The 57,671-nt window shown below is 63.7% G+C and carries 42 protein-coding genes and 2 pseudogenes (2 of these 44 cut by a window edge); 29 read left to right on the top strand and 15 right to left on the bottom strand.

Annotation, left to right across the window (positions count from 1 at the left end; genetic code table 11):
- Positions 1-1,475 carry the 5' portion of an alpha-N-arabinofuranosidase gene (locus C0541_RS09015; protein WP_161959981.1) on the bottom strand. 115 nt of this gene lie to the left of the window's left edge, so the window shows 1,475 of its 1,590 coding nt (coding positions 1-1,475); it begins with the start codon at positions 1,473-1,475; its stop codon lies beyond the left edge, outside the window.
- A 242-nt stretch (positions 1,476-1,717) separates the two neighbouring features.
- On the opposite strand from C0541_RS09015, the gene C0541_RS09010 reads away from it, so the two are divergent.
- Both C0541_RS09010 and C0541_RS21305 read left to right on the top strand, forming a co-directional pair.
- The gene (locus C0541_RS09010) at positions 1,718-2,767 is read left to right on the top strand and encodes an aldose epimerase family protein (protein ID WP_115047719.1); all 1,050 of its coding nucleotides are present in this window, start codon (positions 1,718-1,720) and stop codon (positions 2,765-2,767) included.
- Positions 2,768-2,777: 10 nt separating this feature from the next.
- A pseudogene (locus C0541_RS21305) lies at positions 2,778-2,876 on the top strand (restriction endonuclease); the annotation flags it as partial.
- Positions 2,877-2,919: 43 nt separating this feature from the next.
- Here the strand turns inward: C0541_RS21305 and C0541_RS09000 are convergent.
- On the bottom strand, positions 2,920-3,711 hold the full coding sequence (locus tag C0541_RS09000) for a cytochrome C assembly family protein (RefSeq protein WP_115047717.1): 792 nt from the start codon (positions 3,709-3,711) through the stop codon (positions 2,920-2,922).
- Between the two features lie 495 nt (positions 3,712-4,206).
- Here C0541_RS09000 and ffh point away from each other — a divergent pair, with 495 nt between their 5' ends.
- The 7 genes from ffh to rplS all read left to right on the top strand — a co-directional run bounded on the left by ffh (position 4,207) and on the right by rplS (position 10,102).
- Positions 4,207-5,583, top strand: coding sequence for a signal recognition particle protein (gene ffh / locus C0541_RS08990; RefSeq protein WP_046342053.1), 1,377 nt, complete (start codon positions 4,207-4,209; stop codon positions 5,581-5,583).
- 365 nt (positions 5,584-5,948) lie between these two features.
- Positions 5,949-7,019 (top strand): NAD(P)H-dependent flavin oxidoreductase, encoded by a 1,071-nt coding sequence (locus C0541_RS08985; RefSeq protein ID WP_115047715.1) that lies wholly within the window; start codon positions 5,949-5,951, stop codon positions 7,017-7,019.
- Entirely contained in the window at positions 7,010-7,807 is a 798-nt protein-coding gene (locus tag C0541_RS08980) for an aminotransferase class IV family protein (RefSeq protein ID WP_115047713.1), read from the top strand. The genes C0541_RS08985 and C0541_RS08980 overlap by 10 nt, the downstream gene beginning before the upstream one ends.
- 98 nt (positions 7,808-7,905) lie before the next feature.
- Positions 7,906-8,166 carry a 30S ribosomal protein S16 gene (gene rpsP / locus C0541_RS08975; protein ID WP_011036396.1) on the top strand — a complete coding sequence of 87 codons (261 nt, stop codon included), beginning with the start codon at positions 7,906-7,908 and terminating at the stop codon, positions 8,164-8,166.
- Positions 8,167-8,209: 43 nt separating this feature from the next.
- Positions 8,210-8,722: a ribosome maturation factor RimM gene (rimM, locus tag C0541_RS08970; protein ID WP_115047711.1), complete on the top strand. Its 513-nt coding sequence runs from the start codon at positions 8,210-8,212 to the stop codon at positions 8,720-8,722.
- A 69-nt stretch (positions 8,723-8,791) separates the two neighbouring features.
- Complete coding sequence (trmD, locus tag C0541_RS08965; RefSeq protein WP_104650533.1) at positions 8,792-9,550, top strand: tRNA (guanosine(37)-N1)-methyltransferase TrmD; 759 nt, start codon at positions 8,792-8,794, stop codon at positions 9,548-9,550.
- A gap of 144 nt (positions 9,551-9,694) precedes the next feature.
- Positions 9,695-10,102 carry a 50S ribosomal protein L19 gene (gene rplS / locus C0541_RS08960; RefSeq protein WP_011036399.1) on the top strand — a complete coding sequence of 136 codons (408 nt, stop codon included), beginning with the start codon at positions 9,695-9,697 and terminating at the stop codon, positions 10,100-10,102.
- A 340-nt stretch (positions 10,103-10,442) separates the two neighbouring features.
- On the opposite strand, the gene C0541_RS08955 is transcribed toward rplS, so the two are convergent.
- On the bottom strand, positions 10,443-11,927 hold the full coding sequence (locus C0541_RS08955) for an MATE family efflux transporter (protein ID WP_115047709.1): 1,485 nt from the start codon (positions 11,925-11,927) through the stop codon (positions 10,443-10,445).
- A 279-nt stretch (positions 11,928-12,206) separates the two neighbouring features.
- On the opposite strand from C0541_RS08955, the gene C0541_RS08950 reads away from it, so the two are divergent.
- Complete coding sequence (locus C0541_RS08950) at positions 12,207-12,614, top strand: RNA-binding S4 domain-containing protein (RefSeq protein ID WP_104650531.1); 408 nt, start codon at positions 12,207-12,209, stop codon at positions 12,612-12,614.
- A 618-nt stretch (positions 12,615-13,232) separates the two neighbouring features.
- Here the strand turns inward: C0541_RS08950 and katG are convergent.
- From katG to mutS, 3 genes are all read right to left on the bottom strand, one after another.
- Positions 13,233-15,479 carry a catalase/peroxidase HPI gene (gene katG, locus C0541_RS08940; protein ID WP_115047707.1) on the bottom strand — a complete coding sequence of 749 codons (2,247 nt, stop codon included), beginning with the start codon at positions 15,477-15,479 and terminating at the stop codon, positions 13,233-13,235.
- A gap of 363 nt (positions 15,480-15,842) precedes the next feature.
- Positions 15,843-16,457 (bottom strand): DUF937 domain-containing protein, encoded by a 615-nt coding sequence (locus tag C0541_RS08935; RefSeq protein WP_115047705.1) that lies wholly within the window; start codon positions 16,455-16,457, stop codon positions 15,843-15,845.
- Positions 16,458-16,680: 223 nt separating this feature from the next.
- Entirely contained in the window at positions 16,681-19,236 is a 2,556-nt protein-coding gene (gene mutS / locus C0541_RS08930; protein WP_161959980.1) for a DNA mismatch repair protein MutS, read from the bottom strand.
- A 268-nt stretch (positions 19,237-19,504) separates the two neighbouring features.
- Between mutS and C0541_RS21300 the strand changes: the two genes are divergently transcribed.
- From C0541_RS21300 to C0541_RS20715, 5 genes are all read left to right on the top strand, one after another.
- Positions 19,505-19,834 (top strand): hypothetical protein, encoded by a 330-nt coding sequence (locus tag C0541_RS21300; RefSeq protein ID WP_238601296.1) that lies wholly within the window; start codon positions 19,505-19,507, stop codon positions 19,832-19,834.
- Between the two features lie 17 nt (positions 19,835-19,851).
- Positions 19,852-21,417 (top strand): integrase, encoded by a 1,566-nt coding sequence (locus tag C0541_RS08925; protein ID WP_238601295.1) that lies wholly within the window; start codon positions 19,852-19,854, stop codon positions 21,415-21,417.
- The gene (locus tag C0541_RS08920) at positions 21,410-22,225 is read left to right on the top strand and encodes a nucleotide-binding protein (protein WP_115047701.1); all 816 of its coding nucleotides are present in this window, start codon (positions 21,410-21,412) and stop codon (positions 22,223-22,225) included. Before C0541_RS08925 ends, C0541_RS08920 begins: the two co-directional genes overlap by 8 nt.
- A 214-nt stretch (positions 22,226-22,439) precedes the next feature.
- Positions 22,440-22,649, top strand: a complete 210-nt coding sequence (locus C0541_RS08915; protein ID WP_238601294.1) for a hypothetical protein — start codon at positions 22,440-22,442, stop codon at positions 22,647-22,649.
- 32 nt (positions 22,650-22,681) lie between these two features.
- Positions 22,682-23,626 carry a hypothetical protein gene (locus tag C0541_RS20715; protein ID WP_238601293.1) on the top strand — a complete coding sequence of 315 codons (945 nt, stop codon included), beginning with the start codon at positions 22,682-22,684 and terminating at the stop codon, positions 23,624-23,626.
- A gap of 276 nt (positions 23,627-23,902) precedes the next feature.
- Here the strand turns inward: C0541_RS20715 and C0541_RS21665 are convergent.
- Positions 23,903-24,169: pseudogene (locus tag C0541_RS21665) on the bottom strand (DNA/RNA non-specific endonuclease); the annotation flags it as partial.
- 693 nt (positions 24,170-24,862) lie between these two features.
- Between C0541_RS21665 and C0541_RS08905 the strand changes: the two are divergent.
- Genes C0541_RS08905 through C0541_RS08895 form a run of 3 tightly spaced genes read left to right on the top strand, consistent with a single transcriptional unit; the run spans position 24,863 to position 31,700 of the window.
- Positions 24,863-27,637 (top strand): RHS repeat domain-containing protein, encoded by a 2,775-nt coding sequence (locus C0541_RS08905; RefSeq protein ID WP_115047695.1) that lies wholly within the window; start codon positions 24,863-24,865, stop codon positions 27,635-27,637.
- Positions 27,634-31,185, top strand: coding sequence for an RHS repeat domain-containing protein (locus C0541_RS21295; protein WP_153064973.1), 3,552 nt, complete (start codon positions 27,634-27,636; stop codon positions 31,183-31,185). Before C0541_RS08905 ends, C0541_RS21295 begins: the two co-directional genes overlap by 4 nt.
- Entirely contained in the window at positions 31,182-31,700 is a 519-nt protein-coding gene (locus C0541_RS08895) for an Imm21 family immunity protein (protein WP_115047691.1), read from the top strand. The genes C0541_RS21295 and C0541_RS08895 overlap by 4 nt, the downstream gene beginning before the upstream one ends.
- A 1,029-nt stretch (positions 31,701-32,729) precedes the next feature.
- Here C0541_RS08895 and C0541_RS08890 read toward each other — a convergent pair.
- From C0541_RS08890 to C0541_RS08880, 3 genes are read right to left on the bottom strand one after another with little or no spacing between them, the layout of a single operon-like run.
- Positions 32,730-34,778, bottom strand: a complete 2,049-nt coding sequence (locus tag C0541_RS08890) for a hypothetical protein (protein WP_115047689.1) — start codon at positions 34,776-34,778, stop codon at positions 32,730-32,732.
- The gene (locus C0541_RS08885; protein ID WP_115047687.1) at positions 34,775-35,224 is read right to left on the bottom strand and encodes a hypothetical protein; all 450 of its coding nucleotides are present in this window, start codon (positions 35,222-35,224) and stop codon (positions 34,775-34,777) included. Before C0541_RS08885 ends, C0541_RS08890 begins: the two co-directional genes overlap by 4 nt.
- A gap of 4 nt (positions 35,225-35,228) precedes the next feature.
- The gene (locus C0541_RS08880; protein WP_115047685.1) at positions 35,229-36,170 is read right to left on the bottom strand and encodes a hypothetical protein; all 942 of its coding nucleotides are present in this window, start codon (positions 36,168-36,170) and stop codon (positions 35,229-35,231) included.
- A gap of 557 nt (positions 36,171-36,727) precedes the next feature.
- On the opposite strand from C0541_RS08880, the gene C0541_RS20705 reads away from it, so the two are divergent.
- The 4 genes from C0541_RS20705 to C0541_RS08865 all read left to right on the top strand — a co-directional run bounded on the left by C0541_RS20705 (position 36,728) and on the right by C0541_RS08865 (position 39,968).
- Positions 36,728-36,970: a hypothetical protein gene (locus tag C0541_RS20705; protein ID WP_153064972.1), complete on the top strand. Its 243-nt coding sequence runs from the start codon at positions 36,728-36,730 to the stop codon at positions 36,968-36,970.
- A gap of 89 nt (positions 36,971-37,059) precedes the next feature.
- On the top strand, positions 37,060-37,353 hold the full coding sequence (locus C0541_RS08875; protein WP_115048168.1) for a hypothetical protein: 294 nt from the start codon (positions 37,060-37,062) through the stop codon (positions 37,351-37,353).
- Between the two features lie 171 nt (positions 37,354-37,524).
- Complete coding sequence (locus C0541_RS08870) at positions 37,525-39,450, top strand: alpha-L-fucosidase (RefSeq protein WP_115047683.1); 1,926 nt, start codon at positions 37,525-37,527, stop codon at positions 39,448-39,450.
- Positions 39,451-39,662: 212 nt separating this feature from the next.
- Positions 39,663-39,968, top strand: coding sequence for a hypothetical protein (locus tag C0541_RS08865; protein WP_115048166.1), 306 nt, complete (start codon positions 39,663-39,665; stop codon positions 39,966-39,968).
- A gap of 190 nt (positions 39,969-40,158) precedes the next feature.
- Here C0541_RS08865 and galA read toward each other — a convergent pair whose 3' ends face one another.
- From galA to C0541_RS08845, 4 genes are all read right to left on the bottom strand, one after another.
- Positions 40,159-42,693, bottom strand: coding sequence for a beta-galactosidase GalA (gene galA, locus C0541_RS08860; RefSeq protein WP_115047681.1), 2,535 nt, complete (start codon positions 42,691-42,693; stop codon positions 40,159-40,161).
- A complete protein-coding gene (locus C0541_RS08855) occupies positions 42,690-43,889 on the bottom strand; it encodes a glycoside hydrolase family 53 protein (RefSeq protein WP_115047678.1) in 1,200 nt (399 codons plus the stop codon). The genes galA and C0541_RS08855 overlap by 4 nt, the downstream gene beginning before the upstream one ends.
- A 161-nt stretch (positions 43,890-44,050) precedes the next feature.
- Positions 44,051-46,735 carry a TonB-dependent receptor gene (locus C0541_RS08850; protein ID WP_115047676.1) on the bottom strand — a complete coding sequence of 895 codons (2,685 nt, stop codon included), beginning with the start codon at positions 46,733-46,735 and terminating at the stop codon, positions 44,051-44,053.
- Between the two features lie 372 nt (positions 46,736-47,107).
- A complete protein-coding gene (locus C0541_RS08845; RefSeq protein ID WP_115047674.1) occupies positions 47,108-48,493 on the bottom strand; it encodes a short-chain fatty acyl-CoA regulator family protein in 1,386 nt (461 codons plus the stop codon).
- A 123-nt stretch (positions 48,494-48,616) separates the two neighbouring features.
- On the opposite strand from C0541_RS08845, the gene C0541_RS08840 reads away from it, so the two are divergent.
- The 7 genes from C0541_RS08840 (at position 48,617) to C0541_RS08810 (ending at position 57,570) form a co-directional block, all read left to right on the top strand.
- The gene (locus C0541_RS08840; protein WP_115047673.1) at positions 48,617-50,122 is read left to right on the top strand and encodes a CoA-acylating methylmalonate-semialdehyde dehydrogenase; all 1,506 of its coding nucleotides are present in this window, start codon (positions 48,617-48,619) and stop codon (positions 50,120-50,122) included.
- 10 nt (positions 50,123-50,132) lie between these two features.
- Positions 50,133-51,314, top strand: a complete 1,182-nt coding sequence (locus tag C0541_RS08835) for an acyl-CoA dehydrogenase family protein (protein WP_115047671.1) — start codon at positions 50,133-50,135, stop codon at positions 51,312-51,314.
- Entirely contained in the window at positions 51,311-52,108 is a 798-nt protein-coding gene (locus C0541_RS08830; RefSeq protein WP_115047669.1) for an enoyl-CoA hydratase, read from the top strand. Before C0541_RS08835 ends, C0541_RS08830 begins: the two co-directional genes overlap by 4 nt.
- On the top strand, positions 52,108-53,280 hold the full coding sequence (locus C0541_RS08825) for an enoyl-CoA hydratase/isomerase family protein (RefSeq protein ID WP_161959979.1): 1,173 nt from the start codon (positions 52,108-52,110) through the stop codon (positions 53,278-53,280). The genes C0541_RS08830 and C0541_RS08825 overlap by 1 nt, the downstream gene beginning before the upstream one ends.
- Positions 53,281-53,439: 159 nt before the next feature.
- Positions 53,440-54,342 carry a 3-hydroxyisobutyrate dehydrogenase gene (mmsB, locus tag C0541_RS08820; protein WP_193725909.1) on the top strand — a complete coding sequence of 301 codons (903 nt, stop codon included), beginning with the start codon at positions 53,440-53,442 and terminating at the stop codon, positions 54,340-54,342.
- Positions 54,343-55,155: 813 nt separating this feature from the next.
- Entirely contained in the window at positions 55,156-56,118 is a 963-nt protein-coding gene (locus C0541_RS08815; RefSeq protein ID WP_115047665.1) for a cation diffusion facilitator family transporter, read from the top strand.
- A gap of 168 nt (positions 56,119-56,286) precedes the next feature.
- Positions 56,287-57,570: an aspartyl/asparaginyl beta-hydroxylase domain-containing protein gene (locus C0541_RS08810; RefSeq protein WP_115047663.1), complete on the top strand. Its 1,284-nt coding sequence runs from the start codon at positions 56,287-56,289 to the stop codon at positions 57,568-57,570.
- A gap of 23 nt (positions 57,571-57,593) precedes the next feature.
- Here the strand turns inward: C0541_RS08810 and C0541_RS08805 are convergent, their stop codons facing one another.
- On the bottom strand, positions 57,594-57,671 hold the end of the coding sequence (locus tag C0541_RS08805; protein ID WP_193725908.1) for a sulfotransferase. 1,395 nt of this gene lie beyond the right edge of the window; only the last 78 of its 1,473 coding nucleotides appear in the window; its start codon lies beyond the right edge, outside the window; its stop codon occupies positions 57,594-57,596.

Genomic DNA, 57,671 nt, shown 5'->3' with positions numbered 1-57,671 from the left:
GTGTTGTGCGTGGTGATCGCCGGCGCAGTGAGGATCTGCCCGTCCACGCTGGTCGGTGACAGGCCTTCCACTTCCAGGCTCACGCTTGCCGCTGCGTCGGCATCCAGATTGGTCAGCGCAAGATAGACGTGCCCGTCCCTGGCCTTGACCGCCGAGCCATGCACCGCGGGCACGTGCACATCGCCGTGGCGATACTCCGGCGTGCGTAGTTGCAGCGGCAACTGGGTGGCGTCCTGGTAGGGCTTGTACAGCGCGAACACGTGATAGGTGGGCGTCAGCACCATCTTGTCGCCGTCGGTGAGGATCATCGCCTGCAGCACGTTGACCATCTGCGCGATGTTGGCCATGCGCACGCGTTCGGCATGTGCGCTGAAGATGTCGATGTTCAACGCGGCCACCAACGCATCGCGCAGGCTGTTTTGTTGATGCAGAAAGCCCGGGTTCGCATCCGGCAGCCCGGCGTACCAGGTGCCCCATTCGTCCACCACCAGCGCGACCTTCTTGCCCGGGTCGTAGCGGTCCATGATCGCGCTGTGTTTGCTGACCAGCTCGTCCATCACCAGCGTGCGCGCCAGCGTGTCGATCCAGGCGGCTTCGTCGAAGTCGGTGGAGGAGGCGCGCGGCGGCCAGCCACCGGGCACGGTGTAGTAGTGCAGGCTCAGGCCGTCCATCAGCGTGCCGGCCTCGCGCATCATCACTTCGGTCCAGTGGTAGTCGTCGTTGTTGGGGCCGGGCGCGATCTTGAGGATCTTCTGGTTGGCCGGTGCCTTGACGAAGGTCTGGTAGCGCCGATACACGTCTGCTGCGTATTCCACGCGCATGTTGCCGCCGCAGCCCCACAACTCGTTGCCCACGCCGAAGTAGGGCACCTGCCACGGTGCGTCGCGGCCATTGGCGCGGCGCTCGTTGGCCAGGCTGGAGCGGGTGGGCGCGGTCATGTACTCGGCCCACTGCGCGATCTCGTCCGGCGCCGCATTGCCCACGTTGCCGGCGATGTAGGCCTGGGTGCCGAGCAGCTCGGTGAAGTCCATGAACTCGTGCGTGCCGAAGCGGTTGGATTCTTCCACGCCGCCCCAGTGCGTGTTGACGCTGACCGGGCGCCTGGCCGGCGCGCCGACGCCATCGCGCCAATGGTATTCGTCGGCGAAGCAGCCGCCCGGCCAGCGGATGTTGGGCACGGCAATCGCCTTCAGCGCGGCCAGCACATCGTTGCGATAGCCGCGCGTATTGGCAATCGTCGAGTCCTCGCCGACCCACACCCCGCCGTAGATGCCGGTGCCCAGGTGCTCGGCGAACTGGCCGAACAGCTGCCGCGACACCTGCGCGCCAGGCTGGTCCACGCGCAGCGTACCGGTCACCTTGACCTCGGCAGCGGCAGCGGCAGCGGCGAGCGCGCTGGCGAGCAAGGCCGCGCCGACGACAGCCTGCACCAGCCGTCCGGGCGATATCCGCAACGTGGGAAAAATCCACTGCATCGGCCTGGGGCTCCTGTGCTGGTCGGTCGGGGTGGTCACACGCCGCAGCGTCGGTGGGCGCGTCGCTAGCCTAGTGCCTGCAGGGGCGGCTTGTATTGCTGCATCGCGATCAATCGACGCGCGCTGGCGCCTGCCAGGCCGCCAGCGCGATCGGGTCGCACGCCGGGATGTGCGCCGTGGCATGGTCGGCAACCGCGCCACCCCGTTATGCTCGCCAGCTTCCAGTATCGGTGGGACGATCCATGCAGCGCGTATTCGGACAATTGCCAGACGGTGTCGAGGTCCATGCGCTCACGTTGCGCAGCGATGCCGGACTGGAGGCGGAAGTGCTCACCTACGGCGGCATCCTGCATGCGCTGCGGCTGACCACCGCGCGCGGGGTGGTGCCGCTGCTGCTGGCATTGCCGGATCTGCCGGCGTACGCCGCCGATGGCGACAGCCTCAACATCCTGGTCGGCCGCTTCGGCAACCGCATTGCCGGTGCGCGCTACACGCTGGACGGCGTCACCCACACGCTGGCCGCCAACGAAGGGCGCAACCAGCTGCACGGCGGCCTGCGCGGCTTCGGGCGGCGCGTGTGGAATGTGCTGGAGCAGGCACCGGACCAGGTGCTGCTCGGTTACCACTCGCCCGATGGCGAAGAAGGCTATCCCGGCAATCTGCAGGTGCGCGCGCTGCTGCAGCTGCGAGGGCGCCGCCTGCAGCTGGACTTCGAGGCGCAATGCGATGCCGCCACCCCGTTGAACCTCACCCATCACCCCTACTTCAACCTCTCCGGCGACCCGCATCAGCGCGCCGCGCTGCAGGTGCTGCGCGTGCCGGCCGATCGCTATCTGCCGGTGGATGCCGAGTCGATCCCGACCGGCGAGATTGCCTCGGTCGCCGGTACGCCGTTCGATTTCCGCGAGGCCGCGGCACTGGCCGACACTCTCGATCCGGCGCACCCGCAGGTGGTGCTCGGCAAGGGCTACGACCAATGCCTGGTGCTGGCCGCCGGGGCCGATTGCGTGGCCGAGCTGTACTCGCCGCACAGTGGCGTGGCGCTGCGGATCCGCAGCGACGCACCGGCGGTGCAACTCTACGAAGGCCAGCACCTGGACGACCACCATCCCGGCCTGGGCCGCGGCGTCTGCCTGGAGCCGCAGGACTACCCGGATGCGCCCAACCACCCCAACTTCCCGTCGACGATCTTGCGGCCCGGGCAGGTCTACCGCCGCCGCATCGCCTATCACTTCGCCGACCCCGGTCCGGATCAGCCCTGGGCGGTGGTGAGCGCTGCGCTGGACGCCTGAGCGCGGCTTGCTAGTGGGGGGGCATTCCCGCCGCCAATGCTATGCCTTGGAGGAAACCGGCTTGGGCGGCGCGGACGCTGGTAGCGACCTGATCCTAAGCAAACGGGGATCGCCGCGACGGTGCGGCCAGGACGCCCCTGAAGCCAGGTCGATCAGCGCGGCCCCAGCACCAGTTCGATCACGAACTTGCTGCCGAAGAACGACAACACCAGCAGCGCCATCGCGGTCAGCGTCCAGTGCACCGCCTTGGTGCCGCGCCAGCCGTTGCGCCAGCGGCCGATCAACAGCGCACCGAACACGATCCACGACAGGATGCTGAGCACGGTCTTGTGCAGCAGCCGCTGCGCCAGGAAGTCCTGCACGAACAGCAGGCCGGTCAGCAGGGTCAGGCTCAACAGCACGAAGCCCACCGTGATGGTGCGGAACAGCAGCGTCTCCAGCTCGGTCAACGGCGGCAGCGCGCGCAGCCAGGTATGGAAGTCGCGCCGGCGCAGGGCCCGCTCCTGCAGCCACAGCATGATCGCCAGCAACGCGGCGATGCCCAGCGTGGCATAGGCCAGCAGTGCCATCCACGCGTGCAGTTCCAGCCGCCAGCCCAGGTCCGGGCTCGGTTCGTGGCCGTAGGCGTGGTAGCAGGCCAGCAGGATCGCCGACAGCGGGAACACCACCACGCCCACCGCCGCCATGCGCCCGCGCGCGCCGAACACCGCCGTCAGCGCGGCCATGCCCAGGCCGCACAGCGAGAGCGCCGCGAAGAAGTGCATGTCCGGTCCGCCGGCGGTGCGCAGTGCCACCAGCACGTGGTACCCGGCATGCAGCGCCACGGCCGCCAGCGCCGGGATCAGCCAGCGGGCGGGCGCCTGGTTGCCATCGCGCAGCACCGACCGGGTGAGCAGCGCCGTGGCCAGCAGATACAGGGCGAACGCGATGAGAACGATTGTCATCGTGTCAGTTTCGCATATTGGTGGGGCGGGGAATCGGGAATCGGGAATCGGGAATCGGGAATCGGGAATCGGGAATCGGGAATCGGGAATCGGGAATCGGGAATCGGGAAAAGCGGGTTGCGAGCTGCGGGCNGGGAATCGGGAATCGGGAATCGGGAATCGGGAATCGGGAATCGGGAATCGGGAATCGGGAATCGGGAATCGGGAAAAGCGGGTTGCGAGCTGCGGGCTGCGGGCTGGCGCTGGGCGGCTTGCGGGGGGCAGGCCGCGAGTGGGGAGGGCGGGCTTGGGATGGGGCGGCCGATGGTCCTGCGGCTGCGTTTCCTGTCCATTGCGGCGCTGGTGCTGGCGCTGGCTGGCCGCGCGCATGGACGGGCGTTGGTGCGGCGGCGTCCCGGGCCGGCTTCGCCGGCCGGGCAGCGGGGCCGCCGGGGCGGCGCGTTGGCCGGTGCCGCTATAATCGACGCCCGTTTCCCCTCACGCGGTCCCTTGCGCATGTTCGAGTCCCTTACCCAACGTCTCTCCGGCACCATGGAGCGCCTGCGCGGCCGCGGTCGCCTGACCGAGGAGAACATCCGCGAGGCCACCCGTGAAGTGCGCATCGCCTTGCTCGAAGCCGACGTGGCGCTGCCGGTGGTGCAGGCGCTGATCGAGCGCATCAAGGTGCGCGCGGTCGGTCAGGAAGTGCTCAAGTCGCTGACCCCCGGCCAGGCACTGATCAAGATCGTCCGCGACGAGCTGACCGCCGTCATGGGCGCGGCCGCCACCGACCTCAACCTCAACGTGCCGGCGCCGGCAATCATCCTGATGGCCGGCCTGCAGGGTGCGGGCAAGACCACCACGGTCGGCAAGCTCGCCAAGCACCTGAAGGAAAAGCGCAAGAAGAAGGTCATGGTGGTCTCGGCCGACGTCTATCGCCCGGCCGCGATCGAGCAGCTCAAGACCCTGGCCGAACAGGTCGGCGTGCTGTTCTTCCCCTCCGACGCCTCGCAGAAGCCGGTCGACATCGTGCGCGCCGCGATCAGCGATGCGCGCAAGTCGTTCGCCGACGTGCTGCTGGTCGATACCGCCGGCCGCCTGGCGATCGATGCGGCGATGATGGACGAGATCAAGGCGCTGCACGCCGCGGTCAACCCCACCGAAACCCTGTTCGTGGTCGATGCGATGACCGGCCAGGACGCGGCCAACACCGCCAAGGCCTTCGGCGAGGCGCTGCCGCTGACCGGCGTGGTGCTGACCAAGACCGACGGCGATGCCCGTGGTGGTGCCGCGCTGAGCGTGCGCTACATCACCGGCAAGCCGATCAAGTTCGTCGGTACCGGTGAAAAGACCGACGGCCTGGACGTGTTCCATCCCGACCGCGTCGCCAGCCGCATCCTGGACATGGGCGACGTGCTGTCGCTGGTGGAGCAGGTCGAGCACAGCGTCGACCAGGAAAAGGCCGCCAAGCTCGCCGCCAAGGTCGCCAAGGGCAAGAAGTTCGACCTCAACGACATGAAGGAACAGCTCGAGCAGATGCAGAACATGGGCGGCATCCATGGGCTGATGGACAAGCTGCCGGGCATGGGCCAGATCCCGGACAACGTCAAGCAGCAGGTCACCGGCAAGGAAGTGCCGCGCATGATCGCGATCATCAACTCGATGACCAAGAAGGAGCGCCGCAACCCGGCCCTGCTCAACGGCTCGCGCCGCGCCCGCATCGCCCGCGGCTCCGGCATGCAGCCGGCCGACGTCAACAAGCTGATGAAGCAGTACCAGCAGATGGAAAAGATGATGGGCAAGCTGGCCGGCGGCGGCATGAAGGGCCTGATGCGCAACATGAAGGGCATGATGGGCGCCATGGGCGGCCGCGGCGGCATGCCGTTCCGCTGAGTTTCAAGCGGCAACACACGCAGTGTGTGCCTCCAACAGGCGTGCGTTGGGTCGAATTCGCGCCGGCAATCCCGCCGGCAATCCCGCTGGCGCTACAGCCGACCACTAGCTGGACGGTGCTGCCGACGGTGCCGGTGTGGTGGCTTTCGATCGTCTAGGTGGTCGAGTCGGTCGAGCAACTGGCCGACACGCGCGAAGGTCGTTGATCAACACGTCGGCCAAGCGATGCCCTGTCCTGTGCTTGCCACTGCAATGACGGACCGACGTTGATCGCCACTGCACACACACGCCGCCTGCAGGCGGTAAGCGGACGTCCGGATGCACGGGCGGTTACCATGAAGTCTCATGATGTCAGGCCACGCACGATGGGTTCGTTTCCGCAGGTCGACGCCTTCCAGCAGCGTTTTGGTTTAGGACTTCCGATCCTGCTCAGCCCCATGGCCGGTGCCTGCCCGGTGCCGTTGTCGGCGGCGGTTGCCGCGGCCGGCGGCATGGGCGCGATGGGTGCGGTGTTGTCGCAGCCGCAGGACATCGTGGCGTGGATGGCAGCCTTCCGGGATGCGAGCGCCGGGCCTGCGCAGGTCAATCTATGGATTCCCGATCCGGCACCGGTGCGCGATGCTGCTGCGGAGGCGCACGTGCGTGCGTTTGTGTCGCAATGGGGGCCGCCGGTTCCCGAGGATGCGGGCGATGTGGCGCCTGCCGACTTCGATGCCCAGTTCGAGGCCTTGCTCACCGCGCGGCCTGCCGTGGCCTCGTCGATCATGGGTGTGTTTCGGCCTGACCAGGTTGCACGCCTGAAGCACGCCGGCATCGCCTGGTTCGCGTGCGCCACCACGCTGGACGAAGCGCGTGCGGCCCAGGTGGCCGGTGCCGATGCGGTGGTCGCGCAGGGAGCCGAAGCCGGCGGGCATCGCGGTGCGTTCGACGCCGGGCGGGCCGAGCGTCAGATGACCGGGCTGTTCGCCTTGTTGCCGCGACTGGTCGATCACCTCGATCTCCCGGTGATCGCCGCAGGCGGCATCGCCGACGCGCGCGGCATTGCCGCGGCGCTGACGCTGGGCGCAAGCGCCGTGCAGATCGGCACCGGCCTGCTGCGCACCCCCGAGGCGGCGCTGCCAAGCGCCTGGGCCGATGCCCTGGCCCAGGCCGAACCGGAACACACCCAGCCGACCCGCGCATTTTCCGGCCGGCTGGGGCGTGCGCTCGCCACGCCGTATGTGCAGGCGTCCGCCGCCGCAGAGGCAGCGGTGCCGGCGCCGTATCCGGTGCAGCGCGCGCTGACCGCGCCGATGCGTCAGGCCGCCGCGCGCGACAACCGCCTGGACGCCATGCAGGCCTGGGCCGGGCAATCGGCCTGGATGGCACCGGCCCGGCCTGCCGCGCAGGTGCTCACCCAATGGTGGGCTGAGGCGCAGGCGCTGGCGTGCCGCTGATCTTCTGCAACGGCGCAGTGGCGACAGCGCAGCAATTGGGCGCGGCCGCATTGATCAACTACGGCCACTTCACCACGTTGCAGGTGCGCGCCGGTGCGGTACGCGGGCTGGACCTGCACCTGCAGCGGTTGCAACACGACGGTGCTGCCTTGTTCGGTGCAGCGATCGATGAGGCATCCCTGCGCGCCCAGTTGCGCGCTGCGTTGTCGGCTGCGGACTGCGCCGATGCCAGCGTGCGCATCACCGTGTTTGCGCAGGAGTTCGACCTGCGCGATCCATCGCGGCAGGTTGCGCTCGATGTACTGATCTCCATCGCGCCCGCTGCCCGGATGCCGACCACCGCACTACGCGTGCAGCCGGTCTGCCACCTGCGCGAGCAACCCCGGCACAAGCATGTCGGCACCTTCGCGCTGCTGCACCTGCGTCGCCAGGCCCTGGTGGCCGGCTACGACGATGCCCTGCTGGTCGACGCCCAGCAGCATCTGCTGGAAGGCGCCTTCTGGAATCTGGGCCTGTGGCAGCAGGGCAGGGTGGTGTGGCCACAAGGACCGGCGCTGCTTGGCACCCAGCAGCGTCAGCTGCAGGCAGGCCTGCAAATGCTCGGGATCCCGCAGCAGTCGCGCCCGGTCACGCTGGGGGAACTGGACGGGTTCGACGGGGTGTTCAGCTGCAACGCGCGCGGCCAGCAGGCGATCGTGCAAGCCGGAACGGCGTCGTGGCCGGCGCAGGCCGCGCAACTGCCATTGCTGGAGCAGGCCCTGCAGACCCAGGCCTGGCAAGGGATCTGAGCGAAGTGGGGGTGGCTTGGCTTCGCCGCCGGAGCCCGCTATAATCGCCGGCTTACCGCGCCATTCTGGCGACTGGGCAACTTTAGGAAAACGACACCATGGTCAAGATTCGACTGACCCGCGGCGGCGCCAAGAAGCGTCCGTTCTACCACATCATCGTGACCGACGTGCGCAGCGCGCGCGACGGCCGCAACATCGAGCGCCTGGGTTACTACAACCCGGTTGCCCAGGGCGCAGAACCGCGCGTCGTGCTGGACGTTGCTCGCGTCGACCATTGGGTCGGCCAGGGCGCACAGCTGACCGACAAGGTGCGTAACCTGTATCGCGAAGCCTCCAAGTCCCAGGCCGCTGCGGCCTGATCTTGAGGGCCGGGCATCGCTGCCTGGCCCGGAGTCGACGCAGATGAAGCCGACCGAGCGCCGCATCCTGTTAGGCAGGATTGTCGGCGCTTTTGGTGTCAAGGGCGAGCTCAAGCTCGAATCCTGGACCGAACCGCGCAGTGCGATCTTCCGGTACCAGCCGTGGATCGTGCGTTCGCCCTCGGGGCAGGAAACGGTTGTGAGCGGCGTGCGCGGGCGCGACCAGGGAAAGAACCTGATTGCGGTGTTCCCGGACGTGACGGACCGCGATACCGTCGAGGCCATGCACGGGACCGAGATCTACGTCGCGCGCAGCGCGCTGCCGCCGCCCAAGCCCGACGAATACTATTGGGTGGATCTGGAAGAGCTGCAGGTGCGAACCGTCGAGGGCGTCAAGCTCGGCACGGTGTCGCACCTGTTCTCCACCGGCTCCAACGACGTAGTGGTCGTGCGCGGCGATCGTGAGCGGATGATTCCGTTCGTGTTTCCGGAGTTCGTCAAGTCGGTGGACTTCGAGGCCAATCTGATCGTGGTCGACTGGGATCCGGATTTCTGACCGGAATGGCGCATCGCGCCGCTCCGCTCTTGCTTTACCCATTCCCCACTCCCGATTCCCGATTCCCCAGTGCGCATCGACGTCATCAGCCTGTTCCCCGAGTTCATCGCGCAATGCGCGGCGTTCGGCGTGGTCGGGCGGGCGCAGGAGCGTGGCCTGCTGGAATTGCAGGGCTGGAATCCGCGCGAGCATGCGCAGGGCAATTACCGCCGCGTGGACGATCGTCCGTTCGGGGGCGGGCCCGGCATGGTGATGTTGATCGAGCCGTTGCGGGCCTGTCTGGACGCGGTGCAAGCGGCGGACCCGCGTCCGGCGCCGGTGATCTATCTCAGCCCGCAGGGGCGGCCGCTCACCCAGCCGCTTGCCCGCGAGCTGGCGCAGTTGCCACGCATGGTGCTGTTGTGCGGGCGCTACGAAGGCGTGGACGAGCGTTTTCTGGCGCAGGCGGTGGATATGGAAATCTCCATCGGCGACTACGTGTTGTCCGGTGGCGAGTTGGGCGCGGCGGTGCTGGTGGATGTGGTGACGCGCTTGCAGGAAGGGGTGTTGAACGACGCCGAATCCGCGGCCCAGGACAGTTTTGAAGGTCCGCAAGGCCTGCTCGACTGCCCGCACTACAGCCATCCATCGACCCACGACTGGGGCGATGTGCCGGATGTGCTGCGTTCGGGCAACCACGCTGCGATTGCACGCTGGCGCCGGCAGCAGTCGCTGGGCCGGACCTGGTTGCGGCGCCCGGACCTGCTGGACGAGGCCGGGTTGGACAAGAACGATCGCCGCCTGCTGGACGAGTTTCGCCGCGAACTCGCCCAGGGCGACGAGAAATAAGGGCTCACCCCTAGCTCTTGCAATAACGGTTGGGGTACAATATGCGGCTTGCTGGCCAGCCTTGCGTCTGGCCCTCCTACGAACCTCGAGCAATCGCCGTGCGGCGACTGCCGGTCCAATATCACCAGACACGCGGTGCCCATCATGAGCAAACTCAACAAGACCATCCTGGCTGACTTCGAAGCCGCCCAGATTCAGCGCCAGCTGCCGGAGTTCAACCAGGGCGACACCGTCGTGGTGAACGTCAAGGTGAAGGAAGGCAACCGCGAGCGCGTACAGGCCTATGAGGGCGTCGTGATCGGTACCAAGAACGCCGGCCTGAACTCCGCGTTCACCGTGCGCAAGATCTCGCACGGCTTCGGCGTCGAGCGTGTGTTCCAGACCCACAGCGCCATCATCGACTCAGTCGAAGTGAAGCGTCGCGGCAAGGTCCGCGCCGGCAAGCTGTACTACCTGCGTGGCCTGGAAGGCAAGGCTGCCCGCATCAAGGAAGACCTGGCCGCCGCTGCACAGGCCAAGGCCGCTCGCCAGGCTGCTGCCAAGGCTGAGTAAGCCACCGGCAGGCTTGTCCTGCTGATGCCAGACGGCCGCCTTCGGGCGGCCGTTTGCGTTGTGGGAATCGGGAATCGAGATCAGGGAATCGGGATTGGGGATTTGGTGGTGGTGCGTGCGTGAGGTTCGCGGGGTAGGCGAGCGCGTGCTGTGTTGGTCGAGGGAAAGACGTCCTGGCAGCTGCCCGCTAGGTGTTGTGTGGATTTGGTCGAGTGGATCTCACTCATCCAGGCGGTCATGCGCTGGATCGATCATTTCAACAGGGCACCCGGCTGCTGGGTTCGACCTGGCTTGATTTCAGTCGCTGTTGCCGCCCGCCGCCCGTTGGTGCCGGCCGACATCAGCGCTGGCGGTGCTGCGGCAATGTTGCGATCGGCGCGGTATCGGCGACCGGCGAGGCCGGATGCGCCGGTACTTCGGCGGCGGCGGCCAGCTCCGCAGGATTCGCCGGATGCGCTGGCGTGGTCAGCATGCGTGCCTTGCGCCAGCCGCCCCAGCGGTAATACGCCAGCGACAGCAGCATCGAACACACCGAGCTGATCGGGAGGCTCCACCAGATGCCATCGGCTCCCAGGTGCGGAATCAAGGCGTTCGCCAGGGGCACGCGCACGCCCCACAGACCGAACGCCAGGATCAGCAGCGGCGGGATCACCGCGCCAGTGGCCCGCACCACGCCGGAAATCACAAAGCTCACGCCAAACAGCAGGAACGACCAGATACCGATGTGATTGAGATGCCGCGCAACCTCCAGTGTCGGGCTGTCGCTCGGCAGGAACAGCGCCAGCGTCCAGCGGTCGAACACGATCAGCAGCACGATCAACACGCCGGTCATCAGGAAGTTGGCGACGATGCCGGTGCGTGCGGTTGCATCCACACGCGTCCACAACCCGGCGCCCACGTTCTGCGCCGCCATCGTCGAACATGCCGCGCCCAGCGCCATCGCCGGCATCTGGACATAGGTCCATAGCTGCAACGCAGCGCCGTAGGCGGCGGCGGTGTCGGTGCCGAAGCCGTTGACCAACGTCATCATCGCGATCATGGCCAGCGAAATCAGCACCATCTGCAGGCCCATCGGCACGCCCTTGACGATGAGTGCGCGCAGGATCGTGGGCGCGATGCGGAACAGGTGCAGGTCGCCGCGTCCCAGCCACAACACATGACGCTTACTGCGCAGGTACAGCAGCAAGCCGCCCAGCGCCACTGCCTGCGCCAGCAACGTGGCCCAGGCCGCGCCGGCGATGCCCAATGCCGGAAACGGCCCCAGACCGAAGATCAGCAACGGGTTGAACACGATGTCCAGCACCACCGACACCAGCAGAAAGCGGAACGGCGTGCGGGCATCGCCGGTGCCGCGCAGTGCCGCCGACAGGAACGCGAACACATAGATCAGCGGCATGGCCAGGAAGATCACCCGCAGGTACTGCTCGGCCAGCGTCTGCGATGCCGGCGGCGTGCCCATCGCGGTCAACAGGTGCGGCGCCAGAAACCAGCCAAGCACCGCGATCAGCGCCGACAGCCCGCCGAAGAAACTGGCGCTGGTGCCCATGACCTTGCGCGCCTGCGCAAGGTCGCGCGCGCCCATCGCCTGGCCGATCAGGATGGTCGAGGCCATGCCGATGCCGAACACCGAGCCGATCAGGAAGAACATGATGCTGTTGGCATTGGCTGCCGCAGTCAGCGCGGCTTCGCCGAGATAACGTCCGACCCAGATCGCATTGATCGAGCCGTTGAGCGATTGTGCGATGTTCCCCGCAAGGATCGGCATCGCGAACAGCAGCAGATTCTTGCCGATCGGGCCTTCGGTCAGGACAGCGGATTTGGGCATCGCAGACACGCCGTGGGACGGGAGCTGCGAACACTAGCATTGGCAGGCGCGAGGCGTGAGGCGTGCAGTCGCCAGGCGTCGCGATGAGGCGGGCGCAGCATCCGTTGTGCAGGGCTGCCTGTACCGGTCAGCCAGGACGCGGTCGGCGGACCCGTTCCATCCGGCGGCCATGCTTGAGTTCCGGCGCGGGTGCCCAAATATTTTTCGCTCACCGCAGCCGTTGCGACGCGATCACGACAGCGACCTGCAGCCCCTGGACCCGACGGCAAGCACAACGCGATGACTCAACTGGTGGAACAAGCGACGACGGTCAGGCTGGATGTCTGGCTGTGGGCGGCGCGCTTCTTCAAGACGCGCAGCCTGGCCAAGACGGCGGTGGACAACGGCAAGGTGGATGTGGCCGGCCAGCGGCCCAAGCCCTCGCGCACGCTGCGCACTGGCGAGCAACTGCGCATCGACCGTGGCGGCGAAATCTTCGAGATCACCGTCGCCGCGCTGAGCGATGTGCGCGGCCCGGCACCGGTCGCACAGACGCTGTACCTGGAAAGCGATGCCTCACGCGAGGCGCGTGCACAATGGCGGCTGCAGCGTGCCGCCGAACGCACCGGCTATCGCGCACCCGAGGGCAAGCCGGACAAGCGTGCACGCCGACTGATCAACGCACTGGGCGATATCGACGCGTTGTAACGATGCGTGTGTGCCCGCTGCGCATTGGGTGATGGAAATAAACGCCCAGAGCGTTGCTGTTCACGCACGAGGAAACGGCGCTTCCCGGCTGAGTCGAGTGTGTGGCGCCCTCAGCAATTGCGGGACACGTGGTGAATCCGTCACTGGAGACTCGGTGGCGGCATCCATGCCGCCCCACGGTTCCGCAATTGGCGAGGACACCGCACCAGATAGCTGATCGGTTGTTTGCTTGAACGCTTATCGTTGATCGGCTTGCGTCAGGAAATCAGCTGACGCTTCTTTGTCAGAACAGCAGGGCACCGTGCCTGCTCTTAGCCAAGCACACCGACCATCCCGCCTGGTCCTTGCCCGCTCACCGTCGCGGGACCTTACGCGGCATGGATGCCGCGTAAGAGCCTCCATGGACGGATTCACGGCGTGTCCCGCGATGGTGGGCGGGCAAGGGCCCTGCAGCCAAGCCGCAGACCAGCCGCTCCACCATGGAACTCTCCGCGCAGACCAATCGCTTCAAGCCAATCGCTTCAAGACCACCGACATTTTTTGCCGAGTCGATGACTTGTGCGTGGTTCCCCCGAGCGCTATAGGCGCACGCACGAAGGCGTGCGTGCGCCTCGCGCCTCAGGCCAGATCGAAACGATCCAGCTGCATCACCTTGGTCCAGGCGGCAACGAAGTCCTGCACGAACTTCTCCTGCGCATCGGCACTGGCGTAGACCTCGGCCACCGCACGCAGGATCGAGTTGGAACCGAACACCAGGTCCACGCGCGTGCCGGTCCACTTGTGTTCGCCGGTGCTGCGGTCGCGGCCTTCGTAGATCTCCTTCGACTCGGAGGTGGCTTTCCATTCGGTGCGCATGTCGAGCAGGTTGGCGAAGAAGTCGTTGCTCAGCACGCCGGGGCGGGTGGTGAACACGCCGTGCCTGGAGTCGCCGACATTGGCGCCGAGCACGCGCAGGCCGCCGACCAGCACGGTCAACTCGGGTGCGGTCAGTGTCAGCAGCTGTGCCTTGTCGATCAGCAACGCCTCTGCCGGCACTGCGTAGCGCTGCCTGGCGTAGTTGCGGAAGCCATCGGCCACCGGCTCCAGCACCGCGAAGGACTCGACATCGGTCTGCTCCTGCGAGGCATCGGTGCGGCCGGGTGCGAACGGCACGGTGACGCTGTGGCCTGCGGCCTGTGCGGCACGTTCGACCGCGGCGTTACCGGCCAGCACGATCAGGTCGGCCAGCGAGATCTGCTTGCCGCCCGACTGTGCGCCGTTGAAGTCGGCCCGGATGCGCTCCAGCGTGCCCAGCACCTGCGCCAGCTGCGCGGGCTGGTTGGCCTGCCAGTCCTTCTGCGGTGCCAGCCGGATGCGTGCGCCGTTGGCGCCGCCGCGCTTGTCCGAGCCGCGGAAGGTCGACGCCGATGCCCACGCGGTGGACACCAGCTGCGCCACGCTCAGGCCGGAATCGAGGATGGCCTGCTTGAGGGCGGCGGCGTCCTGTGCATCGACCAGCGGGTGGTCGACGGCCGGCACCGGGTCCTGCCACAGCAGTTCTTCGCTCGGCACCTCGGTTCCCAGGTAACGCGAGCGCGGGCCCATGTCGCGGTGGGTGAGCTTGAACCAGGCACGGGCGAACGCGTCGGCGAACTGGTCGGGGTGTTCGTGGAAGCGACGCGAGATGGCCTCGTAAGCGGGGTCGAAACGCAGCGCCAGATCGGTGGTGAGCATGGTCGGGCGGTGCTTCTTCGACGCATCGTGCGCATCGGGAATGATGGCGTCGGCGTTCTTGGCCACCCATTGGTGCGCGCCGGCCGGGCTCTTGCTCAGCTCCCACTCGAACTTGAACAGGTGGTCGAAGAAGTCGTTGCTCCACTGCGCCGGGGTGGTGGTCCAGGTGACTTCCAGGCCGCTGGTGATGGTGTCGGCGCCCTTGCCGCTGCCGTAGCGGTTGTGCCAGCCCAGGCCCTGGCTTTCCAGCTCGCCGGCTTCCGGCTCGGCACCGACGTTGTCGGCCGGGCCGGCACCGTGGGTCTTGCCGAAGGTGTGGCCGCCGGCGATCAGCGCCACGGTCTCTTCGTCGTTCATGGCCATGCGCGCGAAGGTGTCGCGGATGTCGCGCGCGGCGGCGACCGGGTCGGGCTTGCCGTCCGGGCCTTCCGGGTTGACGTAGATCAGGCCCATCTGCACGGCGGCCAGCGGGTTTTCCAGGTCGCGGGTGTGCGGCACTTCGCTGTCGTCGTCCTTCACCAGCACGCCGTGCGCCTCGTCCACGCCCGGCGAGCCGCGCGCGTAGCGGTCGTCGCCACCCAGCCATTTGGTTTCCCGGCCCCAGTACAGATCCTGATCCGGCTCCCAGGTGTCCTCGCGGCCACCGGCAAAGCCGAAGGTCTTGAATCCCATGCTCTCCAGCGCGACGTTGCCGGTGAGGATCATCAGGTCGGCCCAGGAGATCGCCTGGCCGTACTTCTGCTTGATCGGCCACAGCAGCCGGCGGGCCTTGTCCAGGCTGACGTTGTCCGGCCAGCTGTTGAGCGGTGCGAAGCGCTGCTGGCCACGACCGCCGCCGCCACGTCCGTCGCCGATGCGATAGGTGCCGGCGCTATGCCAGGCCATGCGCACGAACAGCGGGCCGTAATGGCCGAAGTCGGCCGGCCACCAGTCCTGCGAGTCGGTCATCAGCGCACGCAGCTCCTGCTTGAGCGCGGCCAGATCGATGCGCTTGAACGCCTCGGCGTAGTTGAAGGTCTGGCCCAGCGGGTTGGACTTGCTCGAATGCTGGCTGAGCAGGTCCACGCGCAACTGCTTGGGCCACCAATCGCGGTTGGTGGTTCCGGTACCGACGACGGCGTGGTTGAAGGGGCACTTTGCTTCGGTTGTCATGGCAATACCTGTGTGCGTGAGCACTTGGGGAGCTGTGTGCCGAAACTGCGGACACGTGCTGGTGGAGTCGAACGGAGAGGCAATGCGTCAGCGGTGGTCATCCACCAAAGGCGCTGATGCGGCCGTGGGGGCATCGAGACGCGTCGACGCGTGTGCCGATGCTAGCGCCTGCCTGCAGGGGCCGGTATGGGGCGATATGCAGAATGTGACTGGCAGACATGCGCATCAGGCAGGCTCATCGCGGCGGGGGTGTGCACACGATAAGCAGCATCGATCGGTTAGGGAATTCGAATTATTCAAACATATCGATAGCGAGCCGCTATGGACGGCGCGCCAATCCCGAATCGGCAAGCGCTCGCGGTCTCAGCGCTTGCCGAACAGGCTGCCACCCAGCGTCATGACATCGCCCAGTCCAAGCTTCCCGTCGCCGTCCTGATCCAGCACGCTGCCCAGCAGGCCGTCGATGCCGGCATTGCTGCGGACCTGCTGCTGTTCCTGCGCCAGGGCCGGGCCAAGCTGGCTGCTGGCCGTGGCATTGCCGCCGAGGAAGCGCTTGGCCAGATACGCCATCACGATGGGCGCCAGCAATTGCAGCAGCTGATTGGCCTTGCCGGTTTCCAGCCCGGTGGCCTGGCCCAGGCCTGCAGCAGCCTGCGGTGCCTTGTCGCCGAACAGATGCCCCACGATGCCGGCGCCATTGCCTTGCGCACCGCTGGCCGAGCCGCCCAGCAGCGCACCGAGCAGGCTGCCGATGTCCGGGCTGCCGGCATGATCGCGCTGCAGGGCACCCAGCAGCGCATCGGTGCCACCGGCCTGCTGGCTGTGACGGCCCAGCGCGCCCATCAACAGCGGCAGCGCGGTCTGCACCGCCGAGTGCGCCTGCTCGGGCGCGATGCCGAGCCGGCTGGCGAGCTGCTGCAACTGCGGGCCCTGCAACTGCGCGGCGAGTTGATCGGTCAACGAGGCGGACGTGGTCATCGGTGTCTCCGGTTGGACAAAGCGTTGCCGCAGCGTGCACCCGTCGCGCCAGCAGGGCAACACGGCACTCGCCGCGATGCAGGGCGGGGCAGCGATACCGCACAGTGGTAATCAAGCCACTTCAATCGACAACAACACGGCAAGGTTGATTAACCCCGCAAAGCGTAGAGCCAGGCAACTACGCTCTTACGATTCCCGATTCCCGATTCCCGATTCCCCGCCCTCAAAGCAACGCCTTCAACCGATACAAGGCCTCCAGCGCCTGCTTGGGCGTGAGTTCGTCCGGGTCCAGCGCCTGCAGTGCTTCCTGCGCAGCGGAAGAGGGCGCAGTGAACAAACCGAACTGTTGCGGCGCATCCAGTGCCGCCGGGGCCATCTGTGCGACATGGCTGTCGCCGCCGCGTTGTTCCAGTTCGGCCAGGCGATGACGCGCCTGGGTCACGGCGGCCTTGGGCAAGCCGGCGAGCGCGGCGACCTGCAGGCCGAAGCTGCGATTGGCCGGGCCATCCTTGACCGCATGCATGAACACCAGGCGCTCGCCGTGTTCGACCGCGTCCAGATGCACGTTGGCGATGCCGCTGGCGCCGCCGGCATGCGATTCGTCGGCCAGTGCGGTGAGCTCGAAATAATGCGTGGCAAACAGCGTGTAGCAGCGATTGCTATGCGCCAGATGGCGTGCCACCGCATCGGCCAATGCCAGGCCATCGTAGGTGGAGGTGCCGCGGCCGATCTCGTCCATCAGCACCAGCGATTGCGGCGTGGCGTGATGCAGGATGTAGCTGGTCTCGGCCATTTCCACCATGAAGGTGGATTGCCCGCGCGCCAGGTCATCGCCGGCGCCGATGCGGGTGAGGATGCGGTCGATCGGCCCGATCACCGCGCGGCTGGCCGGCACATAGCTGCCGATATGCGCCAGCAACACGATCAACGCGTTCTGGCGCATGTAGGTCGACTTACCGCCCATGTTCGGGCCGGTGATGACCAGCATGCGGCGGTCGGCGTGCAATTCCAGATCGTTGGGTTCGAACGGCTGGTCGCGCACCGCTTCCACCACCGGGTGGCGGCCGCGTTCGATACGCAGGCACGGTGCGTTGTCCAGTTCCGGGCGCGACCAATCCAGTGCCTGCGCGCGTTCTGCGAAGCCGGCCAGCACGTCGAGTTCGCTCAATGCACTCGCGCAGCGCTTGAGGCCTTCCAGCTCGCTGCCGAGTGCATCGAGCAGGCCTTCGTACAGCAGCTTTTCGCGCGACAACGCGCGCTCGCGCGCCGACAGCACCTTGTCCTCGAAGCTCTTGAGTTCCTCGGTGATGTAGCGCTCGGCATTGGTCAGCGTCTGCCGGCGGCTGTAGTGCAGTGGGGCTTTGTCGGCCTGGCCCTTGCTGATCTCGATGTAGTAACCGTGCACGCGGTTGTAGCCGACCTTGAGCGTGGCGATGCCGCTGCTGGCGCGTTCGCGTTGTTCCAGGTCGATCAGGAATTGATCGGCGTTGGTGGACAGGCGGCGCAACTCGTCCAGATCGGCGTCGTAGCCGGTGGCGATCACGCCACCGTCGCTGAGCTTGAGTGGCGGTTGTTCGGCCACCGCGCTGAGCAGCAGATGCGCGGTGGCATCGTGCTCGCCGAGTTCGGCATGCAGTGTCTGCAGGCGCGGCGAATCCAGCGGCGCCAGGATCGTGCGGACCTTCGGCAGCAGCGCCAGACCATCGCGCAGGGTGGAAAAATCGCGCGGGCGCGCCGAGCGCAGCGCCACGCGGGTGAGGATGCGTTCCAGATCGCCGAGCGCGCGGAAGGCCTCGCGCACGTCGGCATCGGCGCCGGTGTCGATCAGGCTGCCGACTGCGTGATGGCGCTGCACCAGCACCTCGCGCAGGCGCAGCGGACGGTGCAGCCAGCGCCGCAGCAGGCGCCCGCCCATCGGCGTGACCGTACTGTCCAGCACCCCGAGCAAGGTGTTGCGGGTGTCGCCATCCACGCGCGTGTCCAGCTCCAGATGCCGGCGCGTGGCCGCGTTCATCGAGATCGCCTCGCTGGCCACTTCCATCGCGATGGAGGTCAGATGCGGCAGGCGCTGTTTCTGGGTCTCCTCGACATAGCCCAGCAACGCGCCAGCGGCGGCCGTAGCGCAGGGCTTGTCGTCGATGCCGAAGCCGGACAGGTCGTGCAACTTGAAGAACGCCAGCAGCTGGCGCCGGCCGCTGTCGGCATCGAACAACCACGGCGGCCGCCGCCGCACGCCGACGCGGCCGCGCAGGAACTCCGGCCAGTTGTCTTCGTCCGGCACCAGCAGCTCGGCCGGTTCCAGGCGCGCGATCTCCGCTTCCAGCGCATCCACGCTGTCCACTTCGTTGACCAGGAAACGCCCGCCGGCCAGATCGGCCCAGGCCAGGCCGTAGCCCTGCTTGCTGCGCGCGATCGCCATCAACAGCGTGTCGCGGCGCTCGTCCAGCAACGCCTCGTCGGTGACCGTGCCCGGGGTGACGATACGCACCACCTTGCGCTCGACCAGGCCCTTGGCCAGTGCCGGGTCGCCGATCTGTTCGCAGATCGCCACCGACTCGCCCAACGCCACCAACCGCGCCAGGTAGCCCTCGTAGGCATGCACCGGCACGCCGGCCATCGGAATCGGCGCGCCACCGGAACTGCCGCGCTGGGTCAAGGTGATGTCGAGCAGCCGCGCAGCCTTGCGCGCATCGTCGTAGAACAGCTCGTAGAAATCGCCCATGCGGAAGAACAGCAGCAGGTCGGGGTAGTCCGACTTGGCGGCGAAGAATTGCTTCATGGCAGGCGTATGTTCTTGATGAGCCTTGCCGGTCTTGGAAATATCTGAGGAAACAGTCACTTATGAATTTGCTCTGTAACGGAACTGACGGTCAAAAGAGGGCTATTGCGGGCAGTAACGGTCTTTTTTGTTGCGACCGTGTTGCGACGATTCAAAGTAAGACCCAATTTGGCATGTTGCGACGAGTTCGCATGGTAAGAAAAGCGTATGTTGATGTTGCGACGTGGGTTGCAACCAACAGCACTCGCACGACAGCAATGGAGGATGCATGAGCAAGACGCCGGAGTTGCCAGATCTGCCGAAGAGGCGCGGGTCGCTCAAGTTTAAGCTGACCTACGCCCAAGTCCTGAGCCTGTCGGTGGATCGGATACCCGTGCTGGACAAAGCGGGCAAGGTCAAGCTGGTGGAGCGGGACCCTGAAGAGGCCGGCGAACCCTACCGCTTGGTGGACGGAAGTGACAAGGCTCCCTCCGGTTTTAGTTTTCGGGTAGGGAGAACCAAGACCACATACGAGGTGGTCAAGCGTGGGCCGACGGGTATCCGCCGTTTTTCCTTGGGCAACGTCACCGACATGGGCTGGACGAAGCCTACGAGGTAGCCAAGGGGCACCTGTCGGTGCTCAGGCAGACCGGGACCAATCCGGTGCAACAGGAGCGCGCAGAACTCCGAGCCAAGCGTCGAGACAAGCGCTCGGAAGACATCACGCTTCGGCAATGCATGGAGCTCTACATCGAGCGCATGGGAGAGCGTGCCAGGAAAAAGAAGGTGAAGCAGGTCAGTGTCGAGGCTGTCCGCAGTAGCTTGGCTCGTCTGGAGCGACCCGAGGTGGGCCTGGCCGATCTGAAAATTCGGGACACGCGAACCGAGGACGTGGTGCGGGGATACGACGCGTTGCGCAAGAGCGCCATGCTTCGCTCCAACCGTATCCCAACCGCCATGCGTCAGGCCTTGGCATCCCACGACGACTGGGCTCAGCTCTCCACAGCTCAGCTTGGCGAACTGGGCATCGCCGGGAAATACATTCAACGGGTAAGGGCCGCAGGACTCGCCGCTGCCGAGCACACCTTCACCGATGCAAAGCGCTCCGTGGACCTGTTCAACGAAGTGGAACAAGAACAGGCACACGAGACTCGGCGGGAACCCAAGATAATCTACAACCCGTTCCAGGCCATCTACAGCAAGGATCTACTTCGCGGGGCTCAGGACCTGCGCAACCACTACAGCCGGGCTGAGGTGCGCAACCCGTTGGGGGATGACACGCTGCCCAAGGTGATGAAGGTCATCCTGGCTCGCCGGGATGAGCAGGGCGGTTTGAACGCCGCCGGTGCCGATTACCTGTTGTTGACCTTGTTGTGGGGCACCAGGCGCAGCGAAGCAGCCGCGTTGCGGTGGTTCGACCGGTGCACGCCGGGAGAGCTGACTCAGCGTGAGGTGTCATGGGTGTCGTTGACGCCACCGGGGCAGATCAATCCTTTCACTCGTCGGGAGGGATCGCAGGTCTATCTGTTCGACACCAAGAACGGAGATGAGCGCTATTTGCCTGTGACCTATTTCGCCGAACAGGTGCTTCAGCGGCGTCTGGATGAGCGCTTGGACGATACCGAGGCGAAGAAGGAGGTCGCGACCATGGAAGGCTTGCTTCGAGCCGCTAGAGCCAAAGGAGCTAGACGGGAGCTGATCAAGGGATTGGAGGTGGAATTGGAGAAAGCCCGCCATGCCCTTGACCGAACCCGCTACGTCTTCCCCGCGCGTTCGAGCCGCAGCCGCTCGGGGCACTACTCAGACAGCAAGAGCATCGTGGCCAATGTCCGGCGCGATGCGGGTTTGTTGAACCTCAGCGAGGACATCGACATCGGACTGACCCCGCACGACCTCCGTCGGACGATGGGGCGCTACGCGGCGCATTTGTTCGGAGAAAGCCGCATCGTCTCGCAGCTCTTGCACCATCACACCCGCGGGCAGGGCCAGGACAGGATGGCCGCGGTGTCGGAGCGCTACACCGAGCAGGAGTGGTCCAAGTTGCGAGAAGCAATGGGGCGAGTTGAGGAGGCGATGGTCGCCAAGAGTCCGCGGGTGTGGAACCGACTGAAGGGGACGGACAAGCCGAGGCTGGACGAGGCCAATGACCCTCCGGTTACTATCTTTGCTCAACGGAACCAGCGGACCGCATTGAATGATTGAGGTTGTTCGCAGCGAAGAGGACTACCGCGCGCTGTTAGAGGCCGCGCTGGACCAGGAACTGAAGCGTGCAAGAGCTGGGTTGACGCAAACCGTCACCAGCAAAGCCGCGGCACGGTTCCTGGAAGTCCACTTCGACACGCTGGGGGAGTGGCGCCGCCGCTCCCCACCGTTGGGGCCACCCTTCCAGAAAGGCGCCGGACTCACAGGTGGCGGGGCCAATCAGCACGTGCGTTACCTCTACGGCGACTTGGTGGAGTGGCAGAAAGCCAGGGCCAGCAAGACGCCCAAAGAGCGACGCCTTGTAGACGAGTTAGAACGACTGAGGCAGCAGGCTCGGGAGCTCGAGCTCCAACTCGAACTGCAGGCGGTCAAGGATCAGGTCGCCCGTATGACGCGGAAGGCGGGTAGGGTGCTCGCCCTCACCACGGTGAAAGAGTGTTTGACCGACCAGCACGACTGGGTGCTGGTCGGTGGTCGCCTGGTTGGTCATGTATTGACCGTGCCAAGCGATGTGCTGACGGCTGTGACTGCTGCGGATGGAGCAAACGAAGCGAACGATACAAACGAAGCGGATGTTGCTCATACCGGGATTGGTCCAGAGGTTGGTGAGGTGTGGACCGCTACCCTGGAAGAAGCGCTGCAGGAACCTTGGGTCGACAATGAAGCTCGAGACCCTTTCAGCAACGCTATGGATACGGCGCTGGGTGAGCTGACGCGGCACCTTGCGCAGGAGCGCTCTACGCAGCGAAGCCGCGACTTTGAAGATAGGTTGCCTCCATCGATAGTGCTGCCCCGTACTCCGTTTTAGCTGGCCGGTAGTTCACATTGACGCCATCTATGCATTTGCTCGGTATGGGCTGCAATTTTTCAACAAAGACGGCGTTGGTTAGGTAACCAGCTGAAACTGACGGAGTCTGGTGATTTCAATTTGTCCAAACATGCATTTGTTCATGTTCATGAACTTGCGGTGGTTGATCGGTTCATCAAGTTTGCTAGAGTGATACATGAGCCTAGAGGTAAGTATGAGTAAAAAAATCGAGTCTACAGTTGAGCTTTTACGGCAAGCCCTGGATAACAAATTTTCGGGTCAGACTGTCTCGTATGTGTCTTTCGAAGGCAATCATCTGGATTTAGATCTGAAGGGATTTATCTCTTCGGACAGGGGGAAGGTTGCGTTGCAATCTGAAATAAAAGCTGCACAGAGTGATCCTCAAGCTAGATTTAAGAGATGAATTAATCATAAATTAAGAGGGTGTGAGCAGGGATGCCATATAACATACTTCTTTTGCCTTTGCTTGCAGGGTATCTTTTTCTTTCCAGAAGTAGGTTGAGGGCATATTCGACAGCGCGCCTTCCCAAGGACCAGTTATTACTTGCTGCTGCACTTCTAGGCTTTATATTTTTGCTGGTTAGTCGATTGATTTGTTACTTGGTATTGCAGGCAGATTGGGGTAGATATTTCGCACAATCTCTTCATAAGGTTGCTCCTTTTGACTTTATCGGAACGGCGTTAGGGACCCTTTTGCTATCCGGGCTTCTGATTTCCTTTGTAAATACTTTTGTAAGCGAAAATGTTGCGGGATTTTGGCTATATCATCGCCGAGAGCTTGACCCATTGACTCGAGTTCTTTGGAGTAGCGTGGTCGGCGTCGAACCTAGAAAGCCACCTGGAGGGCTTGTTTTAACATGGACCTTGGCTGTGAGAATGCTTCGTTTCCTACGTGTTGAAATAGGGTTTAAACGCCTTTTGAGGACGCCGTTGCGAGAATATCCAAAGGTTGTTGAAGTCCTGCGGGCTGAGGGGTTGCAGTTCTCTGGCTTGGATCATGGCGAGGCTAGAACAGCCATGATCAACATGAAAGATGGCAGAGTTATAGTGGGATACACTTTTGATCTTCTTACGAATAATCCAAATATTGATTTTGTAACAATTTCTCCTTTATGGACTGGTTACAGGGATGGTGAAAATCGCGTGCTTAAAGTTGTTGATTATACTAAAGCTTTTGAAGATGCGAGTGAAAAGCCAGGAGACTCTCCAGATCCCAAGTCTTTTGCTAGAGTGATAAGGAGTTCGGAGATTATTTCTGCGTCTGTTTTTAGTGGAGGTGCGTTTAAGATACCTGATTTGCCTCAGCAGGAATCTCAAGCTTCCACTAATGATCGGGTCGGAATCGTGGCGAAATTTTTTAAATTGATGCGCCTCAATTAAAATTGCGCACCGAGATGCGTGATCTTTTGTGTTTGATTTTTCCGATTAAAAATTCAGATTTAATATTGTGAAATAAAAGATAAGAGGGAGTTCCCAGTGTCGGAACCTCTAAGTAATTATCTGGAAATTTTAGCTCGGGTCACGTCTACTGGGCTGCGGCCAACTCGCAGCTGGCAGCATCGCTTGCCGTTTGCCGTTTGCCGTTTGCCGTTTGCCGTTTGCCGGTGCTGAGATGCCAATGGTGCTTGCTCCAAAGGTGGTTTCATCCAGCTCATCGTCGTAACCCGAACGCACGCTTGCATATGACGCACTGGACGTTTGGCCGGCACAGCCACTGGGCAGCTCGGTATCCAAGTTGAAGCTGGACGGTCGGGCTGCGGAGCCGTTGTCCGCCTGCAGCACGTATTCGTAGCGCAACGCGGTGCGGTTCGTGCAGTCGTCTTTCAAGGTGTAGCCACCCTTGTTGAGCGTGACCACCTGGGCTTGGGCACCCGCACTGAACGTGGTGAGCAGCAAGATGGTGAGGAAGAGTCGGAATCGCATAGCAGCACATCTCCTTGTGTTTCTGGGGACGCACGAATCCTCCAAAAACCGGACAAGGCCGGTGCCTGTTGAATGACGTGCGAGTTGACGGAGGTGGAGCAAACAGCCGAAGGCAGCCCAACTGGGCGAGTGGTGGGGTTACGCCGCGCCCCTGTCGCCACGGTTTGGCGCGCGGTCATCATTTGTATCTGACAAACGAGCGCTAGCGTCAATCCTTAATTTCGGAAGGTGTGACCGAACGCCCTGAGCAGTTGTTCGCGCGCCAAGCTGCGTAACAGCAAAAATCGCAGGCGCGGCGTGTCGCGAAGACGTCAATAAAATCCGCTGCGCCGTGTCAGATAACCGCTGAAAACAGGGTCAGAAATTTCTGATTCTGGTGTGGGTGGACCACTAGCTACACCTCCTTTCGTGAACGATTCCTCATAACGTCAAGAACTTGCCGTTCTACATCCAGGCTCCTGCTGGGACAGGCGAGGGCTGGCGGTCAGTTGACATCGAATTGGCGGCGCGCAACCGTAGGGGTTTGGGGGTATTGGGGAATGACCTAGCGGTCGCGCTTCGCGCACCTCCGGATTCTTGAACACGAACACCTGCCGATGGCTTGGCCGGGCATGCGTTGTCATGCCCTGTCTTCACGTGAGCGGGAGTTCGTGTGAGCGGTGGGGTCTACCCAGATCTCGGTCAGTCATCAACTTGGAAAATGCTATGGAATCGGGCACGACCTCGCGCAAGATGCGCGCGATTGGACTGGGGCTGGCTGCGCTGACAGGGCTATCTCCTGCACTGGGCTCTGCCGAGGATGTCTACGACGACTATGGCAAGTTGATCCAATCGGGTGCGGTAGTTAGCAGCCCCGGCGACAAGCTCTTCGGCGACAACATCAACCTCTACACCGGGTCAATGGAGATCGTTCAAACCGACGTGGATTTGAAGGGCAACAACGCCTTGCAGGTGCGCATCGGTCGACGTTTCTCTGTCGGCAGTCCCACAAAGGGACACTTCAAGCTCTGGGATCTCGACATCCCTTACATGCACGGGGTCTTTTCTTCTAGCGGGTGGACCGTTGAAGCCGCGCGCGACCTGGTCAATAACCGCTGCAGCCTCTACGGTCAGCCGCCAGTAATCGCGATCCAGGGAGGCTTCTTCGACGCCCCTGAGTATTGGCGAGGAAGCTTTGCATACCGCCCAGGTGCTGGCGACCAAGAGCTTCTCCAAGCATCTGCTGGTGCACTGAGGCCAGCTGACGGACGGACGTATCCCCTTGTTTTAAAGGACGGGTCTGCAATCCGGTGCTCAGCTTCGCTGGATGGGGCAAGTGAAGCCGGTGCTCGTGGTGAAGGGTTCGAGTTAGTAGACCCTCAAGGAGCGACATATTCCTTCAATCACTTGGTGTCACGTGGCTACCCAGCACTGCACAAGTCGTCCCCAGCTCCACAATCGATTTCCGCCGGGAGTGCCATGAAGACTGCCGCTGTCGGCGGAATTGTCCCCATGGTTGGCCTCAACTACAACTTGATGAGAGAAGAAGTCCTGATCTATCCGACTCGGGTTACGGATCGCTTTGGCAACACGGTGACCTATAACTGGAATCCAGGAGCACCATGGCAGCTGTTGAGCATCGTTGCCAGTGATGGGCGCCGCATTGACCTCTCTTACGCGGGTGGCGATGGCAACGTCATTACCTCCGTCACTACTGGAGGCCGGACCTGGTCTTACGGCTACAGCGATGCTGTGGACTCAGTGACATTGCCTGATGGCAGTCGCTGGACCTTCGATCTGGTCGAGTTGTCTCGTGCACGAGTGACCTACGGCCAGCCGCCTGGCTGCGACAACATACGTCCTTGGTCGGGTGGCACCAGAGTGGGAAGCATCACTGCTCCCACCGGTGCTCGCAGCGATTACGCGATCAATTCCATGCTGATGGGACGGTCTTGGGTGCCCAGGGTTTGCAGGCGAGAAGAGGCCTACTCTGACATCCCCTACCAGTTCTATGTCATGGCAGTGACCAGCCGCCGCATCACCGGCCCCGGGTTGCCGTCGCAAGGCCTCACCTGGACGTATGACTACGGCACACCGAATAACTGCTGGCAGCCAAGCCCCAACCCAAGCCCCAGCGACCCTGCCAAATACGTCGAGTGCACTGCCGGCTCCCCCATCACTAGAGACATCACAGTTAAAGACCCTGCAGGGCAGAGCACACGTTATCGGTTTGGAAATCGTTACTGGTCTAACGAAGGCTTATTGCTACAGCAGGACTTCGGTTGGAATGGTTCTACAGCCGTTCGCACGAGGGTGACCGATTACGCTGCCTTTGATGCTGCTCCTTATGCGGCACGGACGATGTATCCGGGTGGCAACTATGGCGATAACACGGTGGCGGCCAGGCAGCGGCCCGTGCGTCAGGTGACCACCATCGAAAATGGAGATCGCTTTGTGTGGCGAGTCGCTGACTGTGGGAGCCAGCCTTGCTTCGACGAATTTGCCCGTCCACTGCGCGTTGAGCGTTTGAGCGCTTGGCATGGTCGAAGCGACGAGACAGTATATTACGACGATCGCAATGCTTGGGTGTTAGGGAAAACCGCTCTTCAACGGAACTTGGACACCGGTATCGTCAGTGCCCAGACTGATTACGGCAGCAATGCGTTGCCTCAGCTGGAGCGTCGCAACGGGAAGGTAATTGCGTCCTATACCTACAATCCGGATGGCACAGTCGCACAAATCAAAGATGGGCTTGGCAATACAACGACGCTATCCAACTGGAAGCGTGGCATCCCACAGTGGGTAAGATATGCGGATGGTTCGGGCAAGTCTGTGCTTGTCGACGACAATGGGTGGGTGCGCAACGCAGCTGACGAAAACAACTTCGTCCATGCCTATTCTTACGACGCCATGGGGCGACTGACTTCAACCGTTTACCCGACAGGCGATAGCGCGTCTTGGACTTCCACCATTCAGTCCTTTGGGCAAGTGGGGAGCGAGGAATACGGCATCGGTGCCGGCCACTGGCGTCAGACTGTGACTACTGGAAACGCACAGAAAATTACCTACTTCGATGCGCTGTGGCAGCCGCTGTTGATACGCGAATACGATGCGGCAAACGGGATTGGAACACTGAGGGTGAAGCGGTTCGTCTACGACCACGAAGGACGGACTCTATTTGCGTCCTATCCGAGTGGCAACGAGACCGCTAATACCGGAGTTTGGACGGAGTTCGATGCAGTTGGTCGACCCACCGCAGTCTCTCAAGACAGTGAGCAGGGGTTGCTGACGACGGTTACCCAATACATCCCGGGTGCTCAGACACTTGTCACCAATCCCCGGGGTGCCGTTACGCGGACGGGCTACCAGATGTTCGATCAATTGGTCTACGACGCACCGGTGTGGGTTTTGCTGCCAGAGGCGAGCAGGACGGATATCACGAGAGATCTTTTCGGCAAGGCGATCAGAATTTCGCGAGGTCCGCAATGAGCCGCTGCAAAGAACTATTACGAATGAAGCTCAGGTCGATGGCCCCATGTTTCCGCATCATGTCCCTAGGGCCGGTGATCTACAGGGGGCTGGCATTGCTGGCTCTTTGCTCAGCAGCAGGCGGTGCAGGTGCTGCCCGGCAGTGCCCCGACGGATCCACGGCAGGTTCGGCTAATGAATGCCCGACCCCCATTGAACTCAAAGAGAACGATGCAAAATACATAAGCGGGTCGGTGCCGACGACGATGGTCGTGGGTCAGTCTTACGGTGCAAGCATCACCTTCCAGAACACTGGCTGGAAGACATGGACGTCCCCAGAGGGATACCGTCTTGGGAGCCAGGGGGCTGACGTCTCACCGTGGGGCGTTGGACGGGTCGAGCTGCCCTCAAGCGTCATGTCAGGGGCAAGCACCACTTTTAACTTTACGGTGCGTGCTCCCCTGGTCGCTGGAAAGACACTGTTCCAATGGCGCATGGTGAGGGACGGCGTGGCGTGGTTTGGAGGCTTGGGCTATCCAATTGATGTCAATGTTCTTCCGTCCGTCATCAAGGGAGGTATTGATGGTATTACTTCTGCGGTGATATCCGGTTGGGCGTGTTCCACCAATCTGACTCAACCGGTCGATGTGCATTTTTACCTCGATGGCCCAGGTGGAACGGGAAGCTTTATTGGCGCCAAAACAGCGAATCTTCCTAGCGAGGCTGGGGTGGCGGCTGAGTGCGGAACATCAGCGACAAATTACCGTTTCCTGTTTCCTATAGATGAGAACTTCATTCTCCAAAACGGGGGGAAGGTGATTTTCATCCATGGCATTTCGCCTGTGGGTGCGGCACACGACACGATCGCGGGCTCTGGAAGTCTGCGGGTCCCTGCTATTGATCGTAACTCGGCATTTGTCAGCCATGCAGTCCCTGCAACGATGACGGTAGGGCAGTCCTACCCTGTGGAGGTCACGTTCCGTAACATCGGGAACGTGACCTGGCGTAGGTCATCAAATTACCGATTGGGAGCTTTTAACCCAGCTGATAACAGCACATGGGGCACCGGCAGGGTTGATTTGCCTAATGATGTGCCGCCGGGTCAGTCCGTCCGGATCTCATTCAATGCTGTGCCCCAGGCGGCTGGCACACTCAACTATCAATGGAAGCTGCTGCAAGAAGGCGTGACCTGGTTCGGTGAGGCCAGTCCCAACCAAGTGGTCAATGTCCAGGCAGTCAACCGCCCACCGCAGGTTTCATTGGCTGAACCAGCCAATGGAAAATTTCTTTATGCCCCTGGTAAAGCAACAGTGCGTGCAAATGCCAGCGATCCAGAGGGTGGACTGGCCAATGTCTCTTTCTATTCCAATGACGCGCTCATAGGAACCGTTGTTTCCGCGCCTTACCAGGTGGCTCTCAACAACTTGGCTGCGGGCAGCTATCGCCTCAAGGCGGTGGCCCGTGACGTCAACGGTCTGACTGCGGAGTCTGGCCAAGTTGTGCTGACCGTCAAGCCCCCACAAGCGCCTGCATCTATCGCTCGCAGCTACGTGTATGACGCAAATCAACAGCTGTGCAAAGTGATTGAGCCCGAAAACGGCTCAACAGTGATAGCTTACGATGCTGCGGGTAACTTGGCTTGGTCGGCTAGTGGTCTTGACCTCCCGAGCACCACCAGTTGCGACTTGGATGCCGCTGCTGCAAGCGGCCGGCAGGTTTCGCGCACCTACGACCCTCGGAATCGCCTAAAGACGTTGCGGTTCCCTGACAAGAATGGCAACCAAGACTGGTCCTATACGCCGGACGGGCTGCCGTCACAGGTAACGACGTGGAACGATGCTGGCGGCTCATCCGTCGTCAATGCTTACGGCTACAACAAACGTCGGCTGATGACGTCCGAATCCTCTGGTCAGACTGGATGGGATAACTGGTCCATTGGCTACGGCTACGATGCAAATGGAGCGCTTGCTAGCCAGGTATATCCTAGTGGGCTTTCGATTAATTACGCACCCAATGCGCTTGGTCAACCGACCGATGTGCGCGATCAGTTGGGGAACGTCTATGCATCGGGTATTGGCTATTACCCCAATGGGGCTGCGCGGCAGTTCACATACGGCAATGGAGTCAGCCACTCCCTTGTGCTCAACGGCCGTAAGATGCCGCAACAGGTCCGTGATGCGAACGTTGCGTCGTTTGAATATCAATACGATGCCAATGGCAACGTTACCACTATCCTCGATCAGCAAAGGGGAGTTGGCTACAACCGCCACATGGGTTATGACAGCCTGGATCGGTTAGTAGAAGCGGGGTCTGGCCGATTTGGTGGCGACTCGTGGAATCGCTACACCTACGATGTGCTCGACAATATTCTTTCAGCCCAGCTGCCAGGGGTGAGCGAGAAAAATTACTGGTATGACACCAGGAATCGGTTGACCAGTGTCTTCAACAATTCCGGGGCAACAACAATTGGGTTGAGCTATGACCCGCAGGGAAACCTGAAGAACAAGAACGGCCAAGTCTTCTCCTTTGACTATGGGAACCGTCTGCGAGATGTTACTGGCAAGGAAAGTTACGCTTACGATGCATACGGCCGCCGCACCGTATCCGGTCGACCGACAACGCTGACTGTTCAGATCTACACTCAGGCTGGTCAGCTGTTTTACTCCGATGCGTCGGGCAAGGGAGGCACGGAATACGTCTACCTCAACGGCAGCTTGCTCGCCACACGCAACGCGGGGGCCATCAAGTTCCAGCACACGGATGCATTGGGCAGCCCGATCGCGGTGACGGATGCTGCTAGTCAAGTGGTTGAAAGGACCGACTACCAGCCCTACGGCAGCCCCATCGGCAAGACGGTCGACGGCATTGGCTACACCGGACACGCCATGGACGGGGCGACTGGACTGACCTATATGCAGCAGCGCTACTACGACCAAGACTTGGGGCGGTTCCTGAGCGTGGATCCGGTGGCCGCTGACTCGGTGCTGGCAGCCAATTTCAATCGCTACTGGTATGCGAACAACAATCCGTATCGGTTCACGGACCCTGATGGCCGTTCGATTGTTATCCCCTGGGGGGCGGTCACCGAGATAGCCGCAACTCGGGCAGCACAGGCAGGTGTAATCTCACAATTAGATAGTCCCCTGCCTGGTCCAGGTGATGTCATCGCAACTGCAGTTATTTTGGGTGCTGTTGGCGAGGTCGGTTACAAAATTTATCAGGCCAACTCTCAGCCAGAAGATAAACAATCAAACGGTCCAAAGACGCTTGCGCCTGGAGAGCATGCTGGTGACTCTATCCCAGCTAGAGGCCCAGAGCGCGACTTCACCGGTGATGAGCGCGAGGATGTCAATGAGATTGGTAGGGAGACCGGCTGTCACACTTGCGGGACTAAGGATCCTGGGACAAAGAGTGGCAATTTTGTGCCAGACCACCAGCCACCAAGCAAAGCAAACCCGAGTGGCGCGCCTCAGCGTCTGTATCCGCAATGCCTGTCCTGCAGTAGGCAACAGGGGGGGGAAGTGAGGCAATATAGGCCGCCACCGCCGCAGCCACCGGAGAGAAGGTGAAAGATTTGAACTGGATAGAATCGAGTGGAGGACCATTGGTCCTCTTGCATAGAGACTTACTGCCTAAGTGGTGCGGAAGCACAGGGTCACTAGAGGATGCTGATGCGACGGATTACACACGCGCTTGTGATGTGATAGATGAGCTTGGTGTGATTGATGTTGGATCTAGACAAGCCCTAGTGCTCGGTGATGAGCCTGACAGGACAGCTCTCACTAAACTTGGGAAATCAGTTTTTATCATTCGCTGGCGTTGGGCGCCGTCCGAAGGTGATCTGTTAGAAGAGTTGCGAGGTGGATTGGATTCCCTGGATTTTTGTAGTTCAGGGTCTTTCTCGACAATGCCGGGAACGCATCTTCTCTTCGATTCCGCTTTCGCCGGACCTTACGTCGATGAGTCATCGGTCGTCGAACTGGATGCGGCCCAGTTTTCGCTCTCCAGCGCTTATCTTCAGCCAAGAAAAGATGTCTGTGCACTCATTCATCGTTTGCAAGAGCACTCGGCTGACTCTGGATAGGAGTCAGCTGACTCCATTACGGAAAGGCTAATGCGCAGAAGTTGCAATGTAGAGCATGGACTGTTTGCAGCGTCGATTTCTCAGTTGTATCCACGCCACAAGTTGCAGCGTTGGAACAAATTTTGGATGGCCGCCATCCCAGAGCCGATAGTGATGGGGGCGGCTTCATTCACTAGTGGCCACCAGCTGAAGCCTCGGTCGCTTTTTTCATTGCGTTGGCGTCTTGCGGATCAAGCCGCGCCGCCTTCCGCAGCTCTCGTCGAGAGCTAACATTCCATCAGTGAAAAGCGCAGGCGAAACAGCCAAAGCCCTTGATGCTCGTGACACAGCCAGCGCCTCCTTTTACAGAGGCATAAGACGTTCTTATGTGGAGGGTGGCGCTCACGCTGTGCAGCCTTCGCTGCGGAACGAAGGGCGATCCCGCGTCGCCAAATGTGGGAGCAACTAGATCGCGAGGTGCTACATGCCGCCAACAAAAGCCGTTGTCGACTCCCCGTAAAATTGGTCCATCCATAGTTAGAGGTCTCCGGGCACACTAGCCACCAAGGAGACCAACGATGCGCAAGAGCAAGTTCACCNGCCGAGTTCCGTGATCAACATCAACCGCAGACCTCTAGTTTTAGCTGGCATTGAATTGTGGGGAGTCGACACTGTGTGGGGTGAGCACACATAAAATCAGTTAGCTCTTTTAACGCAAGAGCTCGCTTGGCGCGGCACTTCACAAATTTGATGGCTGGCTGCTCCGTAATTTCATATGAGGTATTAGCCTTCTGTCGTCACGGATTAGGCAATCGCTTGGTTACGTGATTCAGCAGCGACAAGAGTCTCCGGGTGCTGCCCGGTTAACCTGTTTCTTGTCCGATTCGATCCGGTCGGCGGCGAGCATAAGCAAGCCCGAGTCGCTCCAGCTGGCCTGTGAACACGATGATGGCGGCAGCTCGACTAGAAAGCCCAGCCGGGCCGCCGCCGCCGGCTGACGCGCAAATTTTCTAGGTGCGGCCCAGTTATGAGTGATACGCCAGTCTTTGGTTAGAGCGGGGCTATAAGCTTGCCTTCCCACGAAATCAGCTTATGAGCGACGCCGTCTGTCACATAGTCGAAGATGCTGGGGGACTCATCGAACGACGCTGCGACGATGCTCTGAAGGTTTGGAGGAGACGCAATGAGTGTTTTGAACAGTGCCCGCTGGCTCTCCTGGCTCATCGAGTGCTGGCCTGGCTCGTCCAGGAGCAGGAAGCCTAGGTGATTGCCCTTCGGCTTGCTCATCGCCGAAGCTTGGTAGAGGGCGATAAGGTAAGCCCAGATCAGACGAACAAAATCGCTAGCGCTTGATTCAGATTTGATGTCAGGCCTCTGTCGATACTCCCGGAGTTCAATGTCGCTCAGTGAAGGCATCAATGACTTGTCATTGATGCTGACATCCCTGATGTTGGCGACACTTGTGTAGCCAAAGGATCCGGTGTTCGCCCTGAAGTTCTTCTCGAACAACCCGATGGTTGCTTCGTCGCTATCGGTGTATAGGTTTTTAGGAAGTGCGGTCCGCAACTGCTGATTCGTTCTCAGGCGATCGGCAATGGTAGCTAGTTCTCCCGCAAGGCGCTCCGACGCTTGGGCAAGGGCATCAAGGCGACCGATCTCGAGCTCAAGCTGAATGGCGCGGCGCAAGGCAGCCTTCTCCTGCTGTGCGCTGGAACCAAGATCTTCCTTGAGCGATGTGAGGCGGTCTCGCTTTCTGTCTAAATCCTGTGCAAAGCTTCTGACAGATACTTCGGATTCTATGAGGCCTTCTTCGAGAGCTGAAACTTGGCGGCTAAGCATGCGGCGCTGGCTTTCCAGATAGCCGATATTGCTCTCCAAGTCCATCTGGCTGCCTGAAATCCGCTCCACGACGAGAGAGTCCGAAACAGGTTGGTGGCAGGAGGGGCAGTTTCCTTTGGCAAGCTCGACCCCGCGCTGGGCTCCCATCTGCTGAAGTCGCTTTACCGCCTTGTTCTTCGTCAGGTCCCGATCTGTTTCGTTGAGCAGGTTCTTGAGCTCTGTCCGAGATGCGGCTTGAAGTGCGTGATGGCTCGATGCCCGGTCGTAGAGCACCGCGATGCGTTGAAGATCTTGCTCGGCTTGGGATATCCGAGTTCTGAGTTCAGGCGTCCCATCGGTGCCCTTGTCACCCTTGTTAGACGTCAGCCCTTGCAACTCCGATGCAAGGCTCAATGCGTAATCACGAAGTGTCATGGGCTCATCGGAGGACGCGCGCTTCAGCTGAACTTCCTCCGGGAGGAACGCGGCGGTGACCTGGGCAGGAGCTCCATGCAGGCTGAAGCCCAGCGCACCCGCCTCACGACGCAGTTCGTCCAGGGCCTGTCGCCAATCCAAGTTGATTTGCGAGGACTCTGCGTCCAGCTCACTCTTTAAAGCAAGATTCTCAAAGGTGCCAAGCCCCAACAGATACTCGGCAACCCGCGTGCGCGCGTCTCGGATCCCGTAGAAAGGTATCCCGGCGATGTAGTCAGTCCATCCCCGTTTCTGTTCGATGGCGTGGGCTGCGAAGACGGTTTGAAGATACAGCTTTGTCGTTCTTCCGCTCGTGAGGCCAACTCTGGGCAAGCTGAGGCCAAGGAACGACTCAAACTGTTGGAAGAAGCCATCCTCTTGGGATGCGCTGCCCTGCCCATGAATGTAGGTCGGACGCCAAGAATTCGGGGTGACGTGTTCAGTAAGGACGGCTCCGTTTGCTATTTCGACTAAGCGGTCGCTGCGAGCTTCGTCTTTGATGGCCCGGCGCATGGTGATGACCTCGCCAGACGCGTTTTCCAGTTCGATGAGAGTCTCGGCAGATAGGATACTGATGGTCTGTCCCTCATAGTCAAAGCTCATCCGAACCGCCGACGTAAGCTGTTTTGGGCCAACGCCGCCAACGAGTTCCTCCATGCCAATGCTGTAAAGCAGGCTGTTGAAGAAGGTGCTCTTGCCGCTCGAGTTGCGCCCCTTGATGATGGTCAAGTGCCGAGAAAACGTCTCCGCAATCCCAAATAGGCCGCTCGGGGTGTCGAGTCGTAGCTGAAAGGCTTTGATGATCATTGCAGGCTCCACTCCTTGGACGCGTCGTCAACCATTGCTTCGGTGATCGACTTTCCGATTTCCTTTAAAAGGGTCTTCTCTACAACTAGGACTTCATTGTCGGACAGCAGCTCCCTTGCAAAGAGTTCGCCATCATCGGTGAGCTCGTATCCCTTTGCGTTGGCCGTAACCAAGCCTGAAGCCTTTGCATAAGTGAGGGCGTTGGCGAGCATCGGATCGAACCCCCAGGTGACCAGGTCTAGCCTCTTGGTTCGTGAGGCAACAACAAGCTGCTGTCGTCGCTCCTCGGACTTCAGTGCCCAGTTGAAGAGATGCAACCGGAGCAGGCTGGAGCGATTTGATCGGCAGGCGAGCAAAAGCGTTAGCAACACTTGGCTGATCTTGTAAAGGGGGCGGTGCTCTGGGAGAACCGGCGATGGGCGCAGTTTGAACTTCAGCGTCGACATTGGCTCACGCTCCCTGGTCCGTGCCGTAGTCCAACGTGCAGACCGCAAGCCACCGCGCGACAGTGAGGCGAGCCAGCTTCTGTGCGTTCACTGTCCCTACCTCATGGCCCAAACTAACGAGACGCGCTTCCAGATCGGTCTTGATCTGAATGGTTAGAGCTTCAGGCGTTCCTGTCCAAGTGATGCTGTCTTCTTCGACCCGTCGAGCGAATTCGTCAATAAGAAGTGCTACCCGCAGATAAACCGCTGGAGCTTCGTGCTCCAGCTGCCTGTAGAAGTGATCTGACTCAAGGAAGTTCTTGGTGGTGACGTTTACCAACTGATCTACGTTGCCCTTGTAGCCAGGATGAGACACCTTTCCAGACAGGCGGGCCTCTGACTTTCGGAGGATGTTCTTGTCGAAATCCTCGCCTCCGTCCGCAGGTAGTGCCAGGGGTGGCGGAGTGCCAAGGGTTAGCGGCAGGCCATGCGCAGTTGTGAGTTCTTGGATCTCAACGATGTAGAAGTCGATGTCATGCAGTTCAACGCTGAAGTCAGACGAGAGGAAGGGAAGGTTCCAAGCCTTGACCTCTGCCTGCTTCTTCTGAGCATGCGCAAGCAACTTGTTGTGATTGATATGCGGCGTGACAAAGCACCATTGACGAATCTTTGTCTCCCCAAGCCGGAGTTGCAGTTCCACGCTGTTTTTTGACAGCTTCAGTTTGCCTAGGTCTGTGGTGATCTTATCGACCTGACGTTCGTAGAGTTCGGCTTGGGTGTATTGTTTTTCAGGACAGTAGCATTGGAACGCCATGCCACTTGCCTTGCAGAACCCCTCCAGCCCAAAGTCACCGGGGCTAGTGGGTATTTGCTGGTAGCCGTGACCTGCGAACTTGCGCTTGAACACTTGCTGGCACAACTGCTCCCAACTGGTGCCGTCCAGTGTTCCGATCTTTGTCGCATACATACCAAGCTCCGTTGGTCATCGCGTTTGTCTGGCCAAACCCGTAACGGGCCCGATACGTTAGTTGCAAGTGAAATGTAACCGGGACCCCGCTCCAATCTCAAGGCCGCTCAAAACGAGCGAGGCCCTGACCTTGTCAGCATGTTGCGATTTTGTTGCGACAAGCTGGGAATCGTTATGGGGCCGCAATTAAGGCGCTTGCTGCACAAGGCTCCAGAGCAATACGATCACCATACGCCAAGATTGCTTCATCAGCGGCGTGTGCTCGGGCGTTCCCGTGCTGTGCCTGGATTTGTCTTTGGTGTCAGTGGTTTGCAAGAACGTGTTCCAAGATCTGGGCGCGGTGAGGGGCGGGCAGGCGGTGGCCCGCGGTGCCGGGAGCAGGGGCGCTGGCCAGGCGCCTGCGCGCGGCGGCTGGGCTGGCTGGGTCGACCGACGGCGTGCAAGTTTAAGCCGAGCTGCCAGGGATCGCGATCCGGACGGCTGTCGTCGCGCTGGCGGCGCGGCGCCGGGCGGCCGCGCCGATCAGTGCCGCGCAGGGCGGTGGTGGCGCGAGCGATATGCTTCATCGCTGGTACCAGGTGGCCTCCGCCGGCCGTGGAAGCGAGCCGATCGCCGCCGATCACATGCGCTGCCAGCCCGGCTGGCCGTCAGCGCCTTGCGGTAGCCGGCGAGGGCTGTTCAGTCCGGACAGCATGGGGGCCGACGGCATGCGGCTGCGGAAATCGCGTCTGATGGTGCCGATCCGCCGCGCCGTGACCTTTCTGGAGGCCTGCGGCTGTATCGATGCGAGCGGCGACTGAGGTGGCCCAGGCTTGTGCCAGCTGCACATCGCCGTGTCGGCCGCGGGGCTAGAGTGCTCGGCCACAGACAGACGTACGACACGCCGCACATGGATAACCGCAATCAGGAATGGATGCAGGCCGTCACCGACGCGCTTAGCGATCTGCTGGCCGCGCGCGTCGCGCAGGCGACGCTGCTGGAAGCCATGCTGGTCTCGCATCCCGACCCGGTCGCCTTGAGAAAGGCCTGGGACGAACTGTCGTCCCAGCGGATTGCAGTCGTTGCCCAGAACAAGGCAGCCGCCCCGGTGGAACGGCCAATGGACGCATACACGCTGGAACAATTCCAGGCCTGGGAAGAGAAGTTTCGCCGTTATTTTCCGCGGGATGTGGATCTGCGCTAGGTGTGCGGTCGCGCCCTCGTGCCGTCGAGACGCTACGCTGCACAGCGCATTTTCCAGACGTCAGGGCCTGCCCGTGCGCAGTGCCTTGCAGGGCGCCGGTTGCGTCGGGGTAGGACTCTTTCGCGGTTGGAAAAGCTAAGATCGAAAATTGTGCAACGTCGGAAAGCGCTAATGATCGATCGTCGTACCTTTCTTGCCACCGGTGTGGCGGCCGCCGCCAGCTTCAGCGTCTCGGCGGCCCGGATCGCGCAGACGCCGCGCTCCAATGGACCGGCCCCATGGGGGGCGGTGCCCAGTGCGCGACAGCTGCGGTGGCATCGGTGGGAGCAATACGCCTTCGTGCATTTTGCGATGAACACCTTCACCGACAAGGAGTGGGGCTACGGCGACGAAGACCCGCGCAAATTCGATCCCAGCGATTTTTCACCCGACCAGATCGTCGCTGCGGCCAAGGCCGGCAATCTGAAGGGGCTCATTTTCACGGCCAAGCACCACGACGGGTTCTGCCTCTGGCCGACGCGGTTGACCGAGCATTGCATCCGGAACGCGCCCTACAAGAACGGCAAGGGTGACATCGTCGGCGAAATGGCAGCAGCGTGCCGCCGCGCCGGCCTGGCGTTCGGCATCTACCTCTCTCCCTGGGATCGCAACCACGCCGAGTATGGGCGCCCCGGCTATCTCGACTATTTCCGCAAGCAGATCGTCGAACTCTGCACAGGCTATGGCGACCTGTTCGAGTTCTGGTTCGACGGCGCCAATGGTGGCGACGGCTACTACGGTGGAGCGCGCGAATCGCGCAAGATCGATGCGCCCGCCTACTACAACTGGCCGCGGATGATCGAGCTGGTGCACCAGTACCAGCCGATGGCCTGTACCTTCGACCCGCTCGGCGCCGATATCCGCTGGGGCGGCAACGAGGACGGCATCGCCGGCGATCCGAGCTGGCCGACCATGCCCAATGCCCCGTATACCCAGGAAAACGGCAGCTCCGGCGTGCGCGGGGGCGCGCTGTGGTGGCCGGCCGAAACCAATACCTCGATCCGCCCGGGCTGGTTCTACCATGCCGATGAAGACGGCAAGGTGCGCAGCCCGGAGAACCTGGTGCGCTACTTCGACACCTCGGTCGCGCGCGGCACCAACATGAATCTCAATCTTCCGCCCGACCGCCGCGGCCGCATCCCCGACCACGACGTGGCGGTGCTGCAGAGCTTCGGCGACGCGATCCGCGCCAGCTTTGCCATCGATCTGGCCAGGGGCGCCAAGGCCAGCGCCAGTGCGTCGCGCGGCGCAGGGTTCGAGCCGGCGCGCGTGCTTGACCGCCAGCCGGACAGCTACTGGTCCACACCGGACGAGGTCACCACGCCGACGCTGACGCTGGAGCTGTCGGCGGCGCACAGCTTCGACCTGATCCGGCTACGCGAGTATCTGCCGCTGGGCGTGCGCGTCACCCGCTTCGCGGTCGAGGCCGAGGTTGATGGGCAATGGCGCCGGCTGGCCGAAGCGCAGTGCATCGGTGCGCAGCGGATCCTGCGGCTGGATCGCCCGATCGCGGCGCGCCGGGTACGCCTGGTCGTGCTTGAGGCGCCGGTGTGCCCGGCAATCAGCGAATTCGCGTTGTTCCGGGCCGTGGCGCCAGTGCCGGTGGCGCGGCCGACGGCGAACGCGCCGGACGTGCTGTCCACCGCCGGCTGGCGCATCGTCGAGGCGAACGCGCCAGGGGCGGAAAGATTACTCGACGACGATGCCAGCACGATCTGGATCACGCCCGCACCCACGCCGGGCCATCCAGTACAGGCGACCATCGACCTCGGCGCGCTGCGTCAGGTGGCTGGTTTCAGCCTTACGCCCTCGCGCACGGTGATGAACGGTGCGGCGCCGCCAAAGGGCTATCGCGCCGAAACCAGCGAAGATGGGCAGCGCTGGCAGCCCGCCGGTGCCGGTGAGCTGGCCAATATCGCCTATGCGCTTTCGACCCAGCGGCTGAATTTCCCCGAGGTGCGGCAGATCCGCTACCTGCGGCTGTCGTTCGCGGAGACGGCGGTGCCCGCCGAGCGGCTGGCGATCGCGGGGATTGGGGCGTTCTCGCGCTTGCGGTGAGGCTTGTGCTCCCGCGCCGCCATGCGCCGCGCGGGAGCACAGCGTTGCGGTGACGCAGTGTCGCGGGCATGAGATGGATCAGGCGAAGCGATGGAGCGAGAAATCACCTGTTCGCATCACGTGGTGTCCTGAATCTTGAACCGTGCTTGCACACCGCCGTTCCGGATGACGCGCTGTGGTGCGCGGCGCACGAGGCAAGCGATCGGTTGGGTATGGAACAGAAACAGCAAGAGTGGATGCAGGCCGTGACCGAGGCGCTCAGCGACCTGCTGGTCGCACGCGCGGCGCAGGCCACGCTGCTGGAAGCGATGATGGTCTCGCATCCCGACCCGGTGATGCTGCGCAAGGCGTGGGACGAGCTGTCGTCCCAGCGCATCGCGTATGTGGCGCAGAAAAAGGTGGTCGCTGCCGATCCGCGGCCGATGGATGCCTACACGCTCGAGCACTTCCAGGCGTGGGAAGAAAAGCTCAGCCGCTACTTTCCGCGTGCGCCGGATGCAGGGAGCACGGATGCGTGAACCCGCCCGCCAGCGTCCAGTCGCCGGGCGTAACAGCGGTGGGCCGGGCGGGTGTGACCACCGCATGCCGCCTGCGCACGCGGGCGCAGGCGACTGACCGTGCCGGGAGCCAGTCATGGCTCCCAGCCCTGCGGTGGGTTGGGGTTGACATGGTTCCTGATGATCACTGCAGCCGCTGCTACGGGCTGCGTCAGGCCACCGATGCGCGCGGTTTGGCCTTGTCGGCCTCCAGGCGCAGGGTGGCAGCGGCGAGGCCGGGTGCGGTGGCCTGCAAGACGATGCCGCCGGCGCTGCGCGTGCTCTGCAGCAGGGCCGCACACAGTCCACTGAAGGCCTTGCGTTGCGGCGCCTTGTCATCCTCATGGCTGGCAGGGTCGCCATTGCCCACGCCGATCAACCGCGCAGGGCCGCGCAGCGCGAACTGCACCAGGCTGTCGGCGGTCGGTACCAGGCGGCCTTGCGCATCGACGATCTCCACCTTGACCACCGCCACGTCTTCGGCATCCGCGCGCACTGCGTCGCGGTCGCAGCTCAGGCGGATCGCTGCCGGTTTGCCGGCCGTCTCGCGGCGTTCGCTGAGCACCAATTTGCCACCGCGATAGCCGCGCGCTTCGATCACGCCCGGCGCATAGGCGACGCGCCATTCCACATGCCCGTAGGCTGGCACCTGCTGCAGGCCCTGGCTGACGCCGTTGACCAGCAATTCCACCGCTTCGAGATTGGTATGACACCAGACGGCGACGTGGCCCTTGTCGTCGGGCTGCAGCAGGCCGTCCCAGTTCCAGTGCGGAAACAGATGCAGCACCTGTTCGCTGGTCCACTGCGCGCGGTAGTACCAGTAGTTGTCCTTGGGAAAGCCACAACTGTCCAGCACACCGAATTGCGAAGCGACATTCGGCCAGCGGTTGTAGGGCGTGGGTTCGCCGCGGTAATCGAAACCGGTCCAGATAAAACCGCCGGCGATATACGGGCGTTGCGCGACGTAGCTCCACCAGGCTTCGGCGGTGCTGGCCCACCATGGGTGGTCCATGTCGTAGGCGCGGGTGTAGCCGCGCGCGTCGTCACGCCGGTAGTTGCCGCGCACCGACACGGTGCTGCCGGTCTCGCTGCCGTAGATCGGAATGTGGGGGTATTGGGCGTGGAAGCCGTCCATCTGGCTGGTGCGGTAGTTGAAGCCGACCACATCCACCACCTGGCCCACGCCATCGCCAAAGCCCTTGTCCATGGCGAACGTGGTGGGACGGGTGGGATCGAGCTGACGCACGCGTTGCTGCATGCGGCCGACGATGCGCGCGCCGCGCTCGGTCACCTGTTGCGGTTCTTCGTTGCCGAGCGACCACAGGATCACGCTGGGATGATTGCGCCCGCGCCGCACCATCGTCTCCAGCTCGCCCATGGCTTCGGGGTCGGTGGACATGCGGCGGGTTTCCTCGATCACGAACATGCCGAGCCGGTCGCACAGTGCGAGCAGTTCGGGCGTGGCCGGATTGTGCGAGCTGCGATAGGCATTGCAGCCCATCGACTTGAGCTGGCGCAGGCGCCATTCGTGCAGGCTGTCGGGGATGGCGGTGCCGACGCCGGCGTGATCCTGGTGGTTGTTGGTGCCGTGCAGCTTGAGCGGTGCGCCGTTCAACAGGANGCCGAACGGCGTGACCACCGCATCGACCGCCTTGCCGTCGCTGTGCACGCTGGTGGTCAGGTGGTAGAGCTGCGGATTGTCGATCGACCACAACGCCGCCTGGCCGAGCGGCAGGGTCTGCTCGACGCGCTGTAGCTGGCCGGGTGCAAGCGTGATGGTCGTGCTGGCTGCCTGTGCAACGACGCGCCCATCCGGCGCGGTCACGCGCACCTGCACCGTGCACTGGCGCGCGGCGGTGCCGTCGTTGCGCACTTCGGTGGACAGTTGCGCAGTGGCGTTGCCGTCCTGCACGGTGCTGCGCACGAACACGCCGTGCTGCGGCAAATGCAGCGGGTCGGTCTTGTGCAGCCACAGATGGCGATAGATGCCGGCGCCTTCGTAGAACCAGCCTTCGCCCAGCGTGGCATCCACGCGCACCGCGATCAGGTTGGGCTTGCCGTAGTCGAGCACGTCGCTGAGGTCGACCTCGAACCCGCAATAGCCGCTGGCATTGCGCCCGACGATGTGGCCATTGCAGAACACGATGCAGTCGCGGAACACGCCGTCGAACACCAGGCTGATGCGCTTGCCCAGGTCGCTGGCGGGAATCTGCAGCGTGCGGCGATACCAGCCCACGCTGTTTTCCGGAAAGCTGGTGCCCAGGGCCTTGTAGCCATGCGCGGCGGCCGGGTCTTCCTCGGTGATGGTGGCCGAGATCGGCTCCTGCCGGAAGGGCAGGGTGACGGCCCAGTCGTGCGGCAGATCCAGCAGTTCCCAGCCGCTGTCGTCGAAGGCGAGCTGCGCGGCGGTGGCGGTGTCCTTGCCGGCCTTGGCGAAAGTACGCTGGAAGGTGCCGAACTCGAAGTCGCGCGAGGGGTCGCTGGCATGGCCCAGATGAAAGCGCCAGCCAAAGTCGAACAGCAGCCGTTCGCGTGGGGCCAGGGCTGCATCGCCGAGCGCGGCAAGCGGCGTGGCGGTGTTACCTGCGGCTGGTGCTGCAGCGGCGATGGCGGGCAGCAACGCACCGGCCGTACCGACCGGAAGTGCGGCGCTCACGCCGCTGGCGAGCATGCCGCGCAGCAGTTCGCGGCGATTGATGCCGGTCATGGCTGGGTCCTCTTGCCGGTCTCCGTAGCGTCGCGCTGCATGCCCGCGGCAGGTTTGCCCGTCGGTGCAGGCACGCCGGTATACGGATGACGCATGAAGTCGATCGCCGGCAGCAGCTCGTTGCCGTGCTTGAAGTCGAAGAAGCTGGCGTTTTCCCACGACGAGCCGGTACCCCAGCGTGTCTTGCAGCTGCTGCTGGTCCATGCCGGCTCCCAATACACGACGCCGGCGCCGCCGGTGTCGATCACCAGCTGGGTGAGATCGACCATGTACCTGGCCTGGCCCTGTGGTGTGGCCGGGTAGCCGGCAATCAGCGAATCCTCGCCGAGCAGGTTGTGCGAGGTGTCGCCGGACTCCAGCGTCCACGGGTACGCAGTCTCCACCACCACCACATCGGCGTCGTATCGGCCGCGCAGGCGCTTGATGGTCTTGCCCAGCTCGGCCATCGATTGGGTCGACCACTTGCGGTAGTAGCTGATGCCGATCAGGTCGTAGTCGGTGACGCCGGCCTTGGTGGCGGCGGCAAACCACGGCTCCACATTTTCCGGCTGGGCGATATGCAGCATCACCCGCGGCTTGATCGTGGAGCGTGCGCCGATGTCGCGCACTGCCTTGATGCCGGCATTGAACAGCTTGGCGTTGCGTTGCCAGTTGATGGGGCGCTGCTTGTCCCACGGCTGGCTGTCCATCAGGTCGGAATTGCTTTCGTTGCCGACCTGCACCAGCTCCGGCATCAGGCCGGCACGGTCGAGTGCGCTGAGGGTGTCGTAAGTGAAGCCGTACAGCGTGCGCGCCAGTTCATCGGTATCGGTGATGCTGGCCCAGGCCTTGGGAATCAGCTGTTTTTCGCCATCGGCCCAGTCGTCGGAATAGTGCAGGTCCAGCAGCACCTGCATGCCCTGCGCACGGGCGCGCGCGATGGTCTTCTTGACGTCGGACAGATCGCTGTAGCGGGTCCAGCGGGCATCGTTCCACAACCGCACGCGCACCAGGTTGGCGCCGTGCGCATGGAAGAGTTCGAATGGGTCCTTGACCACCCCGTTCTCGCGGTACTGCACGCCGCATTCCTCCATCTCGTTGACGTAGGACAGGTCCGCGCCCAGATACAGCGTGGCGGGGGCCGGGGCGGCGTGTGCGAAGGTGGAGATGGCCAGCGCAAGCAGCGCGGGCGTCCAGAGGCGGCGTGTGGAGCGCATGCAATTCCTCGACAGATAGAGCGCGGAGCGGGTGACGGCCTGCCGCAGGCGGCAGGACCGTCGTGCGGTCGGTGCGCGCAATCGCACCGTCGCTGACGGAGACGATTGCGCGCACCGACCGCAGCTGTGGAGCAGTCGTACAGCTGGGGTGTCGCTGGCGCCTAGAACTTGTAGGTGGCTTCCAGCTGGTAACGACGGCCGAACACCTGGTAGCCGCCATCGTCCTGGTTGGCCAGGCGGTTGGACTTGTTGTCGGTATAGGCGCGCAGCGGCTCGTTGGTGAGGTTGCCGGCCTGGAAGCGGAAGCCGAGCTGCTTGCTGTACTGCCAGTTCAGGCTCAGATCCACCGTACCTTCGCTCTGCAGCCGTGCCAGGCGCGCCGCATTCCAGCCATACACCACGGTGTAGGGGCTGTGGTACTTGTAGCCCACGCGCGCTTCGAAGCTGCCGTTGCTGTACCACAGGTCGAAGGTGCCGGTCTTGCGCGCCAGGCCGCTCAACGGCAGCGGGTTGTTCTCCGGCGAGAACTCCTTGAGGTTGGAATCGACCAGCGAGAAGTTGGAATAGACGCCGAAGTTTTCCATGTGCGGGATGAAGTAGAACGGCGTCTGGAAGGTGAGTTCCACACCGTTGATATGCCCGCCGCCGCCGTTGAACGGGGCGCTGACCAGGTAGTCCAGGCCGTTGATGATTTCGCGGTCGGTACGGTAGCCGATGCTGGAATCCACCTCCTTGCGGTACACGGCCAGTGCGGCGAGCGCTTCCTTGTGGAAGTACCACTCGTAGGACAGGTCGACCTGGGTGGCCTTGAACGGATCCAGCTGCGGGTTGCCGCCGCTGCCGGTGAGCTGGCCGACGGTGACGTTGGGGTCGTCCAGGCGCCGGCCGGTGCGCAATTCGTCCAGCGGCGGACGCGCGATGACCTTGGCCACTGCAAAGCGCAGGATGCGTTGATCGTCGATCAGGAAGTTGACGGTGGCGCTGGGCAACACGTCGGTGTAGTCCTTGCGGTCGCTGCTTGCCTGCACGGTGGTGCCGACCGAATCGAAGCCGTTGCTGGTGGTCTTGGTGTTGACCAGGCGCACGCCGATATTGCCGGTGACATCGGTGCCGAACAGCTGCGAGCTGAACACCGCCTTGGCGAAGGCTTCGCGGACGTCTTCCTTGACGTTCCAGTGGTCGAGCAACTGCTCGTTGAGCGTGGCCGGGTCGAAGCCGCCGAAGCCGATCTCGGCGATGGCATCCATGTTGCCGCCGGTCAGCGTGGGCACGTTCAAGTCCGGCATGGTGACCGGGTAGATCAGGCCCTGATAGGCCGAGATCGGCTGGTCGTAACCGGACTGGTTGCTGATGAAGCGGCGGTTCTGCTTCTCGCGGCGCGCGGCGCGTGCGCCGAATTCCAGCGAAGTGAACGCGGCGGCATCGATCGAGCGGCTGGCGTTGAGCGCCAGCGCGGCGATCTTGTCGCGCAGCCCCTGCGGCTCGGTCTGGCCGGCGATGCCCCACTCGGGGGTATCCGAGCTGGTGCGGATGGTGGGGGTGACGCTGCGGCGGAAATCGAACGAGACGGTGTCCGGGTTGCTGCCGAAGCGCACCGCCTGCCAGGTGTTGTCACGCTTGGCCTGCGAGAACGACAGGTCGCTGCCCAGCGTCCACACATCGCCGCTCCACTTGGCGTTCAGGCCGCCGGCGGTGAGCGTCTTGACCTCGTTGTAGTGGCTGACCACATGGTCAACCTGCAGGTTCGAGTTGGCCAGCGTACCGGCCACCACGTCGCCATCGACGATGGTGTAGGACGAGCCCGGCGTGGTGTACGGATTGGCGCCGGTCGAGAAGGTGCTGTAGGCCAGGCCGTTGAACCAGTTCTGCAACTGGTCTTCGTCGATCTCGATACGCGAGTACAGGCCGTCGAACTTCAACTCGAAGTTGCCCGAGCGCCATTGCACCGTGCCCATCGCGCCGGTGCGGGTCTGGTCGGTCAGCTTGAGCTGGTCGGCCGCGCCGAACGGCGTCGGGTCCACGGTCCCGTCGCCATCCACATCGCGCGAGGTGGTGGCATCGGTATAGCCCCAGCTGCCGATCGAGGAATTGGAATTCTTCTGCTTCTGATAGGTGGCGCCCAGCGCAACCGCCAGGTTGTCGTTGATCTGGTGCACCCAGCTGGCGCCGAAGCGGTTGCCCCACGGGGTGTAGCCATCCACGTCCTTGGCGTGGTCGTAGAACACCGGTCCGGCGGTGCCGACAAAGCCCGGGCCGGTGTAGTCCAGCGGGCTGATGGTGGAGATGTCCACGGTGGCGGCAAGACCGCCGGCGACCAGGTCCGCCGACTGGGTCTTGTAGACCTTGACGGTGGAGACGATCTCGGTGGGAAACACTTCCCAGCGCACTGCACGATTGGGTTCGGAGGAGGCGATTTCGCGCCCGTTGACGGTGCCCATGGTCATGCGCGGGCCCAGGCCGCGCACGGTGGCCAGGCTCTCGTTGCCGCGGTCGCGGGTGCCGTTGACGCCGGGCAGGCGCACCAGCGCTTCGGCCACGGTGACATTGGGCATCTGCCCCATGTTGTCTGCGGAGATCACTTCCATGACGTGATCGGACATCTGCTTGGCCTGCACCGCCTGGTTCAGGCTGGCGCGCTGGCCGATCACGGTGACGTTGTCCAGCGTGACCGGCGGCGCAGCCGTGGTGCTGGCATCGGTGGCCGGCGGCGCGGCAGGCGCGCTGTCCTGTGCCTGCGCACTGAACGCGGTGGCCAGCACGCAGGCAATGGTGGCGCAGAGGACGTCGCGCACGGGCGTGCGGCGCAGGCGCCGGCTGGCCGGGTGGCCGGTATGGTGAACGGGCATCGTTTGATCCCTCCCAGGACAAAGTTACCGAATGGAATAGTGGCCGCTGGTGCGGCGCTCTGGCGCGGCTGCGCGCTGGCGCGTCCGACGCGGGCATGGCGGTTGCTGCGGTACTGCGGTGTGGAGCTGATTGGTCGTGTGCGTGACGCCGCGACGATCCTCGATCGTCCTGGCGTCCCCCTGTCCTGCATGTGTCCGCTTCAGGGTAGAAGCGCAAGCCATTCCATTCCAATGAAGCATTTTGCGTGAGGTATCTCGCGTTGGAATGCTGCAGTGCAGCGGTAGCGCTTGATTCGTCACAGTTACGGCCTGCATTGCAGGCGCTGGGGCAGTGAGGTTGCCTGGGCGACGCGACGAACCCCTGGTCTCGGGCTAGTGCGCGTTGGCAGGCAACCGGGGCAATGCCGGAAATGCGCGTTGCACGCAGTCGTTGCGTTCGCAGGTCAGGCAGCCGGGGCCGATCGGCACCGCATCGTCCACCGCGTCCAGGTCCCAGCCGCGCGCATACACCAACTGATCGGCATGGCGCAGGTCGCAGCCCATCGCCAATGCAAAGGTCTTGCGCGGGCGGCCATAGCCCGGCGCGCCGCTGCTGACCTGGCGCGCCAGCCAGAAGTAGCGCCGGCCGTCGGGCATCCGCGCGATCTGGGTGAGGATGCGGTCGGGCTGGTTGAATGCCTCGTAGACGATCCACAGCGGGCAGGCGCCACCGACATGCGAGAAGTGGAAGTCGGTGGCCGAATGGCGCTTGGACACATTGCCGGCACGATCGACGCGCATGAAGAAGATCGGCAGCCCGGCCGCGCCGCGCCGCTGCAAGGTGCTGAGCCGGTGGCAGACCGCCTCGAAGCCGACCCCGAAGCGATCGGCCAGCCATTCGATGTCGTAGCGCGAGCGCTGGGCGCTGCGCAGGAATTGGCCGTACGGCATCACCAGGGCGCCGGCGAAATAGTTCGACAGCCCGATCCGCGACAACGCGATACGTTCGGCATCTTCGAAGCCGGCATCGGCGATGCGTGCGTCCAGCAGCGGTGCGCATTCCAGCAAGGCCAGCTGCGCGGCCATCTGGAAGGCCTGCTGGCCGGGGCGCAGATGCGCGGGCAGCCACAGCACGCGCGCCTGCGTGTCCACGCTGCGCTTGTCGCTGTGTAGATCGGGCGCGTCCTGCACCAGCAGTCCGTGGCGGTCGGCCAGGCGTTGGCGCAGCCGCAGCGGCAGGTTGTCCGAGGTCAGGCCGAGTTCGGCATACAGCGCCTCGGCGCGCTCATCCAGTTCCGGCAGATGGTTGTGCGCGCGATTGAAGTAATCGCGCACCTGCTCGCCTGGCGACAGCGAGGGCAGCGCGGCGTGGTCGGCGCCGATCTGTATCTCCAGCGCGGCATTGCGCTCGAGCAGGTGCTGGTGGGCGCGGTGTAGGTCCAGCAGGGCCTGGGCCACCTGCGGCAGATTGCCGGTGAGCACGCGCAGCTCGGCGGCCGACAGGCTGTGGCCCAGGCTGCGCAGCGATTCGTCCAGCGGCTCGACCAGCGCGGCCGGGTCGTCCAGGTCGAGCAGGCCGTCGAGATCGCCCAGGGTGGCCTTGAGCCGTTGCTGGATCGCCAGGGTCAAGGGGCGCTGGTTGCGCTCGATCTGGTTGAGGTAGCTCGGCGACAGGCCGAGCCGGCGCGCCAGCTCGGCCTGGGTCAGGCCGTGGCGCTGGCGCAGCCGCTGCAGGCGCAGGCCGAGCTGGTGGCGGAGCGGGAGCTGCGACTGGGGCATTCGCAAGATTCGCAAAATAGTGGACGCAGCTTAGCGCGATTAAGCAGTCCCGGGCTGGGAAAGCCGGGGCGTGCTGCGAACAATGCGAAGCACCTGCCCTGACCTTCTGCGAGCGAGCCCGCAATGCCTGATTCCGTCCCGCGCGTCTCCCTGTTGATCGACGGCCAGTTCGTCACCTCCGCCAGTACCCGGTGGCAGGACGTGGTCAACCCGGCCGATCAATCCGTGCTGGCGCAGGTGCCGTTCGCCACCACCGGCGAAGTGGACGCGGCGGTGGCTGCGGCCAGCCAGGCATTCGTGAGCTGGCGCAAGACCCCGATCGGCACGCGCGCGCGCATCTTCCTCAAGTACCAGCAGCTGATCCGCGAGCACCTGCCCGAACTGGCCGCGCTGCTCAGCGCCGAGCAGGGCAAGACCCTGGCCGATGCCGAGGGCGATGTGTTCCGTGGGCTGGAAGTGGTGGAACACGCCGCGGCAATCGGCAACCTGCAGCTGGGCGAGCTGGCCAACAACGTCGCCAACGGCGTGGACACCTACAGCCTGCTGCAGCCGCTGGGCGTGTGCGCGGGCATTACCCCGTTCAACTTCCCGGCGATGATTCCGTTGTGGATGTTCCCGATGGCCATTGCCACCGGCAACACCTTCGTGCTCAAGCCATCCGAACAGGACCCGATGGTGACCATGCGGCTGGTGGAACTGGCGCTGCAGGCAGGCATTCCCAAGGGCGTGCTCAATGTCGTGCATGGCGGCGAGGACGTGGTCAACGCGCTGTGCGACCACCCGGAGATCAAGGCGCTGTCGTTCGTGGGCTCCACCAAGGTGGGCACCCACGTCTATCAACGCGCCTCGCTGGCCGGCAAGCGCGTGCAATGCATGATGGGTGCGAAGAATCATGCCGTGGTGCTGCCGGACGCCAACCAGGAACAGACGCTCAACGCGATGGTCGGTGCGGCCTTCGGTGCCGCCGGCCAGCGCTGCATGGCGGCCTCCACGCTGGTGCTGGTGGGCGAGGCGCGGCAGTGGATTCCGGCGCTGGTGGCCAAGGCCAGGGGCCTGACCCTGGGCGCGGGCAATGCGCCGGGCACCGAGGTCGGGCCGTTGATTTCCTGCGCCGCGCGCGCACGCGTGGAAGGCCTGATCGCTTCCGGCGTGGAGCAAGGGGCCACGCTGGAACTGGATGGTCGCGCGCCCAGCGTGCCGGGGTTCGAGCAGGGCAACTTCGTCGGCCCGACGATCTTCTCCGGCGTGAGGCCGGGCATGCGCATCTACGACGAGGAAATCTTCGGCCCGGTGCTGGTGATCCTGGAGGCCGCCACGCTGGACGAGGCCATCGCCCTGGTCAATGCCAATCCCAACGGCAATGGCACCGCCTTGTTCACCCAGTCCGGCGCGGCGGCGCGGCGTTTCCAGGAGGACATCGACGTGGGCCAGGTCGGCATCAACGTGCCGATTCCGGTGCCGGTGCCGCTGTTTTCCTTCACCGGCTCGCGTGCCTCCAAGCTCGGCGACCTGGGCCCGTACGGCAAGCAGGTGGTGATGTTCTACACCCAGACCAAGACCGTGACCGCGCGCTGGTTCGACGACGAAACGCTGGGCCACGGCGTCAACACCACCATCTCCCTCAAGTGACCTGATCGCCATGAATGCAGCCATCCAGCGACACGCCAATACGGCCGATTTGAATGACGAGCAGGAAGCGTTCCGCGCCGCTGCGCGCGACTTTGCCGACAAGGAACTCGCCCCGCACGCCGCGCGCTGGGATGCGGAAAGCCACTTCCCGCGCGAGGCCATCGCCAGGGCGGCCGAGCTGGGCTTTTGCGGGCTGTATACCGATGAAGGCGTGGGTGGCCTGGGCATGCGCCGTCTCGATGCCGCAGTGGTGTTCGAAGAACTGGCCACGGTCGATCCGTCCACCTCGGCGTTCATCAGCATCCACAACATGGCCACCTGGTTGATCGCCAGCTACGGCAGTGACGCGGTGCGCGCGCAATGGGGCGAGGCGATGACCAGCGGCGCCAGGCTGGGTTCGTATTGCCTCACCGAGCCGGGTGCCGGCTCGGACGCGGCCTCGCTCAAGACCCGTGCACAGCGCGAGGGCGACAGCTACCTGCTCAACGGCAGCAAGGCCTTCATTTCCGGTGCGGGCGCCACCGATGTGCTGGTGGTGATGGCCCGCACCGGCGACGACGGCGCCCGCGGCATCAGTGCCTTCGTGGTGCCTGCCGATGCGCCCGGCATCAGCTACGGCCGCAAGGAAGAGAAGATGGGCTGGAACAGCCAGCCCACCCGCGGGGTGAGCTTCGAGAACGTGCGCATTCCGGCCGGCAATCTGCTGGGCAAGGAAGGCGAGGGCTTCAAGATGGCGATGAAGGCGCTCGATGGCGGCCGCATCAATATCGCCGCCTGTTCGTTGGGCGCAGCGCAGGGCGCGCTGGATGCCGCGCGTCGCTACATGGGCGAGCGCCGTCAGTTCGGCAAGAAACTGGCCGATTTCCAGGCCCTGCAGTTCAAGCTGGCCGACATGGCCACACAGTTGGTTGCCGCCCGGCAGATGGTGCACACCGCTGCGCGCAAGCTTGATGCCGGCAGCCACGATGCCACCGTGTGGTGCGCGATGGCCAAGCGCTTCGCCACCGATGCCGGTTTTGCGATCTGCGACGACGCCCTGCAGATCCACGGCGGCTACGGTTATATCCGCGAGTACCCGATCGAGCGCCTGCTGCGCGACAGCCGCGTGCACCGCATCCTGGAAGGCACCAACGAGGTGATGCGCATGATCATTGCGCGCCACCTGCTCAACGGCGAGGAGGAACTGCGATGAGCGATTGGGCAACACAGGCGCATACCGGCTTGCAGGTCGAACGCGATGGCCATGTCGCCATCGTCACCTTGTGCAACCCGCCGGCCAATACCTGGACCGTGCACAGCCTTGCAGCCTTGCGCGATCTGGTGCGCGCGCTGGATGCGGACCGCAGCATCTACGCGCTGGTGATCACTGGCGAGGGAGAGAAGTTCTTCAGTGCCGGCGCCGATCTCAAGCAGTTTGCCGATGGCGACAAGGCCAATGCGCGCGCCGCGGCCCGGCGGTTCGGCGAAGCCTTCGAAGCGCTGAGTGCGTTTCGCGGCGTGTCGATCGCGGCCATCAACGGCTATGCGATGGGCGGTGGCCTGGAGTGCGCGCTGGCCTGCGACCTGCGCATTGCCGAGCAACACGCGCAGCTGGCCCTGCCGGAAGCCAGTGTCGGCCTGTTGCCCTGCGCCGGTGGCACCCAGAACCTGCCGCGCCTGGTCGGCGAGGGCTGGGCCAAGCGCATGATCCTGCTCGGCGAACGTGTGGATGCTGCCACCGCACAGCGGATCGGCCTGGTCGAAGAGGTGGTCGGCACGGGTGAGTCACGTGCGCAGGCCATCGCCTGGGCACAGCGCACCGGCAAGCAGAGTCCGGCCAGTGTCGCGGCCTGCAAACGCCTGGTGCAGTCCACCCGCCATGGCACCCATGCCGCCGCGCTGGTGGCAGAGCGCGAGGCCTTCGTCGACCTGTTCGAGCAGCCCGATCAGGCCGAGGGAGTCGCAGCCTTTCTGGAAAAGCGCGCGCCGCAGTGGAGCAATGGCTGATGCTGGATGAGCGCCCAACCGAAGAAGCGCCGGTGCTGTTCGAACAACGCGATTGCGCCGACGGGCATCGCATCGGCATCGCCACCTTGAACTCGCCCAGGACGCTCAACGGCCTGTCGTTGCAGATGGCGCGCCTGCTGGATGCGCAGCTGCGCGTCTGGGCCGACGATGCGCAAATCGCCTGCGTGGTGTTGCGTGGCGCAGGCGAGAAAGCGTTCTGCGCGGGCGGCGACCTGCACGGTCTGTACCAGAGCATGCGTGCGCATCGCGAGGCGGTGCCGGATGCGCAGGAACGTTGCGCGCAACCGCAGGCCAATGCGCATGCTGCTGCGTTCTTCGAAGAGGAATATCGGCTCGACCATCGCATCCACACCTATCCCAAGCCGCTGCTGTGCTGGGGCCACGGCATCGTGATGGGCGGCGGCATCGGCTTGATGTCCGGCGCCAGCCATCGCGTGGTCACCGAGCGCTCGCGGCTGGCAATGCCGGAGATCAGTGTCGGCCTGTTTCCCGATGTCGGCGGCAGTTGGCTGCTGCGCCGGGTGCCGCACGCTGCCGGGTTGTTTCTGGCCCTGACCGGTGCGCCGCTGGATGCCAGCGATGCCATCTACGCCGGGCTTGCGGATGTCCGCCTGGAGCATGCGCAATACGGGCCAGTGCTGGAAGCCTTGAGCGCGCATGCCTGGACAGGCGATGCAGATGAGGACCGCGCCCAGCTCGGCGCGTTCCTGCACGGGATTGCGCAACCGCTGGAGCCGGGCCCACTGCAGGTGCATGCGGCCTTGATCGCGCAACTGGTGGCAGGCCGGACGCTACAGGAGGTGGTCGCTGCAATCCTGGCACTGCAAAGCGAGGACGCCTGGCTGCAGGCCGCGCGCGCAACGCTGGCCGCCGGTGCCCCCGGCTCGGCGCGCCTGGCCTGGGAGCTGCAACGTCACCCGGGCACCGGCACGCTGGCCGACACCTTTCGCACCGAGTACGTGGTGGCGCTGCATGCCGCCGCGCATGGCGACTTCGCCGAAGGCATTCGCGCGCTGTTGATCGACAAGGACCGTACGCCGCAGTGGCAGCCTGCCGCGCTCGAACAGGCCGATGCGCAATGGGCGGCGGCATTCCTGCAATCGCCCTGGCCACCTGCATGGCATCCGCTTGCCGATCTTGGTGCAGGTTGAGTCGCTGACACGCCGATGCGAACGGTCCACAAGGGATGCAAAAGATGAGCGGCATTCGCACGGCAGGGCCGTTGGATGCCATCCGCCTGTCTGCAGCGTACGTTCTTCGGCCGGGCACACCATTCAACGGCTGCGCCCTCGGGTGATGGCCGCTCAAACCTGGAAAACCACACCATGAGCAAGATCGCTTTTATCGGCCTGGGCAATATGGGCGGGCCGATGGCCGCCAACCTGAGCAAGGCCGGGCACCAGCTGCGGGTGTTCGATCTGGTGCCCGCTGCGCTGGACGCGGCAGTCGCTGCCGGCGCGCATGCCGCCAGCTCCGCACACGACACCCTGGCCGACGCCGAGATCGTGATCTCGATGCTGCCGGCCAGCCGCCATGTCGAAGCGCTGTACCTGGGCGAGGCCGGGATTCTGGCGCAGATTCCCGAAGGTGCCCTGGTGATCGACTGCAGCACCATCGCACCCGTCAGCGCACGCAAGCTCGCCGCCGAGGCGCAGGCGCGTGGCCTGGCGGTACTGGATGCGCCGGTCTCCGGCGGGACGGCGGGTGCGGCGGCAGGCAGCCTGACGTTTATCGTCGGCGGCGCCGCCGAAGTGCTGCAGCGTGCGCGGCCGGTCCTGCAGGCAATGGGCAAGAACATCTTCCACGTCGGCGACAACGGCGCCGGCCAGGTCGCCAAGCTATGCAACAACATGGCGCTGGGCGTGATCATGGCCGCCACCGGCGAGGCGCTGGCGCTAGGCGTCGCGCAGGGCCTGGACCCGGCGGTGCTGTCGCAGATGATGGCGGTCAGCACCGGCCGCAGCTGGGCCACCGAAGTCTGCAATCCCTGGCCGGGGGTGCTGCCCAACGCGCCGGCATCGCGCGGTTACAGCGGCGGCTTCGGCAATGATCTGATGCTCAAGGATCTGGGGTTGGTCGCCGAATCCGCAGTGCAGGCGGGCGTGTCGATTCCGCTCGGCGAGCTTGCGCGCAATCTGTACGCGATGAACAGCCAGGCCGGTAACGGTGCGCTGGATTTCTCCAGCGTGATCAAGCTGGTGGCCAAGGTTTGAGAGCGGCTGACAGGGAGGGGTAGTCGGAATGGCACTTCGCATCCGTCTGGAGAGTTGATCGAACTGGGGCATCGGCGGTAGAGCGAATGATCTGCGGCTTGGCTGCAGGGCCCTTGCCCGCCCACCCTCGCAGGACACACCGCAAGTACGTCCATGTAGGCGCTTACGCGGCATCCATGCCGCGTAAGGTCCCGCGACGGTGGGCAGGCAAGGACCAGTCGAGTTGATCGGTGTGCATGGTGTTCAACAAAACAGCCGCAGCCGGTGCGGTGTCCTCGCCGCGCCCTCTACGCTGTGAGTTTGCTGCAGGGCCCTTGCCCGCCCACCATCGCAGGACACGCCGCAAGTACGTCCCTGTAGGCTCTTACGCGGCATCCATGCCGCGTAAGGTCCCGCGACGGTGGGCGGGCAAGGAGCAGTCGAGACGNGCATCCATGCCGCGTAAGGTCCCGCGACGGTGGGCGGGCAAGGACCAGTCGAGATGGTCGGTACGCATGGTTGCAAGCAGGGGGCAGGCAGTGCATGCAGCGCAGCCGTCCGATGAGGTGGGGTCTGATCAGCTTCTTTCTATCTGAGCAGTGTCACTGCCAATACGACATCACTCCACCCGCTAACGAAGCGGGGGTTGCCGACACGTTGCCGCCATCGCTGCGGCGTTTGAGAGGTTCTGTTGGCCGCCCCAAGTCGCTATCCGGCCTGGGCAACAAGGTGCGGCGCCGCGCTCGCGTGATGTGATGTCATCACGCCCGGGTGTAATAGTCTCCGCCATCGCGTGCGCCTAAGGTGCGCGCATTGCACGAGGCTAGCGCATCCATGGGACACGACCACAACCACGCACCCAGCGACATCCGCCACGAGACGCCGCTGTGGTGGGCGCTGGGGCTCACCGCCACGTTCCTGTTGGCGGAAGTCATTGGTGCGTTCATCACCAACAGCCTGGCGCTGTTGTCCGACGCCGCGCATATGGCCACCGACACCGTGGGCCTGATGATCGCCCTGCTTGCGGTGCGCCTGAGCCGCCGTCCTGCCGACGCGCGCCGTACCTATGGCTACGTGCGGCTGGAAGCGCTCGGCGCGCTGGCGAACGGTGCGCTGCTGTTCGCGGTCGGCGCTTACATCCTGTGGGAGGCCGCGCAGCGCTTCCGTGCACCGCAGGATATTTCCTCCAGCGGCATGCTGCTGATCGCCGGCTTCGGCCTGGTGATCAATCTGGTCGCCATGAAGCTGCTGCACGCCGGCAGCGGCGAGAGCCTGAACGTCAAGGGCGCCTACCTGGAAGTCTGGAGCGACATGCTCGGCTCGGTGGCGGTGATCGTCGGCGCGCTGTTGATCCGCTGGACCGGCTGGCAGTGGATCGACCCGGTGCTCGCGGTGCTGATCGGCCTGTGGGTGCTGCCGCGCACCTGGGTGCTGCTGCGCGAGGCGATCAATGTGCTGCTGGAAGGCGTCCCCAAGGGCATCGATCTGCCGCAGGTGCAGCAGGCCCTGGCCAGCCACCCCGGCGTCGAGGACGTGCACGACCTGCACGTCTGGGCACTGGCCTCCAGCACGCCTGCGCTCACTGCACACGTGGTGGTCGGCGAAACCATCGACCGCGACCGCCTGCGCGACGCCCTCGCCGAGCTGCTGCACGCGCGCTTCGAGATCACCCACGTCACCTTGCAGGTGGAGAGTGGCGATTGCGGTACCGAGCCGTGTGGCACGGCGCCGGCAACGCAAGGCCCAGCGCACGGCGATCATGGTCACGCCCATTCGCACGGCGGCCACGCGCACTGACGCGGACCGCACGCCGGCTGCCTGTTGCCTGAGTGGCGCTGGCATGGCGTTGCCTGGAACAGCACGTGGCCGGGCCATCTTCTCCGGTCATGGGAAAGCCATCGCGCCATCGCGCCGCCGCCCAGGCCGTATGATCGGGCTGGGGAAGACGGCGGGGCCAGTGGCGTGATGGCAGTACAGATCGAACAACGCAACCAACGCATCGCCGCGCTGATCGCCGAGGCGGGCGCCGCGGCATCGGCCGGGCACTGGCAGCAGGCCGAGCAGCTGTGGGCACAGGTGCACCAGTTGGCGCCGGCGCATCCGCAGGCCTTGTACAGCCTGGGCGTGCATGCCTACCAGCGCGGCGATGCAACGGCGGCGCTGGAGTACCTGGCGGGCGCGCGCGCAAGCAGCCCGGGCGATCCGATGATCGTGCTGACCATTGCGGTGGTGAAGCAATCGCAAGGCGATGTGGATGGCGAATGGCAGGCCATCAGCGCGGCGTTGGCGCTGGATGCGTATTTCCTGCCGGGGTTGCTGGCGAAGGCCGCGTTTCTGCAGGCGCGCGGTCGCCCGCGTGCCGCCGCCGGCGTCTATCGCGACGCGCTGAAGGTTGCGCCACCCGAGCCGCAATGGCCTGCGGTGTTGCGGCGCAAGCTCGCCCTGGCCACGCAGGCGGTGGAGCAGGACACGCTTGAGCTGGAGGCGCACTTGCGCGCTGTGTTGGACACGCCAGGCACCGCTGTGGATGCCGCGCTCGCCGGACGCTGGGCGGAAGCGGCCGCGATCGCATGTGGACGCAGCCGCCCGTTCCACTCCCAATCCAACCGCCTGTACGTCCCGCGACTGCCCGCCTTGCCGTTTCATCCGCCGGAGGCGTTTCCGTGGATCGCTGCAGTACAGCGTCAGACCGGGGCGATTGCGCAGGAACTGCGCGCCGTCATGCACGCGGACAAGGGCGGCTTTGCACCGTATATCGCCTACGCGCCGGACCAGCCGGTCAATCAGTGGAAGGAGCTCAACCATTCGCCGGCCTGGAGTTCCTATCCGCTGTGGGCGCATGGCCAGCCGGTGCAGGATCATCTGCGGCAATGCCCGGCAACCGCAGCCGCGTTGGCATTGGTCGATGCGGCACGGATCGATGGCGTCTGCCCGAACGCGATGTTCTCGGTGCTGGCGCCGCAGACGGTCATTCCGCCGCACCATGGCGAGACGAATGCACGCCTGGTGGCACATCTGCCGTTGATCGTGCCCGACGGATGCAGCTTCCGGGTCGGTTACGACTGGCGGCAGTGGGAGGTGGGCAAGGTGCTGGTGTTCGACGACTCGATCGAACACGAGGCGCGTAACGAGAGCGCGCAGCTGCGCGCAGTGCTGATCTTCGATGTCTGGAACCCGCTGCTGAGCCAGGAAGAGCGGCAGATGGTCAACGCCATGGAAACGGCGATTGCCCGCCACCGCGCCGGATGAGAGGCTGCCGGTGGTTGGCCAGTTCAGTCCGCAGGTGCGATGCCGAACCGGGCAAGCGTGGCGCGCATCGGGCATTTCCAGGCCGTGGTCGATCGAGTTGC

The organism is Xanthomonas arboricola, from assembly GCF_003353015.1.
Taxonomy (GTDB): Bacteria; Pseudomonadota; Gammaproteobacteria; order Xanthomonadales; family Xanthomonadaceae; genus Xanthomonas; species Xanthomonas arboricola_E.
Note: the sequence above shows the minus strand (reverse complement) of the source record. Positions and strands in the feature narration are given on the sequence as shown.

Coding starts and splice junctions, on each gene's coding strand:
- C0541_RS08915 (WP_238601294.1), top strand. CDS start 22,440: ATGAGTAAAAAAATCGAGTCTACAGTTGAGCTTTTACGGCAAGCCCTG.
- C0541_RS08885 (WP_115047687.1), bottom strand. CDS start 35,224: ATGTCGACGCTGAAGTTCAAACTGCGCCCATCGCCGGTTCTCCCAGAG.
- C0541_RS08810 (WP_115047663.1), top strand. CDS start 56,287: ATGGCAGTACAGATCGAACAACGCAACCAACGCATCGCCGCGCTGATC.
- C0541_RS08845 (WP_115047674.1), bottom strand. CDS start 48,493: ATGCCCCAGTCGCAGCTCCCGCTCCGCCACCAGCTCGGCCTGCGCCTG.
- C0541_RS08865 (WP_115048166.1), top strand. CDS start 39,663: ATGGAACAGAAACAGCAAGAGTGGATGCAGGCCGTGACCGAGGCGCTC.
- katG (WP_115047707.1), bottom strand. CDS start 15,479: ATGACAACCGAAGCAAAGTGCCCCTTCAACCACGCCGTCGTCGGTACC.
- C0541_RS09010 (WP_115047719.1), top strand. CDS start 1,718: ATGCAGCGCGTATTCGGACAATTGCCAGACGGTGTCGAGGTCCATGCG.
- rimM (WP_115047711.1), top strand. CDS start 8,210: ATGAAGCCGACCGAGCGCCGCATCCTGTTAGGCAGGATTGTCGGCGCT.
- C0541_RS08855 (WP_115047678.1), bottom strand. CDS start 43,889: ATGCGCTCCACACGCCGCCTCTGGACGCCCGCGCTGCTTGCGCTGGCC.
- ffh (WP_046342053.1), top strand. CDS start 4,207: ATGTTCGAGTCCCTTACCCAACGTCTCTCCGGCACCATGGAGCGCCTG.
- C0541_RS21295 (WP_153064973.1), top strand. CDS start 27,634: ATGAGCCGCTGCAAAGAACTATTACGAATGAAGCTCAGGTCGATGGCC.
- C0541_RS09000 (WP_115047717.1), bottom strand. CDS start 3,711: ATGACAATCGTTCTCATCGCGTTCGCCCTGTATCTGCTGGCCACGGCG.
- C0541_RS08835 (WP_115047671.1), top strand. CDS start 50,133: ATGAATGCAGCCATCCAGCGACACGCCAATACGGCCGATTTGAATGAC.
- C0541_RS08840 (WP_115047673.1), top strand. CDS start 48,617: ATGCCTGATTCCGTCCCGCGCGTCTCCCTGTTGATCGACGGCCAGTTC.
- C0541_RS08875 (WP_115048168.1), top strand. CDS start 37,060: ATGGATAACCGCAATCAGGAATGGATGCAGGCCGTCACCGACGCGCTT.
- rpsP (WP_011036396.1), top strand. CDS start 7,906: ATGGTCAAGATTCGACTGACCCGCGGCGGCGCCAAGAAGCGTCCGTTC.
- rplS (WP_011036399.1), top strand. CDS start 9,695: ATGAGCAAACTCAACAAGACCATCCTGGCTGACTTCGAAGCCGCCCAG.
- mutS (WP_161959980.1), bottom strand. CDS start 19,236: ATGAAGCAATTCTTCGCCGCCAAGTCGGACTACCCCGACCTGCTGCTG.
- C0541_RS08880 (WP_115047685.1), bottom strand. CDS start 36,170: ATGTATGCGACAAAGATCGGAACACTGGACGGCACCAGTTGGGAGCAG.
- C0541_RS20705 (WP_153064972.1), top strand. CDS start 36,728: ATGCTTCATCGCTGGTACCAGGTGGCCTCCGCCGGCCGTGGAAGCGAG.
- C0541_RS08815 (WP_115047665.1), top strand. CDS start 55,156: ATGGGACACGACCACAACCACGCACCCAGCGACATCCGCCACGAGACG.
- C0541_RS08955 (WP_115047709.1), bottom strand. CDS start 11,927: ATGCCCAAATCCGCTGTCCTGACCGAAGGCCCGATCGGCAAGAATCTG.
- C0541_RS21300 (WP_238601296.1), top strand. CDS start 19,505: ATGAGCAAGACGCCGGAGTTGCCAGATCTGCCGAAGAGGCGCGGGTCG.
- C0541_RS20715 (WP_238601293.1), top strand. CDS start 22,682: ATGCCATATAACATACTTCTTTTGCCTTTGCTTGCAGGGTATCTTTTT.
- C0541_RS08985 (WP_115047715.1), top strand. CDS start 5,949: ATGGGTTCGTTTCCGCAGGTCGACGCCTTCCAGCAGCGTTTTGGTTTA.
- C0541_RS08830 (WP_115047669.1), top strand. CDS start 51,311: ATGAGCGATTGGGCAACACAGGCGCATACCGGCTTGCAGGTCGAACGC.
- C0541_RS08950 (WP_104650531.1), top strand. CDS start 12,207: ATGACTCAACTGGTGGAACAAGCGACGACGGTCAGGCTGGATGTCTGG.
- C0541_RS08935 (WP_115047705.1), bottom strand. CDS start 16,457: ATGACCACGTCCGCCTCGTTGACCGATCAACTCGCCGCGCAGTTGCAG.
- C0541_RS08870 (WP_115047683.1), top strand. CDS start 37,525: ATGATCGATCGTCGTACCTTTCTTGCCACCGGTGTGGCGGCCGCCGCC.
- C0541_RS08825 (WP_161959979.1), top strand. CDS start 52,108: ATGCTGGATGAGCGCCCAACCGAAGAAGCGCCGGTGCTGTTCGAACAA.
- C0541_RS08890 (WP_115047689.1), bottom strand. CDS start 34,778: ATGATCATCAAAGCCTTTCAGCTACGACTCGACACCCCGAGCGGCCTA.
- C0541_RS08920 (WP_115047701.1), top strand. CDS start 21,410: ATGATTGAGGTTGTTCGCAGCGAAGAGGACTACCGCGCGCTGTTAGAG.
- C0541_RS08850 (WP_115047676.1), bottom strand. CDS start 46,735: ATGCCCGTTCACCATACCGGCCACCCGGCCAGCCGGCGCCTGCGCCGC.